General features: G+C 53.5%; 71 protein-coding genes, 2 tRNA genes and 2 pseudogenes (1 of these 75 only partly in view). 51 read left to right on the forward strand and 24 right to left on the reverse strand.

Annotated features, from left to right (window positions below):
* Positions 1-494, forward strand: the 3' portion of a protein-coding gene (locus HT085_RS02675; RefSeq protein WP_003687909.1) for an isoprenylcysteine carboxyl methyltransferase family protein. The gene continues 16 nt to the left of window position 1, outside the view; only the last 494 of its 510 coding nucleotides appear in the window; its start codon lies beyond the left edge, outside the window; its stop codon occupies positions 492-494.
* Positions 495-725: 231 nt separating this feature from the next.
* Here the strand turns inward: HT085_RS02675 and HT085_RS02680 are convergent, their stop codons facing one another.
* On the reverse strand, positions 726-1,307 hold the full coding sequence (locus HT085_RS02680; RefSeq protein WP_003690895.1) for a superoxide dismutase: 582 nt from the start codon (positions 1,305-1,307) through the stop codon (positions 726-728).
* Positions 1,308-1,470: 163 nt separating this feature from the next.
* Between HT085_RS02680 and dnaB the strand changes: the two genes are divergently transcribed.
* From dnaB to HT085_RS02710, 6 genes are all read left to right on the forward strand, one after another.
* Complete coding sequence (gene dnaB / locus HT085_RS02685; protein WP_003690896.1) at positions 1,471-2,877, forward strand: replicative DNA helicase; 1,407 nt, start codon at positions 1,471-1,473, stop codon at positions 2,875-2,877.
* 307 nt (positions 2,878-3,184) lie between these two features.
* Positions 3,185-3,850 (forward strand): GspH/FimT family pseudopilin, encoded by a 666-nt coding sequence (locus tag HT085_RS02690; RefSeq protein ID WP_003690897.1) that lies wholly within the window; start codon positions 3,185-3,187, stop codon positions 3,848-3,850.
* Between the two features lie 31 nt (positions 3,851-3,881).
* Complete coding sequence (gene pilV / locus HT085_RS02695; protein WP_003690898.1) at positions 3,882-4,490, forward strand: type IV pilus modification protein PilV; 609 nt, start codon at positions 3,882-3,884, stop codon at positions 4,488-4,490.
* A complete protein-coding gene (locus HT085_RS02700; RefSeq protein ID WP_003690899.1) occupies positions 4,487-5,428 on the forward strand; it encodes a PilW family protein in 942 nt (313 codons plus the stop codon). Before pilV ends, HT085_RS02700 begins: the two co-directional genes overlap by 4 nt.
* Positions 5,407-6,015, forward strand: a complete 609-nt coding sequence (locus tag HT085_RS02705) for a pilus assembly PilX family protein (protein WP_003690900.1) — start codon at positions 5,407-5,409, stop codon at positions 6,013-6,015. Before HT085_RS02700 ends, HT085_RS02705 begins: the two co-directional genes overlap by 22 nt.
* A gap of 1 nt (position 6,016) precedes the next feature.
* Positions 6,017-6,490 (forward strand): PilX family type IV pilin, encoded by a 474-nt coding sequence (locus HT085_RS02710; protein ID WP_025455782.1) that lies wholly within the window; start codon positions 6,017-6,019, stop codon positions 6,488-6,490.
* Positions 6,491-7,101: 611 nt separating this feature from the next.
* Here the strand turns inward: HT085_RS02710 and HT085_RS02715 are convergent.
* Positions 7,102-7,547, reverse strand: a pseudogene (locus HT085_RS02715) (AzlC family ABC transporter permease); the annotation flags it as partial.
* Positions 7,548-7,712: 165 nt separating this feature from the next.
* Here HT085_RS02715 and dut point away from each other — a divergent pair.
* The 6 genes from dut to HT085_RS02745 all read left to right on the forward strand — a co-directional run bounded on the left by dut (position 7,713) and on the right by HT085_RS02745 (position 12,092).
* Positions 7,713-8,165 carry a dUTP diphosphatase gene (dut, locus tag HT085_RS02720; protein WP_003690909.1) on the forward strand — a complete coding sequence of 151 codons (453 nt, stop codon included), beginning with the start codon at positions 7,713-7,715 and terminating at the stop codon, positions 8,163-8,165.
* 77 nt (positions 8,166-8,242) lie between these two features.
* Positions 8,243-9,430, forward strand: coding sequence for a succinyldiaminopimelate transaminase (gene dapC, locus HT085_RS02725; protein ID WP_003690911.1), 1,188 nt, complete (start codon positions 8,243-8,245; stop codon positions 9,428-9,430).
* Between the two features lie 155 nt (positions 9,431-9,585).
* Entirely contained in the window at positions 9,586-10,365 is a 780-nt protein-coding gene (yaaA, locus tag HT085_RS02730; RefSeq protein ID WP_003690913.1) for a peroxide stress protein YaaA, read from the forward strand.
* A gap of 82 nt (positions 10,366-10,447) precedes the next feature.
* Positions 10,448-10,538, forward strand: a tRNA-Ser gene (locus tag HT085_RS02735).
* Between the two features lie 77 nt (positions 10,539-10,615).
* Positions 10,616-10,702, forward strand: a tRNA-Ser gene (locus tag HT085_RS02740).
* 193 nt (positions 10,703-10,895) lie between these two features.
* Positions 10,896-12,092, forward strand: coding sequence for a tyrosine-type recombinase/integrase (locus HT085_RS02745; RefSeq protein WP_003704323.1), 1,197 nt, complete (start codon positions 10,896-10,898; stop codon positions 12,090-12,092).
* 355 nt (positions 12,093-12,447) lie between these two features.
* Here the strand turns inward: HT085_RS02745 and HT085_RS02750 are convergent, their stop codons facing one another.
* From HT085_RS02750 to HT085_RS02830, 17 genes and pseudogenes are all read right to left on the reverse strand, one after another.
* A complete protein-coding gene (locus HT085_RS02750; RefSeq protein WP_003687928.1) occupies positions 12,448-12,717 on the reverse strand; it encodes a hypothetical protein in 270 nt (89 codons plus the stop codon).
* 194 nt (positions 12,718-12,911) lie between these two features.
* Positions 12,912-13,595 (reverse strand): DUF2786 domain-containing protein, encoded by a 684-nt coding sequence (locus HT085_RS02755; protein WP_003687929.1) that lies wholly within the window; start codon positions 13,593-13,595, stop codon positions 12,912-12,914.
* Positions 13,596-13,875: 280 nt separating this feature from the next.
* Positions 13,876-14,142 (reverse strand): annotated as a pseudogene (locus HT085_RS12125) (hypothetical protein); the annotation flags it as partial.
* 110 nt (positions 14,143-14,252) lie between these two features.
* Positions 14,253-14,468, reverse strand: a complete 216-nt coding sequence (locus HT085_RS02765; protein ID WP_003691538.1) for a hypothetical protein — start codon at positions 14,466-14,468, stop codon at positions 14,253-14,255.
* A 51-nt stretch (positions 14,469-14,519) separates the two neighbouring features.
* On the reverse strand, positions 14,520-15,011 hold the full coding sequence (locus tag HT085_RS02770; protein WP_003691537.1) for a siphovirus Gp157 family protein: 492 nt from the start codon (positions 15,009-15,011) through the stop codon (positions 14,520-14,522).
* On the reverse strand, positions 15,008-15,190 hold the full coding sequence (locus tag HT085_RS02775) for a hypothetical protein (protein ID WP_003691535.1): 183 nt from the start codon (positions 15,188-15,190) through the stop codon (positions 15,008-15,010). The genes HT085_RS02770 and HT085_RS02775 overlap by 4 nt, the downstream gene beginning before the upstream one ends.
* A gap of 139 nt (positions 15,191-15,329) precedes the next feature.
* On the reverse strand, positions 15,330-16,016 hold the full coding sequence (locus HT085_RS02780; protein WP_003691532.1) for a phage replication initiation protein, NGO0469 family: 687 nt from the start codon (positions 16,014-16,016) through the stop codon (positions 15,330-15,332).
* A gap of 68 nt (positions 16,017-16,084) precedes the next feature.
* On the reverse strand, positions 16,085-16,246 hold the full coding sequence (locus HT085_RS02785; RefSeq protein WP_003691530.1) for a hypothetical protein: 162 nt from the start codon (positions 16,244-16,246) through the stop codon (positions 16,085-16,087).
* Positions 16,243-16,521 carry an NGO1622 family putative holin gene (locus tag HT085_RS02790; protein ID WP_003691529.1) on the reverse strand — a complete coding sequence of 93 codons (279 nt, stop codon included), beginning with the start codon at positions 16,519-16,521 and terminating at the stop codon, positions 16,243-16,245. Before HT085_RS02790 ends, HT085_RS02785 begins: the two co-directional genes overlap by 4 nt.
* A gap of 152 nt (positions 16,522-16,673) precedes the next feature.
* The gene (locus HT085_RS02795; RefSeq protein ID WP_003691528.1) at positions 16,674-17,006 is read right to left on the reverse strand and encodes a hypothetical protein; all 333 of its coding nucleotides are present in this window, start codon (positions 17,004-17,006) and stop codon (positions 16,674-16,676) included.
* Between the two features lie 140 nt (positions 17,007-17,146).
* Positions 17,147-17,422, reverse strand: coding sequence for a hypothetical protein (locus HT085_RS02800; protein WP_003691527.1), 276 nt, complete (start codon positions 17,420-17,422; stop codon positions 17,147-17,149).
* Positions 17,419-17,895: a DUF6948 domain-containing protein gene (locus HT085_RS02805; protein WP_003691526.1), complete on the reverse strand. Its 477-nt coding sequence runs from the start codon at positions 17,893-17,895 to the stop codon at positions 17,419-17,421. Before HT085_RS02805 ends, HT085_RS02800 begins: the two co-directional genes overlap by 4 nt.
* 32 nt (positions 17,896-17,927) lie before the next feature.
* Entirely contained in the window at positions 17,928-18,128 is a 201-nt protein-coding gene (locus HT085_RS02810; RefSeq protein ID WP_003692842.1) for a hypothetical protein, read from the reverse strand.
* A 197-nt stretch (positions 18,129-18,325) separates the two neighbouring features.
* Positions 18,326-18,739, reverse strand: coding sequence for a hypothetical protein (locus HT085_RS02815; RefSeq protein ID WP_003687963.1), 414 nt, complete (start codon positions 18,737-18,739; stop codon positions 18,326-18,328).
* A complete protein-coding gene (locus tag HT085_RS02820) occupies positions 18,736-19,197 on the reverse strand; it encodes a helix-turn-helix domain-containing protein (protein ID WP_003687965.1) in 462 nt (153 codons plus the stop codon). The genes HT085_RS02815 and HT085_RS02820 overlap by 4 nt, the downstream gene beginning before the upstream one ends.
* Before the next feature lie 16 nt (positions 19,198-19,213).
* Entirely contained in the window at positions 19,214-19,651 is a 438-nt protein-coding gene (locus HT085_RS02825; RefSeq protein WP_003687967.1) for a hypothetical protein, read from the reverse strand.
* 114 nt (positions 19,652-19,765) lie between these two features.
* Positions 19,766-20,482 (reverse strand): LexA family transcriptional regulator, encoded by a 717-nt coding sequence (locus HT085_RS02830; RefSeq protein WP_003687969.1) that lies wholly within the window; start codon positions 20,480-20,482, stop codon positions 19,766-19,768.
* Positions 20,483-20,556: 74 nt separating this feature from the next.
* On the opposite strand from HT085_RS02830, the gene HT085_RS02835 reads away from it, so the two are divergent.
* On the forward strand, positions 20,557-20,787 hold the full coding sequence (locus HT085_RS02835; RefSeq protein WP_020997318.1) for a transcriptional regulator: 231 nt from the start codon (positions 20,557-20,559) through the stop codon (positions 20,785-20,787).
* 79 nt (positions 20,788-20,866) lie between these two features.
* Positions 20,867-21,022: a hypothetical protein gene (locus HT085_RS02840; RefSeq protein WP_047923772.1), complete on the forward strand. Its 156-nt coding sequence runs from the start codon at positions 20,867-20,869 to the stop codon at positions 21,020-21,022.
* Here the strand turns inward: HT085_RS02840 and HT085_RS02845 are convergent.
* Positions 20,999-21,187 (reverse strand): hypothetical protein, encoded by a 189-nt coding sequence (locus HT085_RS02845; protein WP_050157615.1) that lies wholly within the window; start codon positions 21,185-21,187, stop codon positions 20,999-21,001. The two genes, HT085_RS02840 and HT085_RS02845, sit on opposite strands and share 24 nt — an antisense overlap.
* Before the next feature lie 173 nt (positions 21,188-21,360).
* Between HT085_RS02845 and HT085_RS02850 the strand changes: the two genes are divergently transcribed.
* The 26 genes from HT085_RS02850 to HT085_RS02970 all read left to right on the forward strand — a co-directional run bounded on the left by HT085_RS02850 (position 21,361) and on the right by HT085_RS02970 (position 40,576).
* Positions 21,361-21,588: a helix-turn-helix domain-containing protein gene (locus HT085_RS02850; protein ID WP_003691442.1), complete on the forward strand. Its 228-nt coding sequence runs from the start codon at positions 21,361-21,363 to the stop codon at positions 21,586-21,588.
* A complete protein-coding gene (locus HT085_RS02855) occupies positions 21,585-22,595 on the forward strand; it encodes a helix-turn-helix domain-containing protein (RefSeq protein WP_014580341.1) in 1,011 nt (336 codons plus the stop codon). The genes HT085_RS02850 and HT085_RS02855 overlap by 4 nt, the downstream gene beginning before the upstream one ends.
* An 11-nt stretch (positions 22,596-22,606) precedes the next feature.
* On the forward strand, positions 22,607-23,386 hold the full coding sequence (locus HT085_RS02860) for an ATP-binding protein (RefSeq protein WP_025455804.1): 780 nt from the start codon (positions 22,607-22,609) through the stop codon (positions 23,384-23,386).
* Positions 23,387-23,398: 12 nt separating this feature from the next.
* A complete protein-coding gene (locus tag HT085_RS02865; protein WP_172763933.1) occupies positions 23,399-23,665 on the forward strand; it encodes a hypothetical protein in 267 nt (88 codons plus the stop codon).
* Between the two features lie 38 nt (positions 23,666-23,703).
* A complete protein-coding gene (locus HT085_RS02870) occupies positions 23,704-24,198 on the forward strand; it encodes a DUF3310 domain-containing protein (RefSeq protein ID WP_003691434.1) in 495 nt (164 codons plus the stop codon).
* Between the two features lie 176 nt (positions 24,199-24,374).
* Positions 24,375-24,524: a hypothetical protein gene (locus tag HT085_RS02875; RefSeq protein WP_003689110.1), complete on the forward strand. Its 150-nt coding sequence runs from the start codon at positions 24,375-24,377 to the stop codon at positions 24,522-24,524.
* Positions 24,525-24,552: 28 nt separating this feature from the next.
* Positions 24,553-24,834, forward strand: a complete 282-nt coding sequence (locus HT085_RS11675; protein WP_003689109.1) for a hypothetical protein — start codon at positions 24,553-24,555, stop codon at positions 24,832-24,834.
* Complete coding sequence (locus HT085_RS02880; protein ID WP_017147222.1) at positions 24,825-25,205, forward strand: RusA family crossover junction endodeoxyribonuclease; 381 nt, start codon at positions 24,825-24,827, stop codon at positions 25,203-25,205. The genes HT085_RS11675 and HT085_RS02880 overlap by 10 nt, the downstream gene beginning before the upstream one ends.
* Positions 25,206-25,471: 266 nt before the next feature.
* Positions 25,472-25,879 (forward strand): hypothetical protein, encoded by a 408-nt coding sequence (locus tag HT085_RS02885; protein WP_003691430.1) that lies wholly within the window; start codon positions 25,472-25,474, stop codon positions 25,877-25,879.
* 90 nt (positions 25,880-25,969) lie between these two features.
* Complete coding sequence (locus HT085_RS02890; protein WP_003691428.1) at positions 25,970-27,130, forward strand: type I restriction endonuclease; 1,161 nt, start codon at positions 25,970-25,972, stop codon at positions 27,128-27,130.
* Between the two features lie 283 nt (positions 27,131-27,413).
* Complete coding sequence (locus tag HT085_RS02895; protein WP_106158880.1) at positions 27,414-28,283, forward strand: BRO-N domain-containing protein; 870 nt, start codon at positions 27,414-27,416, stop codon at positions 28,281-28,283.
* Positions 28,284-28,575: 292 nt separating this feature from the next.
* Positions 28,576-29,025: a terminase small subunit-like protein gene (locus HT085_RS02900; RefSeq protein WP_003695485.1), complete on the forward strand. Its 450-nt coding sequence runs from the start codon at positions 28,576-28,578 to the stop codon at positions 29,023-29,025.
* A gap of 61 nt (positions 29,026-29,086) precedes the next feature.
* Positions 29,087-30,508 (forward strand): phage terminase large subunit, encoded by a 1,422-nt coding sequence (terL, locus tag HT085_RS02905; protein ID WP_003697216.1) that lies wholly within the window; start codon positions 29,087-29,089, stop codon positions 30,506-30,508.
* Entirely contained in the window at positions 30,505-32,652 is a 2,148-nt protein-coding gene (locus HT085_RS02910) for a phage portal protein (protein ID WP_003691423.1), read from the forward strand. The genes terL and HT085_RS02910 overlap by 4 nt, the downstream gene beginning before the upstream one ends.
* 67 nt (positions 32,653-32,719) lie before the next feature.
* Positions 32,720-33,877, forward strand: coding sequence for an HK97 family phage prohead protease (locus HT085_RS02915; RefSeq protein WP_010360058.1), 1,158 nt, complete (start codon positions 32,720-32,722; stop codon positions 33,875-33,877).
* A 40-nt stretch (positions 33,878-33,917) separates the two neighbouring features.
* Positions 33,918-35,417 carry a hypothetical protein gene (locus tag HT085_RS02920; RefSeq protein WP_003689084.1) on the forward strand — a complete coding sequence of 500 codons (1,500 nt, stop codon included), beginning with the start codon at positions 33,918-33,920 and terminating at the stop codon, positions 35,415-35,417.
* Positions 35,418-35,423: 6 nt separating this feature from the next.
* A complete protein-coding gene (locus HT085_RS02925; protein ID WP_003689082.1) occupies positions 35,424-35,786 on the forward strand; it encodes a hypothetical protein in 363 nt (120 codons plus the stop codon).
* A 2-nt stretch (positions 35,787-35,788) separates the two neighbouring features.
* The gene (locus tag HT085_RS02930) at positions 35,789-36,319 is read left to right on the forward strand and encodes a head-tail connector protein (RefSeq protein WP_003689080.1); all 531 of its coding nucleotides are present in this window, start codon (positions 35,789-35,791) and stop codon (positions 36,317-36,319) included.
* Entirely contained in the window at positions 36,319-36,801 is a 483-nt protein-coding gene (locus tag HT085_RS02935) for an HK97 gp10 family phage protein (RefSeq protein WP_010360061.1), read from the forward strand. The genes HT085_RS02930 and HT085_RS02935 overlap by 1 nt, the downstream gene beginning before the upstream one ends.
* Entirely contained in the window at positions 36,798-37,226 is a 429-nt protein-coding gene (locus HT085_RS02940) for a hypothetical protein (RefSeq protein ID WP_003689076.1), read from the forward strand. The genes HT085_RS02935 and HT085_RS02940 overlap by 4 nt, the downstream gene beginning before the upstream one ends.
* A gap of 25 nt (positions 37,227-37,251) precedes the next feature.
* On the forward strand, positions 37,252-38,025 hold the full coding sequence (locus HT085_RS02945; RefSeq protein WP_003692869.1) for a hypothetical protein: 774 nt from the start codon (positions 37,252-37,254) through the stop codon (positions 38,023-38,025).
* A gap of 60 nt (positions 38,026-38,085) precedes the next feature.
* Positions 38,086-38,415, forward strand: coding sequence for a hypothetical protein (locus HT085_RS02950; RefSeq protein ID WP_003689072.1), 330 nt, complete (start codon positions 38,086-38,088; stop codon positions 38,413-38,415).
* 11 nt (positions 38,416-38,426) lie between these two features.
* Positions 38,427-38,693, forward strand: coding sequence for a hypothetical protein (locus HT085_RS02955; protein ID WP_003689070.1), 267 nt, complete (start codon positions 38,427-38,429; stop codon positions 38,691-38,693).
* Positions 38,693-39,292 carry a DUF2460 domain-containing protein gene (locus HT085_RS02960; RefSeq protein WP_003691415.1) on the forward strand — a complete coding sequence of 200 codons (600 nt, stop codon included), beginning with the start codon at positions 38,693-38,695 and terminating at the stop codon, positions 39,290-39,292. Before HT085_RS02955 ends, HT085_RS02960 begins: the two co-directional genes overlap by 1 nt.
* Positions 39,289-40,143 carry a DUF2163 domain-containing protein gene (locus tag HT085_RS02965; protein WP_003698614.1) on the forward strand — a complete coding sequence of 285 codons (855 nt, stop codon included), beginning with the start codon at positions 39,289-39,291 and terminating at the stop codon, positions 40,141-40,143. Before HT085_RS02960 ends, HT085_RS02965 begins: the two co-directional genes overlap by 4 nt.
* Before the next feature lies 1 nt (position 40,144).
* The gene (locus HT085_RS02970; protein ID WP_003689064.1) at positions 40,145-40,576 is read left to right on the forward strand and encodes an NlpC/P60 family protein; all 432 of its coding nucleotides are present in this window, start codon (positions 40,145-40,147) and stop codon (positions 40,574-40,576) included.
* 27 nt (positions 40,577-40,603) lie between these two features.
* On the opposite strand, the gene HT085_RS02975 is transcribed toward HT085_RS02970, so the two are convergent.
* Positions 40,604-40,882 (reverse strand): helix-turn-helix domain-containing protein, encoded by a 279-nt coding sequence (locus tag HT085_RS02975; RefSeq protein WP_003689062.1) that lies wholly within the window; start codon positions 40,880-40,882, stop codon positions 40,604-40,606.
* A 239-nt stretch (positions 40,883-41,121) separates the two neighbouring features.
* Between HT085_RS02975 and HT085_RS02980 the strand changes: the two genes are divergently transcribed.
* The 4 genes from HT085_RS02980 (at position 41,122) to HT085_RS02995 (ending at position 46,558) form a co-directional block, all read left to right on the forward strand.
* Positions 41,122-45,267: a phage tail protein gene (locus HT085_RS02980; RefSeq protein ID WP_172763934.1), complete on the forward strand. Its 4,146-nt coding sequence runs from the start codon at positions 41,122-41,124 to the stop codon at positions 45,265-45,267.
* 111 nt (positions 45,268-45,378) lie between these two features.
* The gene (locus tag HT085_RS02985) at positions 45,379-45,684 is read left to right on the forward strand and encodes a hypothetical protein (RefSeq protein ID WP_003689058.1); all 306 of its coding nucleotides are present in this window, start codon (positions 45,379-45,381) and stop codon (positions 45,682-45,684) included.
* A 70-nt stretch (positions 45,685-45,754) separates the two neighbouring features.
* Positions 45,755-46,225, forward strand: coding sequence for a hypothetical protein (locus HT085_RS02990; RefSeq protein ID WP_003691410.1), 471 nt, complete (start codon positions 45,755-45,757; stop codon positions 46,223-46,225).
* Complete coding sequence (locus tag HT085_RS02995; RefSeq protein WP_003691408.1) at positions 46,226-46,558, forward strand: hypothetical protein; 333 nt, start codon at positions 46,226-46,228, stop codon at positions 46,556-46,558. It abuts the gene before it with no gap.
* Positions 46,559-46,925: 367 nt separating this feature from the next.
* Here the strand turns inward: HT085_RS02995 and HT085_RS03000 are convergent, their stop codons facing one another.
* Positions 46,926-47,273, reverse strand: coding sequence for a type II toxin-antitoxin system PemK/MazF family toxin (locus HT085_RS03000; protein WP_003689051.1), 348 nt, complete (start codon positions 47,271-47,273; stop codon positions 46,926-46,928).
* A complete protein-coding gene (locus HT085_RS03005; RefSeq protein ID WP_003689049.1) occupies positions 47,273-47,509 on the reverse strand; it encodes an AbrB/MazE/SpoVT family DNA-binding domain-containing protein in 237 nt (78 codons plus the stop codon). The genes HT085_RS03000 and HT085_RS03005 overlap by 1 nt, the downstream gene beginning before the upstream one ends.
* A 39-nt stretch (positions 47,510-47,548) precedes the next feature.
* On the opposite strand from HT085_RS03005, the gene HT085_RS12015 reads away from it, so the two are divergent.
* The 6 genes from HT085_RS12015 to HT085_RS03030 all read left to right on the forward strand — a co-directional run bounded on the left by HT085_RS12015 (position 47,549) and on the right by HT085_RS03030 (position 52,295).
* Positions 47,549-47,674, forward strand: a complete 126-nt coding sequence (locus HT085_RS12015; RefSeq protein ID WP_255294325.1) for a hypothetical protein — start codon at positions 47,549-47,551, stop codon at positions 47,672-47,674.
* A gap of 41 nt (positions 47,675-47,715) precedes the next feature.
* Positions 47,716-48,255 (forward strand): NlpC/P60 family protein, encoded by a 540-nt coding sequence (locus HT085_RS03010; RefSeq protein WP_050163081.1) that lies wholly within the window; start codon positions 47,716-47,718, stop codon positions 48,253-48,255.
* Positions 48,256-48,600, forward strand: coding sequence for a hypothetical protein (locus HT085_RS03015; RefSeq protein ID WP_003695464.1), 345 nt, complete (start codon positions 48,256-48,258; stop codon positions 48,598-48,600).
* A complete protein-coding gene (locus HT085_RS03020; RefSeq protein ID WP_017146757.1) occupies positions 48,584-48,757 on the forward strand; it encodes a hypothetical protein in 174 nt (57 codons plus the stop codon). Before HT085_RS03015 ends, HT085_RS03020 begins: the two co-directional genes overlap by 17 nt.
* A gap of 311 nt (positions 48,758-49,068) precedes the next feature.
* Positions 49,069-49,218 (forward strand): hypothetical protein, encoded by a 150-nt coding sequence (locus HT085_RS03025; protein ID WP_003691402.1) that lies wholly within the window; start codon positions 49,069-49,071, stop codon positions 49,216-49,218.
* Positions 49,219-49,247: 29 nt separating this feature from the next.
* Entirely contained in the window at positions 49,248-52,295 is a 3,048-nt protein-coding gene (locus HT085_RS03030; RefSeq protein WP_172763935.1) for a tape measure protein, read from the forward strand.
* Between the two features lie 59 nt (positions 52,296-52,354).
* On the opposite strand, the gene HT085_RS03035 is transcribed toward HT085_RS03030, so the two are convergent.
* Complete coding sequence (locus HT085_RS03035) at positions 52,355-52,834, reverse strand: DUF4760 domain-containing protein (protein WP_002241413.1); 480 nt, start codon at positions 52,832-52,834, stop codon at positions 52,355-52,357.
* Positions 52,835-53,093: the final 259 nt, after the last annotated feature.

Consider the following 53,093-nt stretch of genomic DNA (forward strand, 5'->3'; position numbering starts at 1 on the left):
GCATTTTAAGCCTGTTTTTTATCATTAGACTGTTATTTTTAGCCGTCTCTATTAAACATGAAAAAGCCTTGATTGCCAAAGGGGCGAAACAATACGGAAAAACCAATTCCACGGTGCTTGCGGCAGTTCATACGCTTTATTATTTGGCGTGTTTTGTTTGGGTATGGCTTTCTGACACTGCTTTTAATGGCATATCCTTGATTGGTACACTGACGGTGATGGCTTCATTTGTGATATTATCATTGATTATTAAGCAGTTGGGGGAGATTTGGACGGTTAAAATCTATATTTTGCCAAATCATCAAATTAATCGTTCGTGGTTGTTTAAAACATTCCGCCACCCGAATTATTTTTTAAACATCATACCCGAACTGATTGGCATCGCCTTATTATGTCAAGCGTGGTATGTTTTATTGATTGGCCTGCCCATTTATTTGCTGGTCTTATTTAAGCGTATCCGACAAGAAGAACAGGCGATGGCAACACTTTTTTAACCCGTTTCATCAATTAAAAATATATCGACAAAGAGAACCGTCTATCAATTAAATCCATTCTTATCATTGGGGCAGGCTTATTGTCATTGGGCAAGCCGTGACAAAAGCCCGAACCTGCAAAACTTATCTATAAGGCTGCATCAGTGCGTATTGAAGCCCCGCCTTTTTTGACAAAAAAATGCCGTCTGAAGGCTTCAGACGGCATTTGTTCGGTTTGGCAAAGCCGGCGGCTTATGCGGCAAAACGTTTGGCGACTTCGTCCCAGTTGACGATTTCCCAAAAACCTTCCAGGTAGTTGGGGCGGCTGTTGCGGTAGTCGATGTAGTAGGCGTGTTCCCACACGTCGCAAGTCAAGAGCGGCGTGTTTTCAGTGGTCAGCGGCGTAGCGGCGTTGAAAGTGGAAATCAAATCCAATCCGCCGACAGGGGTTTTCACCAGCCACGCCCAACCGGAGCCGAACGTACCGGCCGCGCAGGCATTGAACGCTTCTTGGAATTTTTCGAAGCTGCCCCATTTCGCGTCGATGGCGGCGGCCAGTTCGCCGGCAGGCTTGCCTTGGCCTTTGGGCGTGAAACCCAGCCAGTAGAAGGTGTGATTCCAAGTTTGAGCCGCGTTGTTGAACACGCCGCCCGAAGATTTTTTCACAATCTCTTCCAAAGGCAGGTTTTCAAATTCGGTGCCTTTGATTTGATTGTTCAGGTTGGTGATGTAGGTTTGATGGTGTTTGCCGTAGTGGAATTCCAAAGTCTCTTTGCTCAGATGCGGGGACAATGCGTCCGGCCCATAAGGCAGTTGCGGCAGCTTATGTTCCATTTTGTGCTCCTAATGTTGTTTTTGGATGTTGTGTTTTGGCAGTGTTGCTGCAAACGAATCGGCGGCTCACGCATTCTACCTGTTTTGAGTGATGGAAACCAATTAAACCTGCTTTGCGTTATAATAGAAGATTGCAATTTCGGCATGACAGATTGGATGTACCATGAACGATTACGCAGCTATGCCGCCTGAAGGCCGTGAGGTCGGCGCATTGTCGCTGCCTCCGCATTCGATGGAGGCGGAACAATCCGTTTTGGGCGGTTTGATGCTGGAAAATCCGGCTTGGGACAGGATTGCCGATGTGGTTTCGGGAGAGGATTTCTACCGCCACGAACACCGCCTGATTTTCCGATCCATTGCCAAATTAATCAATGAGGGCCGTCCCGCAGATGTGATTACGGTTCAGGAAGATTTGCAGCGGAACGAAGAATTGGAAGCGGCAGGCGGATTTGAATATCTGATTACACTGGCGCAAAACACCCCGTCTGCCGCAAACATCCGCCGCTACGCCGAAATCGTACGCGAGCGTTCCATTATGCGCCAACTCGCCGAAGTGGGGACGGAAATCGCCCGCAGCGCATACAATCCGCAAGGCAGGGACGCGGGGCGGCTTTTGGATGAGGCGGAAAACAAAGTGTTTCAAATCGCCGAAAGCACCGCCAAATCCAAGCAGGGCTTTTTGGAGATGCCCGATTTGCTGAAAGAAGTCGTACAGCGCATCGATATGCTTTATTCGCGCGACAATCCCGATGAAGTTACCGGCGTACCGACAGGGTTCATCGACCTTGATAAAAAAACCTCGGGTCTGCAGCCCGGCGACCTGATTATCGTCGCCGGCCGCCCGTCTATGGGTAAAACCGCGTTCTCCATCAATATTGCCGAGTATGTCGCCATTGAAAAACATTTGCCCGTCGCCGTTTTCTCGATGGAAATGGGCGGGGCGCAATTGGTAATGCGTATGCTCGGTTCGGTCGGACGCTTGGATCAGAGCGTCCTGAAAACAGGCAGGCTGGAAGATGAACATTGGGGGCGTTTGAACGAGGCAGTCGTCAAACTTTCCGACGCGCCCGTGTACATCGACGAGACCCCGGGCCTGACTGCGCTCGAACTGCGCGCCCGCGCCCGTCGTCTCGCCCGTCAATTTAACAATAAGCTGGGATTAATCATCATTGACTACCTGCAACTGATGGCGGGATCCGGCCGTTCCGACAACCGCGCTTCCGAGCTTGGGGAAATTTCCCGTTCCCTCAAAGCCCTGGCAAAAGAATTGCAAGTCCCCATCATCGCCCTGTCGCAATTGAGCCGCACTGTCGAACAGCGTACCGACAAACGCCCGATGATGTCCGACTTGAGGGAGTCGGGGGCAATCGAGCAGGATGCCGACCTGATTATGTTTATGTACCGCGACGAATACTACAACCAGGACTCACCCATGAAAGGCCTTGCCGAATGTATCATCGGCAAACACCGCAACGGTCCCGTCGGTAAAATCTTCCTCACATGGACGGGACAATTCACCAAATTCGACAATGCTGCCTATGTTCCCGAGGAGGCAAAGATAGAAGATTAAATGGCTATATAAAAATTTATTAGGCGGAATCAGGCAAAATCGTTTAAAATCATGCTTAGAGATTGCCCTAAAAAATAAAACGCGGTCTTGAGGCATTTTTGCATTCAGCCCGCATATAATTGAAAATATAGTGGATTAACAAAAATCAGGACAAGGCGGCGGGCCGCAGACAGTACAAATAGTACGGAACCGATTCACTTGGTGCTTCAGCACCTTAGAGAATCGTTCTCTTTGAGCTAAGGCGGGGCAACGCCGTACCGGTTTGAATTTAATCCACTATACATTACCAATTAACGTCCTATTGCTTATGTGTACACGAAAACAACAAGGTTTCACGCTAATAGAGCTGCTCATCGTGATAGCCATTGCAGCCATTATGGCGACGATAGCCCTCCCCAATATGAGTGGGTGGATTGCATCACGCCGCATTGCCAGTCACGCGGAGCAGGTTGCCAACCTTTTGCGTTTCTCCAGGGGCGAAGCCGTCCGGCTCAATCTCCCTGTCTATATCTGTCCTGCCCAAGTTAAAAAAGACGGTACGGTCGACAACCAATGCGACTTGGGTAAGAAGGAACAGGGGATGTTGGCTTTCGGCGACAAAAACGACAATAAGGCATATGACGGTGATTCTGCGGATGTTTTTCTCCGTAACGTGGTATTGAATGATGATATCAAGGATAAGCGGATTAATTACACCTTCAATCATATCGCTTTCGGTCAAACACGGTCGACTGCCGATCGTGTTGTTTGGACTTTCAACCAAAACGGGACATTCGGCTATTCGTCCGATCGGAATCTCAAGAATAATTCCAAATTTGTTTATTCTGACGGTTATATCCAAATCGTGTTGACAGATGCGAAGGCGGTTTCTGCCGGTGAAAAGAAATTCCGTTCGGCGGTGGTTTTGATTGACAGCAGCGGCAGGGTCGAAGTTTGCCCTAGAAACGATAGGCGTGCCGTATGCCAACATTAATGACTGTTTTAGTCGGTTTGGGAAATAAAAAATGAAGAATAATGATTGCTTGCGCCTGAAAAATCCCCAGTCCGGTATGGCGCTGATAGAAGTCTTGGTTGCTATGCTGGTTCTGACCATCGGTATTTTGGCATTGCTGTCCGTGCAGCTGCGGACGGTCGCTTCCGTCAGGGAAGCGGAAACGCAAACCATCGTCAGCCAAATCACGCAAAACCTGATGGAAGGAATGTTGATGAATCCGACCATTGATTCGGACAGCAACAAGAAAAACTATAATCTTTACACGGGGTCGTACACCCCCACTTACTCTGGCGGCGATTTCAAGCTTAATAATTTGATAAGCAAGAAGGATTTGGCAAAGACCCAGTTGGACAGGTTCGGTTATGAATTGAAACAAGCCTTGCCGGATGCGGTAGATATTCGTTACGCTGTCTGCAAGGATTCGTCGGGTAAGGCACCGACATTGTCCGGCGGTACTTTTTCTTCAAATTGCGACGATAAGGCAAACGGGGATACTTTGATTAAAGTATTGTGGGTAAATGATTCGGCAGGGGATTCGGATATTTCCCGTACGAATCTTGAGGTGAGCGGCGACAATATCGTATATACCTATCAGGCAAGGGTCGGAGGTCGTGAATGAAACGTAAAATGCTAAACGTACCAAAAGGCGGTTATGATGGTATGAAGGGTTTTACCATTGTTGAATTTCTGGTTGCGGGCCTGCTCAGTGTGATTGTCCTGATAGCGGTCGTATCGAGTTACTTTACATCCCGGAAATTAAATGATGCGGCAAACGAGCGTCTTGCCATTCAACAGGATTTGCGGAATGCGGCAACATTGATTGTCCGCGATGCAAGAATGGCGGGGAGCTTCGGTTGTTTCAATATGTCTGAGCATACCGAAAAGGATGTTTTTTTCGGTGTGACGCAAAAAAAACCTCTTTTTTCCTTAAACTTAAAAAGGAACAGTACAAATAAACTTATCCCCATAGCGGAATCTCCAAATATCGGATATCAGGGTTTTACCCAGCGCCTTAACGCATTGATTTTCCAATACGGAATCGATGATGCTAATGCAAGCGCCGAGACTACCGTCGTCAGCAGCTGTGGCGCAATATCGAAACCGGGTAAGCAAATCCCTACTTTAGAAGATGCAAAAAAAGAATTGAAGATTCAGGATTCTGATAAGGAGCAAAATGGCAATATAGCGCGTCAAAGGCATGTGGTCAATGCCTATGCGGTCGGCAGGTTTGGCAATAATGAGGAAGGTTTGTTCCGCTTCCAATTGGATGATAAGGGCGAGTGGGGTAATCCTCAGTTGCTCGCGAAAAAGGTTAAACGTATGGATGTGCGGTATATCTATGTTTCCGGTTGTCCTGAAGATGAAGATGCCGGCAAAGAGGAACAATTCAAATATACGGGTAAATTCGACAGCTCTGTTACGCCTGCCGGGGTGGAGGTTTTATTGGATAGCGGTAGTGATGCCAAGATTGCCGCTTCTTCAGATAATATTATTTATGCTTACCGTATCAATGCGACAATACGCGGGGGAAATGTATGCGCAAACAGAACGCTTTGACAGGAATCCCGACTTCTGAGGGACAGAGGGGGTTCGCACTGTTTATCGTGCTGATGGTGATGATAGTCGTGGCCTTTTTGGTTGTAACTGCCGCCCAGTCCTACAATACCGAACAGAGGATCAGTGCCAACGAATCAGACAGGAAATTGGCTTTGTCTTTAGCCGAGGCGGCTTTGAGGGAAGGCGAATTTCAGGTTTTGGATTTGGAATATACTGCGGATAGTAAGGTTACATTTAGCGAAAACTGTGAAAACGGCCTGTGTACCGCAGTGAATGTACGGACAAATGATGCTAATGAAGAGACTTTTGACAATATCGTGGTGAAAGGCAAGCCTACCGTTGAGGCCGTGAAGCGTCCTTGCCCTGCAAAGTCTGGCAAAAATTCTGCCGGTCTGTGCATTGACAATAAAGGGATGGAATATAATAAAGGCGTGGCAGGCGTCAGCAAAATGCCGCGCTATATTATCGAATATTTAGGCGTGAAGAACGGACAAAATGTTTATCGGGTTACTGCCAAGGCTTGGGGTAAGAATGCCAATACCGTGGTCGTCCTTCAATCTTATGTAGGCAATAATGATGAGCAATAAAATGGAACAAAAAGGGTTTACATTGATTGAGATGATGATAGTTGTCACGATACTCGGCATCATCAGCGTCATTGCCATACCTTCTTATCAGAGTTATATTGAAAAAGGCTATCAGTCCCAGCTTTATACGGAGATGGTCGGTATCAACAATGTTCTCAAACAGTTTATTTTGAAAAATCCCCAGGACAATAATCAGACCATCAAGAGCAAACTGGAAATATTTGTCTCAGGCTATAAGATGAATCCGAAAATTGCCAAAAAATATAGTGTTTCGGTAAAGTTTGTCGATGCGGAAAAACCAAGGGTATACAGGTTGGTCGGTGTTCCGAACGTGGGGACGGGTTATACCTTGTCGGTATGGATGAACAGCGTGGGCGACGGATACAAATGCCGTGATGCCGCTTCGGCAAAGGCCTATAAAGAGCAGTTGTCCGGAGACGGTGGTTGTGAAGCCTTATCCAACCGTAAGAAATAGAATGGGTTTGAAGATGCCGTCTGAAAATTGGTTTTCAGACGGCATTTTTATGGGTATAGTGGATTAACAAAAATCAGGACAAGGCGGCGAAGCCGCAGACAGTACAAACAGTACGGAACCGATTCACTTGGTGCTTCAGCACCTTAGGGAATCGTTCTCTTTGAGCTAAGGCGAGGCAACGCCGTACCGGTTTTTGTTAATCCACTATACATCCCGTCATTCCCACGAAAGTGGGAATCTAGAAATTTAATGTTGCGGCACTAGCCAAAAAAACCGAAACCGAACGGACTAGATTCCCGCCTGCGCGGGAATGACGGATTTTAGGTTGGGGTCATTTATTGGAAAAAGCAGAAACCGCTCCGCCGTCATTCCCACGAAAGTGGGAATCCGGTTTTTTGAGTTTCAGTCATTTCCGATAAATTGCCTTAGCATTGAATGTCTAGATTCCCTCCTGAGCGGGAATGACGAATCCATCCGTACGGAAACCTGCACCACGTCATTCCCGCGAAAGTGGGAATCCAGGATGCAGGGTTGGGAAAACCGTGTTATCCGATAAGTTTCCGCACCGACAGGTCTAGATTCCCGCCTGCGCGGGAATGACGATTCACTATAATGTAGAGGATAAAGCATGCGCCCATATAAGAAGGCATATTGAATGCAGGCAAACCGGCTGCTTTCCGTTTTTGGATTTCGGAGAATGCCATGGCCCGGCTTTCATCACACATAAAAAGCAGCGCGGGTACGGTTTTTTTCAGCGGTATTTCTTTCATGTGCGTGGCAAGCGCCGCCCCCATCAGGATATGCCGCGAATTAATCATAAAGGTTATGGTGGCGATAAGCAGTATCGGCAGAGGTTCCGCCCACAGGTTGACCGTGGCAAATTCGGAGCCGCCGGCGAAGTTCATCCCCGTCATCAGCAGCATTTCCAGCCGGGCCATACCTTTTTGCCCGCCTGCATTCCGAGTATTAATGCCCAAGGCAAAAGCCCAATCAGCATGGGCGAACTTTCTTTGATGCCGCGTATGAATTCATCACGTGGAGAGGCTGTGTGCGTCATGTTAATGTTTATATATGAAGAGACGGGGCGGTATCATACACAGGCAGAATGTTTTTGACAGTCGAGGATGGTTTCAAAACAAAAGCAGTTTGTTGTGTTTCAGCGTAAACACGGCTTGTGTATAATCTCCAATCTTTGAAACCGGCCGTATGCAGGAGCAGGACGATGAATATTGAAGTAGAAATGAAAGTGTTGGACGAGAGGATGGCGGATTTTATCCCTGCCTATGCGACGGAGGGTTCTGCAGGTTTGGATTTGCGCGCCTGTTTGGATGAGGAAGTCGTTTTGCAGCCGGGCGGAACGTTGCTTGTGCCGACAGGTTTGGCAATTTATTTGGCGAATCCCGCATATACCGCCGTTTTGCTGCCCCGTTCCGGCTTGGGGCATAAACACGGCATTGTTTTGGGCAATTTGGTCGGCTTAATCGACTCCGATTATCAGGGAGAATTGAAGGTGTCGTTATGGAACAGAAGCAGCGAACCGTTTACTGTCAAGCCGTTCGAGCGTATCGCACAAATGGTTATCGTGCCGGTCGTACAGGCGGGCTTCAAACGTGTCGAGGAATTTGTCGGAAGCAGCCGGGGTGAGGGCGGCTTCGGCAGTACGGGTTCTCACTAAAGATATAGAATGCCGTCTGAAGGGCACGTCAGCTTCAGACGGCATATCTTCCGATATACCGATAACCGGAGAAAATCATGAATACCTTACTCAAGCAGCTCAAACCATATCCCTTTGCCCGACTGCGTGAAGCGATGCAGGGCATTTCCGCGCCTGAAGGCATGGAAGCCGTCCCACTGCATATCGGCGAACCGAAACACCCGACACCGAAAGTCATTACGGATGCGCTGACCGCCTCATTGCGCGAGTTGGAAAAATATCCGCTGACTGCGGGTCTGCCTGAATTGCGTCAGGCGTGTGCGAACTGGTTAAAACGCCGTTATGACGGCTTGACGGTCAATCCGGATAATGAAATTCTGCCGGTTTTGGGCAGTAGGGAGGCGTTGTTTTCTTTTGTTCAAACCGTGTTGAACCCTGTTTCAGACGGCCTAAAACCCGTAATCGTCAGCCCGAATCCCTTTTATCAGATTTATGAAGGTGCGACACTTTTGGGCGGCGGTGAAATCCATTTTGCCAATTGCCCCGCGCCGTCTTTCAACCCCGATTGGCGCAGTATTTCCGAAGAGGTTTGGGAACGCACCAAACTGGTGTTCGTCTGCTCGCCCAACAACCCCAGCGGCAGCGTGCCGGATTTGGACGGATGGAGAGAAGTTTTTGATTTACAGGATAAATATGGTTTCATTATTGCCTCGGATGAATGCTATTCCGAAATCTATTTCGACGGCAACAAACCTTTGGGCTGCCTGCAGGCCGCCGCACAGTCGGGGCGAAGCAGGCAAAAACTGCTTATGTTTACCAGTTTGTCCAAGCGGTCCAATGTTCCGGGCCTGCGTTCCGGTTTTGTCGCCGGCGATGCGGAGCTGCTTAAAAACTTTCTGCTTTACCGAACTTATCACGGCAGCGCAATGAGCATTCCCGTGCAGCGTGCCAGTATTGCCGCCTGGAATGACGAACAACACGTTATCGACAACCGCCGCCTGTATCAGGAAAAATTTGAGCGCGTTATTCCCATTTTGCAACAGGTATTTGACGTCAAATTACCGGATGCCTCGTTTTACATCTGGTTGAAAGTCCCCGATGGCGACGATTTGGCATTTGCACGAAATTTATGGCAAAAAGCGGCTATCCAAGTATTGCCCGGACGCTTTTTGGCGCGGGATACCGAACAGGGCAATCCCGGGGAAGGTTATGTCCGTATCGCTTTGGTTGCCGATGTCGCAACTTGTGTCAAAGCTGCGGAAACCATTGTTTCCCTATATCGGTAAAGAATAAAAAATACCGTCCGGACTTTTCCTGACGGCTTTTTTTAATACTATCAAGATGTATTTATTATAACGGTATTTACATCACAATCAATCGGCTTGCCTGAGGATGCTTTTAAATCTAAAATTCCGACGTTTGACACTATACCGAGCGGATTATGTTTTTTGTCCTTTCCCCTGCGAAAAACCTTAACGAAAAAGACCCTTGCCCTGTCAGCGAGTTTACCCAACCCGATCTTTTGGCGGAATCTGAAATCCTGATGCGCCAACTGAGGGAGCTTGCGCCGCAACAGATCGCCGAATTGATGCGCGTTTCCGACAAAATCGCACTCTTAAACGCGCAGCGTAATGCAGAATGGCACACGCCGTTTACGCCGGAAAACGCCAAACAGGCGGTCTTTATGTTCAACGGCGATGTTTACGAAGGTATGGATGCAAACACATTGAATACCAATCAAATACAATATCTGCAAAACCATGTCCGCCTGCTGTCCGGCTTGTACGGTCTTATGCGTCCACTGGATTTGATGCAGCCCTACCGCCTGGAAATGGGAACGTCCTTCGCCAATTTGCGCGGCAAGAATTTGTATGAGTTTTGGGGCGACATCATTACCAACCTTTTAAATGACACGCTTGCCCAAGCAGGCAGCAATACGCTTGTCAACCTTGCCTCACAGGAATATTTCAAGTCTGTCAATGTAAAAAAACTTCGGGCGCGGCTGATTACCCCGATATTTAAAGACGAAAAAAACGGTAAATATAAAATCATCAGTTTCTATGCCAAGCGCGCGCGAGGATTGATGGTGCGCTATGCGGCAGAACACAATATTACCGATCCTGAAATGCTGAAAAATTTTAATTACGAAGGCTACGCATTTAATGACGCGGCTTCCAATGAAAGCGAATGGGTGTTTATGCGTTCGGAACAAATAAAGTGAAAACAATAAATTAAGTATTTCCCAAAAAAAGTGCTTGGCAAAATGTATAAACTTCATTATTATTCCTACTCTTCAAGAAGACGGAAGCGTGGCAGAGCGGTTTAATGCAACGGTCTTGAAAACCGTCGAGGGTTGATAGCCCTCCGTGAGTTCGAATCTCACCGCTTCCGCCAATCCTTGAAGTCAAAAACCAAATAAAAATGAAGTAGCATAAAGCATCGGCATTTTTATTTGGTTTTACTTCATTATCGGAAACGTGGCAGAGAGGCTGAATGCAGCGGACTCGAAATCCGCTGAGGGTGCAAATCCTCCGTGGGTTCGAATCCCGCCGTTTCCGCCGCAAAGCAAAACCGCCCTGATTCAGGGCGGTTCTTTTTTGTTCAGGTTGTGTTAATTACTATATAAAAATCATCGGTTTACCCTATCATAACGCATCAAGGCAAATCATTTGCAATCTTGCGGCATCTTCTTATTGCATTTTTTTATGGTAATGTATATGGTAATTTTTGGATAAGTGGGAAATTACCATAATGGCGAAAATCATTACGCCGCTGTCGGCAAATCAGGTTAAAAATGCGAAGCCGCGCGATAAGCTGTATAAGTTGTCGGACGGCGGAGGGTTGGCTTTGTGGGTCTATCCGACGGGCAGGCGGAGTTGGAAGCTGTCGTTTATGCAGGACGGAAGGCAACAGACAATTTCGCTGGGGCGGTATCCTGATTTCTCGCTGGCTGAGGCGCGGGAATGGCGGGAGGAGGTGCGCCGAAAACGGGCACACGGGGAAAATGTCGTCAATAAGAAGGTGCGGGCGGATTTTGCTTTTGAGAAGGTGGCGCGTGATTGGTTTGTGCGTTGGTCGAAGGGGCGGTCTGAAAAGTATGCCGGACAGGTTATGCGGAATTTTGAACGGTGGGTTTTTCCGGCTATCGGCAATCTTGATATCCGTCAAGTCAGGACGGCGGACGTGGTCGGCTGCCTGCGTGTGATGGAGGCGCGCGGTATCGTTGATACGTTGCGCAAAACGAAAAACAGTCTGAAGATGGTGTTTGCGTTTGCGGTCGGTTCGGGAATGATGGACATCAACCCTGTCGCGCAAATCGGTTCGGGTGTGTTTGAACGGGTGAAAACCAAAAACATGACGGCGTTGAGTCCGTCCGAATTGCCGCGCCTGATTGATTTTTTGGAGCAGCGCAATGAATTTGCGGTTTATGCGGGCAGGGTGCATATCCATCCTGTAACGCGGTTTTGTATCTATTGGCTGCTGTTGACGATGACGCGGATTCGGGAGGCGGCGTTGATGGAGTGGTCGGAGTTGGACGGGGAGGTTTGGCGTATCCCCGCCGAACGGAAAAAGGAGCGGCGGGGGCATGATGTGCCGCTGTCGCGGGCGATGCGGTGGGTGTTGGATCAGGCGCGGGGGCTGAATGTGAACGGGCGGTTTGTGTTTGAAAGTGTGAATTTTCAAGGGCATATCAATAAGGAAAGTCCGCACGTGGCGATGCGGCGGTCGGGGCTGGATACGACGGCGCACGGTTTGCGCTCGCTTGCGCGTACTTATTTGCGCGAGGTTCTGAAGGTGTATAATGATGTGGCGGAAAAGCTGCTTGCCCATTCGTTGGGGACGAGGACGCAAACGGCTTACAACCGCTCGGAGCTTTGGGAGGAGCGTAAGGATGCGCCGGAACGGTGGGGGAATGATGTTTTGAGGCTTGCCGACAACGGAAAATGATTTTTTTGTGTGTTTTGCGTTATGTGGAAATGTAGATAAGAAAGCTGTTTCCGCATTATGTGAAAACGCCCTAATCGGGCGTTTTTTTATTGCTGCAACCCTAATGCTTCCAAAACTTCGCGGGTGTCCCATACGGGGGATGCGAGGGAGGTTCAGACGGCACGGTATCCGTCCGTCTTTTTCCATACGCAGCAGTGTCGAGTTTGAAATGGGGTGGTTGCGGCAGGTTGCGTAGGCAATCAGTTCGCGGATGGTCGGGCGGTCTATCCTTGCGCCCGGTTTGGTGATGTTCATTTTTTTACTCTCCTGTTCGGTTTAATCTTGCGCCGTTTTTACGGCTCTGTCGTTTGTCTGCCTATTTCTTCTTCCCGATTTTTTTATATCGCAACAAGCTTTCCGGCGGGAAGAATATGTCAAAGTCTGTTTTCAAATCGGGACTGACGATGTCGGCGGCAATCACGCCGTAGCCGGTGGCAAAGCTGTCGCCATCAGCGTTATGAATAACTATATGCCCGCTTTTGATTAGAATAACGCGGCCGAATCCGGATTTCCGGATTCCGCCTTTTTTCGGGGCGGTTGCAAATGCCAGTGTTTCCATCCGCCCTTGTACGTCGGAAGACTCCATTGCTTCGCCGACCGCTTTTTTGACGGGCGTTTATTGAATACTTCGTATTCCATGTCTTCAATCCTCTTTCCGTTGATTCCGATTTGTCCGGGTTTCCGCTTTTTTACGGCTTGGCATGCGGCAATTGCGTCTTTCATATTCGGCATATCCTTTCCCCAATCCGCCGAAGTTTCCGCATCCGCCGCCGTCTCGATTCATGTTTGCCCTCCGATTTGTTTTACGAAGCCCGTACCGTTCACGGCATAGTGTAACTTCACTTGCTTACCCGATTCCATTCCTCGGGTTAATGCCTCATATTCCATTTTTGACCCTTGTAGGATTGACGATTTCGCATCTCTTGTCCTTGCTTCGGCCATATCCGGATATTCTTTCTTTTTGTATCCGTCCATAATGGCTTTTTCTTCATCTGACATCTCAAATTTTTTGACTGTTTCCCAAGCGCTCGCAATCCAACCGCCGCAAAATCGGTCGGCAAGATAAGTTCTGTGCGAGGGCTTTCCCGCCCGGCAGGTTTTCAAAAATTTGCGGCGGTCGGCGGAAATCTGACGATAGACTACATCAAAGGCATAGGCTGAGGTTTCCGCTCGATTTCCAATGCCGTAAAACATCATTGTTTTCCCGCGTTGGTAAGATTTGCACCCGAATATATCGGCAATCATATTTGCAACGCCCCATTGCCAGCCTGCCAATTTAAAAGCCATTTTCCGATCGGCTTTCTGTTCGGAGACTTTTGATAAGGCGATATCCTCGGCATTTACTTTGTACTTTTCCATTAAAGCCTGCGCCTGCCTTAACGCCTGTGCGGCTTCATGTTCATTTGCCGACCGACCCAAAGCCAAACATTTCTTGATTTTGTCTAAGACTTTCTCTTTATCCATATTAAACCCTTTAATTTGTCCGGTATTTTAATTTCGCACCCTTGCCCATTCGTCTTTCGCTTTGCTTTCGATTCGGTCGGGCCATTCGGCTAGGGCTGATACGCTTACGAACTCGGGGCTTTTTTTGTTTCCGCCTGCCGAGATTACCGGCCGCGGCAGGGTAGTTTTGCAACAAGGCTTTGCAGGCTTCGGGCTGTATCTCCACGGCGTGAAATTCAGACGGCTTAATATACCGTTCAAGCTGCCTGCTTCCTGCCGCGCCGTCAAATACGCCCGGATGTTCGCCGCAGTATCGGCGGACTTTGGCGGCAACCAGCCGCATCATGATGCCGCACGTCAGGGCTTCGTCTTCCGATACCTTTGCGCCCGACAACATCCGGGCGATGTTTTCTTTTTGCGCTTTTGACCGGGCGGACAGCCGGTTCCGGTCAACGTTTTTTACTGTTCCCGCGCGTTTGACGGCGCGTTCCTGCCGCGTTGATTCCTTCGCCGCGCGTTTGGCGGCAAGCATCTGTTTTGCCGTCGGTTTTGTTGCTACTGTTTGCATTTTGTTTTCTCGATTTTTTGATGCCGTTCTCTCAATGCCCAATCATAAAGCTGTATCTCTCACGGGGTCGCCGAATTTAAATTGATAGTTCATGTCTTGTTCCATTAATATCAAACGCAATCTTCAAACACCTCAATTACATTTTTTAAATCGCTAATACCATAATTTATTACATCCTTTAGAAATTCCAAAGAGGTATCCGCTTCGTCTGCTTTATCCCTAATTTCGTCTATATAACCCTCTAACGATTCAGGCTCTTTTAATGCTTCTTTGCATAAGTTATCTATTACCCTTAATGCGTTTTTTACATCTTCCAAATAGCTCATTTTTTGCTCCTTAACTCAAAATGGGATGCTGTCGTCAACATCTTCTACGGTTTATCTAATCTGCAAATTCTTCCGCCCTTCAATCTTCGCGCCTGCTACTTGCCGACCGCTTTCAATCGCTTTTCTGATGGCGGTTTTGTCCGGTTCGGTTTTGACGGCCTCACGCATAAATTCGGCGGGGATTTGTGCTTCGTCTAAGATCACGACGGCTTCGGATTTGCGGAACGAGGCTTTAAAAGTGCCGTCGTCCGCTTTGATTTCGGTAATGCCCGCCGCCTGCATATTGCGCGCCAAGTAGTCTTTCAGGCTTTGATTCCGCGCTTTTGCCGCCTTGAGCTTCCCGGTCATCCGCCCGATATGCTCTTCAAGCATTTTTTCCGTGATTTCTTGGTTTTTAATATAAGCGATAACGGATTGCGCTTTGACCTCGAACTGCCCGATAACGGCTTCCAGCGTGTCTTCGCGCTCGGTTTCGCTGTCGAAGTAGTAATCAAGCGCCGCCTGTACGTCTGCCGCGCACCGGTAGAGTGTGAGGGCGGTCATTGTGCCCCTCCCTCATATTCGGCAACCGCTTCGCCAAGCGCGGCGTGTATGGCGTATGCCTGTTCGATGTTGATGAATAGGTCGTCGCTGCCGATGGTGATGTTGATGTATCCCTGTTCGGGATTGGCGGCGGCGCCAATGGTTTTCCCGTCCCATTGGGTCAGGTCGATGTTTGCCATTTTTTTGTTTCCTTTCTCTGTTGCCGTCCGAAGCAGTTGCAAACTAAAAATCGACTACTGCTTCAGAGTGCGGGGCCCGCCCGCAGGGCGCGGCGTTTGTTTGCGGTTTTCCGTCCGGTTTTACGCCCTGACGGCGGGCTTAATTAAAAGGGATGTCGTCCTCGATGTCTTCGGCAGGCGCGGCATTGCCTTGGGGGTGTTCCGTCTGCCCTTCCGCCGCTTGGGCCTGTTTCTGCGGCGGCGCCGGCGGTTGGCGGCCGTTTACGGCTTCGGCATATTCCGGGCTTTTGGCAATCTGCTCCCTCAGTTTCTCGTTCAGGAGGCCGTAATTCGCCCAATCGGGGTCTGACAGGTCGAAGGCAAAAACGGCGTTGTCCGGCTGTTTCGGGGTGTAGCTCTTCATCTTGTTGCTGATGGCGGAAATGTTGGCATAGGTGGTTTTGCCGTCGCTGCTTTCTTGGTGGGCGATACTCAACAGGCAGGGCTTGCCCAAAATATTGCGCAAATCGAAGTTGTCGCGTTCTTCCGGTGTAAAGTCCCTTCCGCGCCAGCTTTTGAGGTCTGTTGCCAGTTGGCTTTTGCTGTGCAGGCTGGCGGTGTACCGGCGGCTGATGAGGTAGGGCCTGCCGTCCGGCATCAGCATTTCCGGATCGCCTTCCGGGTCGATTTCCCACTGCACTAAAATCTTGTGCTGCCGCTTTTGTTCGTTTTGGTACTCGACGAGCTGCGTACCCAAATCGATGATGCGGATGCAGGTGGCGTGATGGCTGCCTGCCGGGCATGGTTTGAAATTGCTTTCGTCTTTCACACTTAAAATCAATGACATTTTCGGTCTCCTGTTAAAGGTCGTTTCGTCTATCGGTCTCGCGCTGTTTTATGCCTTGCGCGGCGGCGTTACCTGATAATGCTTTTAATGTGGCCTTCTGCCTGTTTTTCGGTCATCCGCCGTGTTTCGGCGGTTTCCGGGCTTTGCCGGTATTTGATTTCTTCGGGGCTTGGTCCGTACGGCTCTGTTTCTCCGCCGCCGGTGTAAGCGGTTTCGGGATGGAAGCTCATTCTTTACCCCCCGGCACTTCCGCATCGCCGTGCACCCGCCGGCAACCGGCTTCTTCTTCATCGGCATTCAGGTGCCGCTCTTCCAGCCAGATCTCGGCGCTCAATTCCGCAACTTCCGCCTGCTTTTGAGCCAACGCCATACGCATTGCCGCAATACCGGCGGGTTTTCCCTTTGCCGTACGGCTTCCGCCTCCCTTGGCGAATCCGAAGGCATAGCCCGCCGCCAATACCGCCGCCAATACCGCGAACTTAAACGCAATATTCCTTGTCTTCATTTCTATTTCCTTAATTTAAAAGGTTTTAATTGCGCACCGCGTCCGCTAAGGATGGTACGGACCGTGCGCCGTCGGGGTTATCTGCGGCTAAAATCTACAAAAACCGCCGCCGCGCCCACTCCCCGGCTGACGGCGCGGCATTCCTATGCCCGCTATGAATTTGCCAGCCTGCCGATGTTCTCCGCCAGCGCGAACCATTCCCGCTCGTCTATGGCGTAGTTCATCGCGGCTTCGGTATCTTTACCGACACGGGAAGCATCTTCCGTAAGGTACGTTTCCCAATCCTCCTGCGTATAAGGTTCGCCGTCCGCATCGCGGACAAACTCCCGCGCCGATTTTTTGGCAATCTCAATCAACCCGGATTCGTGCAGGATTCGGTTTTCCGCCTCCCAACCGTCCAAAGCCTGCCGCATATCCTCCCGCGCGTAATATCTTTCCATCCCCCAATCGGGGCTGCCGTAAGCCGCCGTGCCGTAATATTTCACCGCCTTCGTCCTTTCCGTTTGAGAAAACCGCCCGCAGCATTCACTGTTTCGCCGTGCCGTTGCCCCGCTTTGAAGTTCGATACTTCATCGCTTTGTGCTATCCCCGGCTTGGCAGATATAGCTTCGGGCGGTTTTAAGGTTTAGCCGTTGCCGCTGCCGTTGCTGTAGCCGTTGCCGTAGCCGTTGCCATAGCCGCTACCGTTGCCGCTACCGTTGCCGTTGCCGTCGCCGTCGCCGTTGCCGCTGCCGTTGCCGTAGCCCTTGCCGTTGCCGTAGCCGCTGCCGCTGCCGCCGCCGTCGACGCCGCCGTAGCCGTTGCCGTAGCCCTTGCCGTAGCCGTTGCCATAGCCGCTACCGTTGCCGCTACCGTTGCCGTTGCCGTAGCCGTGCTTCAATGGTTGATCTAGATAACTCATGACTGGTCGACCTCCAGCGCGGTGCGGATTGATTCAGCCGCGCCGCCTGTTACTGGGATAATCTCAATCGCCTCGAGCCATACGGAATCAAGCTCGCCGCAAATTTGGCTGCCGTCTTGCCTGATGCCGTGTCGTGCGACACCTGACAGGCTGATTGATTCCTTTGCCCACCAGCTGTACATTCGGCGCGCTTTTGTCAGAATCACTTCATTGCCTGCTTTTTGTTTCAACACACCAAACCAAACGCCTGCCGAATAAGTGCGGATGATGACTTCCTTGCCGATGGCAAAGTCGTTGATACCTTTTTGCTCGGCAACTGTTACCGGCGGTTGCGGCTCATGTTGCGGTTCGTCAAATTCGGTTGAAATGTCGGCGCGTTTTACACCCATTGCCGCTTCGAAATCGGCAGCAATGCCTGCAAAGACTTTTATAAGGTCTGACAAACTTTTCACTTCAAATTTATTTGCTTCCATTTTTGTTTCCTTTCGGGGTGGGGTTGGTTTCTTTACAAAACAATCATTACCTTCTCTTTTAAGCCGTCTTTTTTCACTGTAAAAGTGAAGGCGGTGTGATTGATGCTTTCGCTTTTTCTAGTGGTCCATGTCGCTGCTGCGTCGCGGCAGATTTCACCAACTTTCAATAAAAGGCTTTGCTCGTCCTTTGCCCTCGCGCCAAACCGATTTATTCTGCTGATTAATTCGTTCATCCCGTTTCCTTCAAGTTGTTGTTTGTTTCGATGGGTGTATTATAACTATTACCTATATTTAATCAATAGGCAATAGTTATATTTTCATCCATATATACTTATTGAATTGATTTTTAGAAGAAAAAAGTTTGAAAAAAAACCGCCCGAATGGCGGTGTATCATGAAAAAGAAAACCGCCCTAGGGCGGTTCGGTATTGTTATGAGTGGTAAGGAAGCCAAGAAAAAGACAAAGGACGGCTCTCGGAGAGAATATGGTTGTGTGTTGTCATTCTTACATAAATGCGGTCGTTGTCTGAAACGGGTAGTCCGCTGATTGTTTGGTGTAGCATGAATGACACGTTTTCTTCTGTATCACTGCCGTCATATGATGGAATCTCAAGTGCAGAGATTACATCATCGTTGCGGACGATTTCCAGAAAAATTTGACCGGTTTTCATAGTCTGTATATCCATGCCTTCGGCGGAAAATGAAACAGACAGGCACAGGCGGCCTAGAATGGCCTGCGGTGTCGGAATATGGCATATATCGGGGAATATACCTATCAGGCTGTATTTGTCATTTTCCGCATGGCGGATAATTTCATCGCAATAGTGGACATTTAAGTGAATCATGCCTGCTCCATATATTCGTACCGCCGTTCGAACGCTGCGCGAACTTCAAGCGGGGAAACGCCTAATGCGTTTGCCAATTTTTGTACAGTCTTATCTTGCAGGGATTGTTTGCTGTTTTCGATGCGGGACAGATAGGGTTGAGGCAATCCTGCGGCGGTTGCCAATTCGGACTGGGTAAACCCCTTTTTCATCCTTAAGCTGACAAATGTTTCCCCGCCTGCTTTGAGGGCTATTTTATCGGCAATTCTTGCTGCCGCCCTGTCCATCGCTGCTTTGCGGCGCGGATTTTTCCGCACATGCTCAATATGCTCTGCGGCAGGGGTAGTGTTAGGGCTTATCGGTTTGACGCATTTAATCTGCCCGTTTATCCGCAGGCATTTTATGTGGGTGACGGGGATGGCGGATGTAGGTGTTGATACTGTGCAGGCGGCCACGGCAACAGTGAGTGTTGCACCCATTTTGAACCATGTGCCGTTAGTTGGAGTACAGTTCTTCATAGTCTTTGATAATCCGTTTTGTGATTGGGTGTTCTGCCTGATAGTCAAATTCGTCTGTCTTCTTGTTTACAACAGCCAATATATCTATGCGGCGGATATACGTGCCGTTTGGCTGTTTTTCATGGCATGGTGCGTAAATTATTCTGTATCCGGCGGCTTCTTCGCTGTCAAATCGGACGCGTAAAACTTTGATGTCTTTTCCCCATAATGACAATATGGGTTTCACTTCCAAGTCAATCGGGCCTATGGGTTCGCCATATTCCCTGAAGTATCTGTTTTTGTATAAGCCGTCAAAAATAGCAGAGTCCGCCTGAATCATCGCAATGACATTCTCGAGATAACCGACCGCTTCTTCGTCTTTTTCAAAGAGGCGGTCTAAATCCTGCTCGGCGTTAAAGTGGACGGTCAGCTCCATGAGTGCCCTTTTTATATATATATATTATATCTTTTTAGTTATACCGCGCAATATGCGGTAATAAATCAGTTGTTCAAGTATTTTAATCCGGCACGCTCCACCAGAAGACGCGGTCTAGAACTGGCTCAAACGCCATGCGCCGCGTATGCGTCCGATGATGCGTACGGCGTTTAAATCTTCGCCGCGCACGGTTTCGGTTCGGTATGAGCTGTTGTCGCTGATGATCATCAGGCCGCCGCCGACGGTGGATTGCAGCCGCTTGGCCTTAAGGCCGTCTATATACCAAAGCAGGTAGAGGCCGTCGCCATCGAAGGCTTCGACGGCGGTATCAACGAACATTACGTCGCCGTTTTCGATGGTGGGCTCCATGCTGTCGCCACGGGCTGTAATGACTTGGATTTTGTTGAGGTTTCCGCCCAGTTTCTCCCGCGCCCATGCGGCAGCGACGGTTACATAATCCACAACCTCGATATAGTGGTCGTTAATCGTGCCTGCGCCGCAGGTCGCTTCGGCATTTAAGCGGGGGAAACGTATGCTACTTTGTTCATTCGATTTTAAGACTCTGAATGTTTCAATGCCGAAATGGCTTGGCGTTACTACGTCTGAGAAATAATCAATTAATTTATCTAGATGTTTTTTATCTATTCGTCCATTTTTTATCCAACCTGAAACGCTTGGCTGTTTCACCCCAAAATGATCGGCAACCTCCTTTTGACTGACATTTTTTCTCTTAATCGCTTCTGATATTGCTTGTCCTAACTGTTCGCCTGAAAACATTTTGATCTCCGAATTAATTGCGCATAAGCATTGGTAATCGATAATAAAAGGCATAACCTATAAAAGGCAATAGTTGTATTTAATATAAGTATTAGCTATAATGAAGCTATTTAATTGAGTAACTGGCTATGAGTATCCAAAAAGCAGTTGATTATTTTGGTAATGAATCCCGACTTGCACGGGCGATCGGAGTTAAACAACCGACGGTGTGGGCTTGGAATAAAAAAGGAACGCCGCCCCCGATCATTCGGTGCGTGCAGATTGAAAAATTAACCGGAGGCGCAGTGAATCGAAAAGACTTACGTCCTGATGACTGGCATCTAATCTGGCCGGAATTGGCAGGCGACCAACCCAAATAAAAAGCCCGTCGGGTCAGATGTTAATTGATATAACCGAATTGAAGCGGAAGTCATCCGCAATTTACCGGAAAGGAAAAAAATGAAGAAGCAGGATAAAAACCGCCTGTCGAAGAAAGACAGACGGCTGATTAAAAAGGCGATGCTGAAAGCCGCCGCCAAAGGCTGCGATGAGGTTTACAGAATCGCGCCGGGGTTGAAAGACGGCTTTGAATTACTTGGAAAGCAGCCCGATTAAATATTCGTTATCGGTATTTGGCTCCGATTCTTCGGGTTTTTGATGAAGTGTTCGGATGAATACCGCCAATTCTCCGGCTTGTCCTTTGGCCGTACTGCCCTTTAAGCGGATAGAACCGCTGCGGATAAGCTCTTTGGCGAGTATGAAGGATAAGTCGGACGGCATTTTTTTACTCCGTCGGCCGTTGTGTGGAAACCCGGTTGCAACGGGGTGATGGCAAATCGGAAAGACGGCTGACCGCCCGGACAGACGGGCGGCCGATAAAGAAAAACCCGCACGGGGCGGGTAATCCCCCCTGAATTGCAGGGAAGCGGTTCAGGTAACGGCGAAAGGCGATTATGAATCAAAAACAAACGCAATGCAAACAAATTGTCGATTACATCCGTAACAAGGGATGCATCACATCCCTTGAGGCTTATCAGAACCTGAAGGTGACGCAGCTTGCGGCACGGATAACCGACTTGGAAGGCAGGGGCTTCGTGTTTGCCAAGCCGCGCATGAAGGCGGGCGGCCGCGGGAAGCCTGTTACGCATTATTCGATTGTCAAAAACGGAGCGGAAGTATGAGTGCGAGGCTGATGGGGATGGCTTTCAAAACGGGTATCCCGAGGGGGCAGCGTTTTGTTTTGGTGAAGTTGTGCGACTGCGCCAACGACGAGGGCTTGTGTTATCCGTCGCAAGAAACGCTGGCGGAAGATACGGGCTTCGCCGAAACCGCCGTACGGCAGCATATCAAGTGGCTGAAGGATAACAATTTCATCAAGTCCGCCCGGCGGCAGAGGGGGCGGGAGAGGAAGTCCGACATCTACCGCATCAACGTCGCCCTGCTTGAAAAATGCTATGCGGAGGCGGCAAAACGGAAGGCGGCGCGGCAGGCAAAAATGTGGGAAGAACCATTGGATTACGAACCGTCGGATTTTGAACCGTCGGATTTTGAACCGTCGGATTTTGAACCTTCGGATTTTGAACCTTCGGATTTTGACGCTAAGAACCATCAGATTTTGAGCGATGAACCATCAGATTTTGCGCTAAGAACCATCAGATTTTGCGCTAAGAACCATCAGATTTTGAGCGGCGAACCGTCAGATTTTGACGGTTCCTTATATGTAGAACCGTCAGTAGAACCGTCAGTAGAACCGTCAGGATCAAATGCGCGCGGCGCGCGCGCCCCTGCCGGACCGCACCCTGCGAAACCGCAAACGGCGCCTCCCGAAACCGCACCGGCGGCGAAGGCGAAAAAAACCGGCAGGCACGAAACCGAGCTTTCGCTGCTTGCCGACTACGGCATCACGGGGCAGGTGGCGGCGGACTTCCTGCAAGTCCGCAAGGCAAAACGGCAGCCGCTGACGGAAACGGCAATGCGCCTGATTGCCGCCGATGCGGAGAAATGCGGGATGACGGCGCTGCAGGCGGCGGAGTACGCCATCGCCAGCGGCTGGGGCAGCTTCCGCGCCGACTGGCTGCAAAACAAAACTTTCGGCAGGTCCGGAAACCGCGGCGGCCCGACGCACAACCAAACCGCCGCCGTGCCGGATGCGGGAAGCTACGGCGATATGCCGACGACGGATTTTTGAGGGGGCTTGGTATGGCTTTGAAGGGCGCGTCTGATTTTTTGAGGGCTTTCTGCAGTGTGCAGACCGAACGGCGGCAATGCGCGGAACACGGCGGATACGCGGCGAAAAGCGTTTTGCGCGGCGTGTGGACGGGCTGCCCGGCCTGCCGGAAGCTGGAGGCGGCGGACGAAATGGCGGCATACGCGGAAACGCTGCGCCGCGAGGCGATGCGCGACGCGCTGGAAAAACGCATCGGGCGTTCGGGCATCGCCCCGCGGTTCAGAAACTGCCGGATTGAAAACTACGCCGTCAGCGATTCGATCCCGGGGATGGCGAGGGCGAAGGCGGCCGCCGCCGAGTATGCGGCAAACTTCGCCGATGTGTTGCAGACGGGGCGGAGCATGATTTTTTCGGGCAGGAGGGGCACGGGCAAAAACCACCTTGCCTGCGGCATCGCCCGCGAAGTCATCGCCGCCGGCAAAAGCGCGCTGGTCATCACGGTGGGCGATATGCTGCGGACGGTCAAGGACAGTTTCGGCGGCGGCGGCGGCGAGGCGGGGGCGGTCGGGGTTTTCGTGAAGCCCGATTTGCTGGTGCTGGACGAGTTCGGCGCGGGCAGTCTGTCGGAAACGGACGGGCGGATTTTGTTTTCCGTCGTCAACGCCCGGTACGAGCGGCTGATGCCGATGCTGGTGCTGACCAACCTGACGGCGGAAGCCTTCCGCGAAAACACCGACGCGCGGATCAGGGACAGGCTGCGGGACGGCGGCGGCAAGCTGATTCCGTTCGACTGGGAGAGCTACCGTGCGTGAAACCTGTTTCTATTGCAACCATGCCGACTTCAAAACCAACACCGGCACGCCGGTGCGCGGTTTTGCGAAATGCGCGAAGGCGCGGAATGCGGAGGAAAAAGCGACGTACTACCCGCGAACCAATCCGTGCGCCGCCGGGGCGTTTCAGACGGCATCGGGGGCGGCAGTCGCAAAAAGGACGGCGGTGCTTGGGGAATATCCCCCCCCCGCAATGCGCCGAATTTGAGCGGGAAGGCGGGTAAAACGCTTGGGGAATACCCCAGCCTACCCGAGATTTAAAAAACGCGTTAAAACGCAAATTTGAAAGGAAATACGGAATGACGGTCCGAAACACGCAAACCGAAACCGTCCGGACGGAAGCCGCGCCGCAACAAGGCGGCAATACCAACCCGGGCTATTACAAAAACCGCGCCTTCGAGTGCGTCGGGTTTGCGCAATACCTCAACTTCAACCTCGGCAACGCCTTCAAATACATCTGGCGGCACAAGGAAAAAGGCGGGCGCGAAGACTTGGAAAAAGCCCTGCGGTACTTGGAACGCCAACGCGCCGACGCGCCGAAGTTCAAGAAACTCAAATGCCGCCGCTATGAAAAAATGTACGCCGGTCTGAAAGATTGCGGGTTCGACGGCGGCACGGAGGCCGCGCTGCTTGCCGTCATCTCCGCCGCTTATTACATCCGCGACGGCGAAGACAATTTTGCGTGGGCGGCCGCCTGTGTCGAAGATTTGTTGGAAAAAATGCCGCCTGAAGCGGGGCGGGCCCCGCACCCTGAAAGCCCGATGCCGCCTGAAACGGCGGGCGGAGGCATTTGACCCGCCAACCCGACCGCCGTGATTCCCGCGAAAGCGGGAATCCGGAATCCCGGACTTTCAGATAATCTTTGAATATTGCTGTTGTTCCAAGGTCCGGATTCCCGCCTGCGAGGGAATGACGGAGGCGGCGGGAATCCGACCCCGACCCATAAAACCGACCGAAAGGAAATAAAACAATGGATACCCTGTTAAGCATCATCACCGCGCTGTCGTTTGCCGGGGCGGCGACGTTGGCGGTATGGCTTTTGGTGGAAGCCGCCGACGCGGTTTTGCGCCGCAAGCGCGACGGCAAAGGCGAAGACGACTTCGACGGCTTCGGATATTAAACACATAAAAACAAAAGGAAAAATCAAAATGGCGGAAGAAATGCGCACCTGCAAGGCCTGCGGCGGGACCAAGCCGTTGGAGAAAGGGTTTAATGCCGTCCCGCGCAAGGAAGGGGGGGTCTATTATTACAAATCGTGCAAAACCTGCCGCAACAAGGCAGTCCGGCAAAAGCGCGCGGAAAAACGCGCGGCGGCGGGAGCCGGCGCGATGACGGCGGCAAGGCTGCACGGATACATCCGCGCCGCGCACGCCGCCTGCCCGATATTGGGCGCCGGCCTGTGGACGCAACCGGCAGGGGAATGCGCGTGATACGCCTTATCCTGCCTTACCCCGTATCGGCAAACCGATATTGGCGGATTTGGCGCAACAGGGCGGTCAGGAGCGCGGAGGCGGCGGCGTATAAGTCCGTCGTCCGCCGTATCGCGCAAGAAGCGGGCGCGATGCCGTCCGAAGGCGCGGTTGCCGTATATGTGCGGCTGATACCCAAAGCGAACAAAGACGGCGGCGCAAACAAGACGGTGATCGATTTGGACAACGCCCTGAAGGTTGCGCTGGACGCGCTTCAAGGCGTTGCCTATCACAACGACAGGCAGGTGCGGCGCATTGCCGCCGATTACGCCGACGAGCCGGTCGCAGGCGGCGGTTTGGCGGTGGAGGTGGGGGAGTTGGATGAAAAGTAAAACCGAAGCGGAAAAATCACATCTGCAAAAAGTGGCGGATATAGGTTGTATTGTTTGCCGCAATTGCGGGCGGTTCGGCGTTCCTGCCGAGGTCCGCCATATCCGAAACGGTGCAGGCGCGGGCTGCGGTAGAATTTGGAATCATTTGGGAGTTTTGATGTATAGAACCGCTTGGCGGATTGTGCGGAAGGGGAACTTCAGACGGCCTTCGCGGAAGGTGTAATGCGGACTTTGGTTTTGTTGCATGAAAAAGGGTTAATCAAGCTATGAATCAGCAAGAATTTGAATTTATGAACGACTTGGCGCGTGCTTTTGAGCGTCGTTACCGTGATACGCGCAGCCTAAATAGATGTTTGAGTATCGAAGGCCGTTATATGGGGGAGGAAGCTTGCCCGCATAAGCCTGAAATCGGCTTGAGATACGGCGAAGATGCCATGTTTCTTACTTTGCAGGCATGGGCGAAGGTGGATGCGCCGCAACAAGAGGCCGTCCGTATTTCGTTCGGCATCGGTGCGAAGTCGCAGGCAGCCTACGAGGAACGTTTGCAGGCTGAAATCAGGCGGCGCGGCGAGGGGCCCCTGCATTTGCAGACGGATTTGGGCTTGGCCGCGTGGTATAGGGCGATACGGCAGGCGGCAGGGAATGATTTTGATTTGCTGTTTGAGAAGGTTTGATTTTCTTTTCGGTTGCGCTATGATTGCGAAAATTAACACTTCTTAATGGGGTGGGAATTTGCCCAATCAAATTTAACCAAGGAGATTAACATGAATGCGGCGGCTGTAAGTGCGGTATTTAAAGAACGGATTGCTTCCCATGCGGAACATGTCAAGAAGGTTGCACATATCTGTACTACCGAGGAGACGACAAAACAGGCTTTGATTTTGCCTTTATTGGATATTCTAGGTTTTTCGGCATTCGATCCGAATAAGGTTCGGGCGGAATACCAGGCGGATTTCCCAGGTGCAAAATCAGGGGAGCGGGTCGATTACGCATTGTTTTGCAACGGCGCACCGGTTATGTTTATCGAAGCAAAATCATATACTGAAAATTTGTCCAATCATTGTCCGCAGTTGTCGCGTTACTTCAATGCCACGCCTGAAATAGCCATTTGCGCGATTACCAACGGCCGGGAATGGCGATTTTTTACCGATTTGTCCAACAAGAATATTATGGATTCGGAGCCGTTTTTGACCGTTGATGTTACGATGTTGAATGAAAATGATATGGCGCAACTGTATCAGTTCAGGCACGACAAGTTTCAACCTGATGCATTGCGAAGCCTTGCGGAAGAAAGCATATACCTGACGGCATTTACAGAATCAATTACAGAAAGCTTGAAAGAGGTGGATTTGGATTTCGTCCGTTATGTGGCGGGAAGGGCGAATATTCAACGGCAGTTTACCCAACGATATTTGGAAAGCATCCGTCATATCGTCAAACAGGCTGTTCAAAATACGGTTAGTTCAATGGTTGTATCGGGACTGAGTGCGCCGAAAGTGCAGGAGGAGGCCGCCCCTGTTGAGAAGGAGCAGGAAGACCCGACCGCGCCGATTATCGACCCCGAAAACAATAAAATCGTTACCACTTATTCAGAAAGAAGGTTGTTTGATTTGGTTAAATCAATTCTTCCTGATGATGCGAGTATTGAGGCAAAAGATACGGAAAGCTATTTCGGCGTATTGGTTGATGGTAAAAGTAACAGGTGGATATTACGGTATTTTGACAACAAACAAAGGCCGTCTGTAATCTTCCCTATCGAATTGGAAGAGTCGGATATTTCGAATATCGAACGATGCGGACTTGAGGTATCAGGCAATCAAGTTATTATTGATACGCCTGAAAATCTGCTTCGCGTTGCTTGGTTGGTTATTGATTCTTACCGATTCTGTTGTGATGACGAGAATTTTAAACGCAAACCCAAATAAGGTAACAAAACCCCTTGCATGTGCAGGGGGTTTGTTTTATATTCCCACTCACGAGGTGTCGTAACCTCTTCTACAACGGCAATCACTCCGTCAATGTGATTTTTTCATATCTGTAAGTTTCCTTTCGTGTTGTTTGTTTCGATGGCACAACCGAAGTTTCTTATGGACGCGTGGGCGACGAATACAATACCCGTAAGGGGAATAAGTCCGCCCATCTAGTGAGGGTTCTTAACCACGCGTCCGCCCTAACGGGCATTAAGAAAACTCACTAGGAAACTTCATTATGAACGTAATTCAATCATTTAATTTCAATACTACTTCTCCCGTTCGTGCCTTTGAAAAAGACGGCTTGACTTGGTTTGTTGCCGCCGATGTATGTAAGGCTTTAGAAATCCAGAACCCAACGCAAGCACTTGAAAAATTAGATGATGACGAGCGGTCTATGTTTAACATAGGGCGGTCTGAAATTCACGGAGGCGGCGGTAACGTGAACATCATCAACGAAAGCGGTTTATATATTTTGATTCTTCGCAGCCGTAAAGCAATGGAACAAGGCTCAACCGCTTGGAAATTCCGCAAATGGGTAACATCCGAAGTCCTGCCCACCATCCGCAAAACAGGCGGCTGCCAAGTCGGACAAAAAACCACCGCCGACGACCGTACCGGATTGCGCCAAGCCGTTGCCGCACTTGTCGGACGCAAAGGCATAGACTACTCCTCAGCGTACAGTATGATTCACCAACGCTTCAACGTCGAATCCGTCGAAGACATCCCCGCCGGGAAGCTGCCCGAAGCCGTCGCCTACGTCCACGCGCTGACCCTGCACACGGGCTTGACGGGCGAAGTCCTCGACCGCGAACCGTTACCCGCGCCGCAACCCGCCCTGCCCATAAGCGGCAACGCCCTGTACGACCTCGCCGTCGCCGTCAGCTACGGCGCGCGGGCCATCCAAATGGGCAGAGACGTTTCCCTGCCGCTGAAGCAGCTCGGCTGCAGGCAGGCGGTTACGATGTGGACGGTCTGGGCGGAAACGCGCAGCCGCCTCAAAGCCGCCGCAAACGCCCTCGAAGCCTTAAGCGCACACGCCGACGCGGAACACGCAGAAAAAATCCGCCCGATACTGCCCGAAATCCGCAACCTGTCGGCGGTTTGATGCAGTAGGGAATACAAATGCCGTCTGAATCTTCAGACGGCCTGTTGTTTTTTCCGGCAATAGGTGTATAATTCAAATCGTTACCCTTGCGGGGATTTTCGCACGCCCGAAGGATATGAATTTTTAAGCCCGTACATAACAATGTGCGGGTTTTTGCGTTTTAGGCTGTCCGAATTTGAGCTTCTGCCTGTACAGGTAGCGGCGTTCCGTTTTTCCTATGTGGCGAGTGTGTGTTTGCCGTCTAATTCTGAGAGGGGTCAGAGTTAGACGGTTTCTTTTTTGAGGAGGGTTTATGAGCGGCACGAAACGCAAATTAGGCCGTCCGACAGATTACACGAAAGACATGGCCGATAAGATATGCGAAAAAATCGCAAATGGCAGAAGCCTACGTTCAATATGCGCCGAAGATGGTGTGCCGCCAATGAAAACTATTTACCGTTGGTTGGAAGCTAATGAAGAATTTCGCCACCAATACGCGCGCGCGAGAGAAAAGCAGGCGGACTATTTCGCTGAAGAAATCATCGAGATTGCCGATAGTGCACAAGCAGAGAGCGCGGCGGTTTCAAAGGCGAAATTGCAGATAGATGCCCGAAAGTGGGCGGCTTCCAAGATTGCGCCGAAGAAATACGGCGATAAGACGGAACTTGACGTTAAATCGGGCGATGGGAGCATGAGGGCGGCTGTACGGCTTGATGCTGAGGAATATCGCAAGATAGCGGAAGATGTGTTGCGTAGGGTTTAGCATAAAACGCTAATCATAAGAGGGGCTGTATGGCCGTTTCTCCAAAGGAAGTTAGAATGAAATGGCACTAGGGCAATTCGACGATGTTGAAACATCAGTAATTCGCAGTTTAAGTTCTGCAAGCCTGTATATGTTCACGCGCCGGATGTTTTATCAAAGGCGCGGCTATGTTTGGCAGCGGGCGAATCACCATGCGCCAATCTGCAACGCGCTCGAGCGTGTTTTCAACGGCGAAACGAAACGCCTGATTATCAATATTCCGCCGCGATACTCGAAAACGGAAATCGCGGTCGTGAACTTTATCGCGTGGGCGATGGGGCGCGTGCCTGATTGCGAGTTTATCCACGCGAGCTATTCGGCGGCGCTGGCGGTCAATAACTCCGTACAGATTCGGAACTTGGTGCAACACGAAGAGTATCGGGCGATTTTTCCTGATTTGGCACTGGCAGGCGAAAGCGGCCATCACTGGAAAACAACCGCAGGCGGCGTGATGTACGCAACAGGTGCGGGCGGTACGATTACAGGTTTCGGTGCGGGCAGGCATCGGGAGGGATTCGGCGGCTGCATCATCATTGACGACCCGCACAAAGCAGATGAAGCGCGAAGCGAGGTCAGGCGGCAGAACGTCATCGACTGGTTTCAAAACACGGTCGAATCCCGGAAGAACAGCCCTGACACGCCGATTATCCTGATTATGCAACGCCTGCACGAGAAAGACTTGGCGGGCTGGCTGCTTGACGGCGGCAACGGCGAAGAGTGGGAACATTTGTGCCTGCCTGCCATTCAGGAAGACGGCACGGCGTTGTGGCCTGAAAAGCATGATATTGAAACATTGCGCCGAATGGAGCAGGCCGCGCCGTATGTGTTTGCCGGGCAGTATTTGCAAAAACCTGCGCCGCCTGACGGCGGTACGTTCAAGCCTGACAACCTGCAATTTGTCAAGGCGTTGCCTGCCGGGAATATCAGATGGGTACGCGCGTGGGACTTGGCTTCAACCGCAAACGGCGGCGACTACACGGCAGGCGGCAGGCTTGGCGTTACGGAAGACGGGCGGTATATCATCGCCAACGTCGTGCGCGGCCGGTACGGCGCGGACGAGCGGGACAGGATATTACGCAACACGGCGCAAAAAGACGGCGTGAAAACGAAAATATCCATCCCGCAAGACCCCGGGCAGGCAGGCAAATCGCAAACACTATACCTGACCCGCCAGTTGGCGGGTTTTTCCGTATCCGCCGGCCCCGAATCGGGCGACAAGGTTACACGCGCCGGACCGTTCGCGGCACAGGTCAACATCGGCAATGTGATGGTGTTGGACGACGGCACATGGGACACGGACGCGCTGATTGCGGAAATGCGCATGTTCCCGAACGGCCGGCATGACGACCAAATAGACTGTTTGGGCCGTGCGTTTGGCGAGCTGCTGGATACCCGGACGGGCATGATTGATTTCCTGCGATCGCAGGTCGAGGCTGTGAAATGAGTAAAAAGACACCTTTATCGCAAGGCTTTATTGCCCGCGTTGCCGCCGGCGTCCGTTACGCCTTTACCGGCAACGCGGACGGGTGGTTCGACGCGGGCGAGCCTCCGGCCCCTGCCGCGCAGCAGGCAGAGGGGCGGCGGTTTGATTACGAGCCGTTCTACAACGTCGGGCATTCCAAGCCGCGCGAACGTGAAGCGGTAGGCTTTGCGCAATTACGCGCCCTTGCCGACAACTACGATGTATTGCGTTTGGTTATCGAGGCGCGTAAAGACCAAATGGAGTGCCTTAAGTGGACAATCCAAAAGCGCGACGTCGAATCAACCGAAGACGACGAATCGCAACGGAAAGACCGAAAGGTCGATGAAGCCGTTGCGTTCTTCCGGTCGCCCGATAAAGAACATACGTGGGCGGACTGGCTGCGCATCTTGCTGGAAGACCTGTTTGTTATTGACGCGCCGTGCATCTACCCGCGCAAAACACTGGGCGGCGGCTTGTACGCCCTCGAAGTGATGGACGGGGCGACGATTAAGCGCGTTTTGGACAATACGGGGCGTATGCCGTTACCGCCCGATACGGCGTATCAGCAAATCCTGCACGGCATGGCGGCGGTCGATTACACGGCTGACGAGTTGATTTACCGTTCGCGGAATAACCGAAGTTACAAGGTTTACGGCTATTCGCCCGTCGAGCAAATCATCATGACCGTGAATATTGCCTTAAAACGGCAGGTTCACGCGCTGGAATACTACACGGCGGGCAGCGTGCCCGATGCTTTAGTCGGCGTGCCTGAAACGTGGTCGGCGGACGACATCAGGCGGTTTCAAGAATACTGGGATTTGCTGCTGTCGGGCGAAACGGCGCAGCGGCGCAAAATGCGTTTCGTGCCGGGCGAGTTGTCCCGAAACTTCCGCGAGACGAAGCAGCCGCCGTTGAAGGACGTTTACGACGAATGGCTGGCGCGTGTCGTCTGCTTTGCGTTTAGTGTCGAGCCTACGCCGTTCGTGGCGCAGGTAAACCGCAGCGTGGCAGAGACGAGCCGCGAGCAGTCGCTTTCAGACGGCATGGGCAGCCTGAAAAACTGGGTAAAAGCCCTGATTGACGACGTGCTTGCCCGTTACATGGATATGGCGGCGTATGAGTTTGTCTGGAAGGGGGAGGAATCGCTCAACCCGAAAGAACAGGCTGAAATCTACGCCATCTACAAAAACGCAGGCATCTTGACCGCCGACGAAATCCGCGCCGAACTGGGCAAGGAGCCGTTACCGGGGCAGGGGCAGCCTGAACCGGATAAGCAAGACGGCCGAAAGCCCGAAGAGCCGCCGAACCAAGGGGCTGAAAAGTTGGGAAAGTCGGAAAGCCCGATGAGCGAAGACGAATCTGCCGCGCTTATTGAGGCTTATTTGCTGACACGCATTGACGGCTTGGCCGAACAAATCGCGGCGCTGATTGAGGGTGCGGCCGTCGATTGGCAGGCCGGGGATTTGGCGGCGGAATTGAGCCGCGCGGCAGGGGTTGTTGCAAACGGCTTGGATTTTGGCGATTGGTCGGGATTGTCCGATGTGGTCGAGCCGATAATCAGGCGTGTTGCGGAAGACGGGGCGGTTGCCGCCTTGTTGCGCGTAATGCCTGAACCTGCCGCCGGTATGGTTACGAACATTCGCAGCCGCGCCGTCAAGTGGGCGCATGAACGCGCCGCCGAAATGGTCGGCATGAAGCGGGCGGGCGGCGGGCTTGTCCGAAATCCTGCCGCCGAGTGGCAAATCACCGAAGGGACGCGCGAAATGATACGCGCCCAAGTAGCCGAAGCCATGCGAAACGGCGACAGTGTGCAGGAATTGGCAGGCCGCCTGAAAGAATCCCATGCTTTCGGCAACGCACGCGCCCGAACCATTGCCCGAACGGAAACGGCGATGGCGGACGGTATGGGCAACCTGATAGGCTGGGAAGGAACGGGGCTGGTTGCCGGCAAGCAGTGGATAACCGCAAAAGACGACAAGGTGTCCGATGTCTGCAATGCCAACGGCGGGATGGGCGTAATCGGTTTGCACGAGCCTTTCTCCCACGGTGCGTTGACGATACCCGGTCATCCGAACTGCCGGTGCGCGGTTGTGCCTGTTTTGGCAGGGGATATGCCTGAATCTTGATTCCTTCGGGTCAGGCGGGTGTGTTTTGCCGCCCCTTCGCGGGGCGGCTTTTTTTTGGAGCAAACCAATGACGAAGTTATACGCGCAAATCGCCAAGACGGAGGCGCAGGACGACGGCACGGTCAAAGTTTGGGGGTATGCCTCGAGCGAAGCGGTCGATTCGGACGGCGAAGTCGTCGCGGCGGAAGCAATGAAGGCGGCGATTCCCGATTATATGAAGTTCGGCGCGGTGCGCGAGATGCACGGCTCAAACGCGGCGGGAACGGCGATTGAAATCAACGTGGAAGACGACGGGCGCACATTTTTCGGGGCGCATATCGTTGACCCTGTTGCCGTGACGAAAGTCAAGACAGGCGTTTACAAAGGCTTTTCCATCGGCGGCAGGGTTACCGCCCGCGATGATTTGAACAAGTCGCAAATCACGGGCTTGAAGCTGACGGAAATCAGCCTTGTCGACCGCCCTGCCAATCCCGACGCGGTGTTTACCTGCTTTAAGGCGGACAAACCGAAAGATGAGGCAGGGGCGGCGGATAAAGACGGCAAGCCGTCTGACAAACCAACCGAAGAGGAAGATGAAAATCCTAAAGACGGCGATAAAGGGCCTAAAACCGAAGATAAAGGCGATAAGGACGCCGGCAAAAAGGACGAAGCCGGAAAATCGGCAAGCGTCGAATTGTCCGAATCTGAAATCGCCGCCTTGAAAGCGGTATTGGCTAAAGCCGACAAGCCGAAAGGCGGGACGGCCGCCAAATCAATGTACCAAGTCAAATCACCGGCTGATGTATTGATGTCGCTGAAATGGCTGGTTGAGGACGCATCCTACGACAACATCGATGAAGCCGTTACCGCGCAAATCAAAGAATCGGCGGCCGGCCTTGCCGAATCGCTGAAAGCGTTGGCGGCAAGCGAAGCCGATAAGCCGGCCGACGGTTTGGCGGCCAAAGCCGGCAAATCAGGCGATCTTGCCAAAGCGGAATCGGCTGACGAACTGGCAAAGGCACAAGACGCGCTGAAAAAATCGAATGACGCCCTTGCCAAAGCACAGGCGGAAATCGAAAGCCTGAAGAAACAGGCAGTACCGCCGAAAGGCAGTACGAAAGCTATCAGTAAGGCAGAAGATAACGGCGAAGACCCGTTAAAAGGTTTTCAGCCGATTGTAAAGAATGACGGCACGCTGGATGACGTGGCGACACTCATTAAGGCAAAACAAACAGGCCGTCTGTAACACCGCTTACAGGCGGTTTTTTTATTATCAGGAGCGATAAATGAACGTGAACCAACTCACACAAGAAACGATTGAACTGATGAAGTCGGCACAAGCGGGCGGCGGGCCGCCTGACAAAGGTTTTACCCAGCCGGCCGGCTTTACCGCCGGCCTGCAAACCTATGACCTTTCCGCGCCGTCTCAAAAACTCTACCCGGTATTGACCCCGTTGCGCAACCGTATCCCGCGCGTGGGCGGCGGCCGCACCATCGGCTCGAACTGGAAAGCCGTCACGAATATCAACGTCGGCAACCAACGCGCCGGTATCGGCGAAGGCAGGCGCGGCGGCGTCATCAATCACGAAACGGTGGAACGCAACGCGCAATTCCGCGCCATCGGCTTGGAAAACCAAGTAACCTTTGAAGCGGATTACGCCGCGCGCGGTTTCGAGGACGTGAAAGCGTTGGCGGTCGCCCAAACCCTTCAGGCTACTATGGTTGCCGAAGAAATGATTTTGCTGGGCGGCAACACCAGCCTGAAGGCAGGCGTTACACCTACACCGACCGCCGTCGTTTCCGCCGACGCGGCGGGCAAACTCGGCGTCAGCACCTTGTCTGTAATCTGTGTGGCTTTGGGCTTGCAGGCATACTGGGATGTGGCAGGCGCGAACAACGGTGCAACCGGACAAAGCCCGAACATTAAAACTGCCCAAGTCCCTGCCAAAATCACACGCCGAAACGCGGATGGTACAACCGATACGTTCGGCGGCGGTTCCGCCCGAAAATCTGCGGCGGCTTCCGTTTCCGGTATTGAGGCAGGCAAAAAAGTAACCGCCGTGATTCCGGCTGTTCGCGGCGCGGTTGCCTATGCTTGGTACTGGGGTGCGGCCGGTTCTGAAAAACTGGGCGCGGTTACCACTGCCGCCAAAGTGGAAATTTCGGCTGATGCCGAAGGTACCCAGACCGCCGCTTCCCTGCCGTCCGAAGACAATTCCACTTCTATTTTGGAATTTGACGGCCTGTTGACCCAAATCGCCCTGCCTGATTCGGGCGCGTTCTGGTCGGACAACAAAGGCGGCGGCCTGACTTCCGACAACGCGGGCGGCGTGTATGAATTTGAAGAGGCGTTCGCGCATTTCTTTACCCGATACCGCCTGTCCCCCGATACCGTCTACGTCAACGCCCGCGATTTGGCGGCGCTGACCAAGCTGATTATCGGAAACAGCGGCGCGCCGTTGATTAAGTTGAACGTTGACGTGAACAATACGGCGAACATCCGCGCCGGTGTCGTTGTCGGTTCGTATATGAACAAGATCACGGGCGACGACCTGAACATCGTGGTACACCCGAACCTGCCTGCCGGTACTTACCTGTTCTACTCAAGCCGCCTGCCCGCCTACGTTCAGGGCGTCGGCAATCTGCTGCAAGTGCGTACGCGCCAAGAGTATTACCAAATCGAATGGCCGCTGCGCACCCGTATGTACGAATACGGCGTCTATGCGGACGAGGTGCTGCAAGGTATGTTCATGCCTGCCTTCGGTATGATTACCAACGTGGGTTAAGCCGATATGCCGTCTGAAAATCAGACGGCTTTTTCTTTTGGAGATTTTGAGATGACAGTCAAATTAAAAGCGCCCGAAGGGTTTACCGACGTTTCCTTCGGCAGCCAAAGCTACGCGGCAGATGAAAACGGTATCGTGGAAGTGCCGTCGGAGGCGGCGGAATTCCTGTATCAGTTCGGTTTTGGCAACGTTGCCTCCGAGCCTGCCGAAGGGCCTGAAAAAGCCAAGCGCGGGCGTAAACCTAAAACCGGGCAGCCGGCAGGACAATCCGAACCTGCCGAAGCTGCCGAACCTGCCGAAGCCGAAGCCGAAGCTGCCGAACCTGCCGAAGCAGAAGCCGAACCTGCCGAAGCCGAAAAGGCTGAATAACGATGGCCGCCCCGGTATCGCTTGAGGAGTTCAAGCAGCGTATCGGCGTTGAACATGACCGGCGGGACGATTTCTTCCTCAGCGTCATTGACGGCGTGTCGGCGGCGGCGGAAGCCTATATCGGGCGCAGCCTCCTGGCCGCCGATTATGTCGGGCGGTACGACGGCAACGGCAAAGACCGCATCGTGTTGGACAATTATCCCGTCCTGTCGGTGTCGTCCGTCAAAATCAACGGCGCGGATGCCGGCGGCTGGGAGTTTGACAACTGGCTGCTGATGCGCCCCGAAGGTTTCGCGCGCGGGCTGAAAAATGTCGAGGTATCGTACCGCGCCGGTTATGAGCGCATGCCCGCCGACATACGCGAAGCGGTGATGATTATCGCGGTGCAGCGCGTGAACGAAATCGAGGGCAAGGGCGTACGGAGCAAGACGCTTGCAGGCGAAACCGTCGCTTTTTCTACGTTCGGTAATTCCGGCGGTATGCCGCCGTCGGCGTTTGCGATACTCAATGAGTACAAACGAAAGGGCGTGTGATGCTGAAGATGGAATTTATCGGCGGCGGTATTCTGGCGGCGGTTTTTAAAGCATATGCCGCCGATGTTCAAGATGCGGTCGTCAAATCGGTGGGCAGGTCGGCATTGCGCCTGCAAAGCGAAGTTGTGCTGAACCGGTTATCGGGCCGGGTGTTGGGGGTAAGGACGGGGGACCTGCGACGCTCCGTACATCAGCGCGTGAACGTTTCCGGCAATGTCGTTTCGGGCGAAGTCGATACGAACGTCCGTTACGGCATCGCGCATGAGTATGGTTTCGCGGGCAGTGTCAACGTTAAGGCTTCGCTGCGCCAGGTCAGGCAGGCGTTCGGCAAGCCGCTGAAACCGCCGCGATATGTCCGCGTCCGCGCCCATACCCGTGATGTGAAGTTGCCGGAGCGGTCGTTCCTCCGTTCGGCATTGCGCGATTTGACGCCGAAGTTCGCGGACGACCTGCAAAAATCGATTGGAAAGGTGTTGAAATGAATCGTGAGGCGGTTTATTCCGCGCTGTGGGCGAAGCTGGACGCATTGGACGGCTTCGTAACCAAGAGCCGGAAGCTGGTGCACTGGAACGATGTGAAACGCTACGATCAGCCTGCGTTATTTATGGCGCAGGGCGATATGCAGGCGTTGACATTGACGGGGCGGGAGACCAAGTGGATTTTGCGCGCCGATGTTTACCTGTACGTCCAGACGGCGGGCCAACCGCCCGCGCCCGTCATGAATCCGCTGATTGACGCGGTGTGCAATGCCGTGAACGCCGTCCACCCCGTTACGGGCAAGACGGATTTAACGGCGGACGGCGCGGATATCGAGTATTGCCGCGTCGAGGGTACGGTGGAAACCGACGAGGGGACGCTTGGCGAACAGGCGGTTTGTATTATTCCGATTGTGATTTGCGCCGCGTAATGCGGCTTTTTTTGAAAGGGATGTCATGCAGTTGACGTTTGGCAGCGGCGAAGTGTTCGCCCAAATGATTACGGATGCTTACGGCAACCGTGTACAGAACGCAACGCCCGTGCGGATTATGGGCTTGCAGGAAATGTCCGTCGATTTGTCGGCGGAATTGAAAGAGTTCTACGGTCAAAACCGTTATCCTTTGGCTGTGGCGCAAGGCAAGGTCAAGGTGTCGGGCAAAATGAAAGGCGCGTTGATTAACGGCCTGACCCTCAATACCCTGTTTTTCGGTACGGAATATGCAACCGGCACGATGAAGGCGCTTTGGGCGGAAACTACGGGCAAAGTCCTCGATGGCGACAATTATTCTTACCTTCAGGCAGCCGCGCCCGGCGGCGGCAAGTTCGCTGAGGACGCGGGCGTGATGGGCCAGGACGGCACGGCTTATATCAAAGTAGCATCCTCCCCGAAACAAGGCCAATATACGGTTTCGGATGCCGGCGTTTACGCCTTTAACAGCTCGGATAAAGGCAAAACCGTTTATCCGAGCTTTACCTATACGCAAACGATGCCCCCGGCGAAGAAAATCGAGCTGACCAATATGGCGACGGGCAACACGCCGACGTTTAAGATGAGGTACCTGACGCAGTTCAAAGGCAAAAAAGCCCTGTTGGAACTGGAAAGCGTAACCAGCGGCAAATTGGGCTTGTTCTCGACTAAAAACGACGACTTCTCCGTCCCCGAAATCGACTTTACCGCCTCAACCGACGAGGCGGGCTTTAAAATCGGTACGCTGTGGATTCAGGAGTAATGTTTATATGCCGTCTGAAAAGGCGGCTTTTTTTATTCAACCAAAGTCAAGGAAATAAAAATGACCGTACGGATTAAAGGCGTAACCGTAGAACTGAACGGCGCGGATTATGTGATTCCGCCTATTGCGCTGGGCGCGTTGGAGCAGTTGCAGGAGCGCATCGGCTCATTTGACGGCAATGCGGCGGATGCCGGACAAATCTCTACCGTTATCGATTGCGCCCACGCCGCCCTGAAGCGCAATTACCCGGATTTAACGCGCGAAGAAGCGGCCGATTTGATCGATATCGGCAACATGAACGAAGTGTTTGCCGCCGTGATGGACGTTTCGGGCTTGAAACGCAAGGAGCAGGAAGCCGCACAAGCGGGGGAGGCCAGGGCGGCGGATTAAGTTTCGGCGCGGTGATTGCCCACGTTTGCGCCTCTACCGGCTGGACGTGGGACTACGTCGCCGACAACTTGGATTTGCCGCGTATCAAACACCTGAACGAGTATTGGCGCGAACATCCGCCCGTGCATATCTTGGCAGCGTCGTATATGGGCGTCAAGCCGTCGTCGGGCAGTGTGCAAAGCGAAGCGGACGAAGCCGAAGCCGTCGGTATGCTTGGCGGCGGCGAACTGTCCGAAGACGAATTTGACGCACTGCTCAAAGCGAAAGGAATCATCTGATGGGCAATGCGGTTTTCCCCACGTTCCCCGGCTTGAAGTGGGGGCGGAAGAAAACGGCGGTATGGAGTACGGGGACGCAGAAATCGGCAAGCGGCCGTGAGTTCCGAACCGCCTACTACACCTACCCGCAATGGCGGTTTTCGCTGTCGTTCGAGGTATTGCGGACAAAGGCGTCCGTAAACGAGTTGGAAAAACTGGCGGGATTCTTCAACGCGCGCAAAGGCAGCTTTGAAAGTTTCCTTTACGAAGACCCGGCCGACAACGCCGTAACCGACCAGCCTGTCGGAAACACGGTGCAGGGCGTTGCGCGTTATCAGCTTGTCCGTTCGATGGGCGGATTTATCGAGCCTGTGTCGGCGGTCAAGGAACGGCCCGCCGTCAAGGTCGGCGGCACGGCGTTGGCGTACGGGCGCGATTACACCGTTACCGACAAGGGCGTTTTGGTTTTCAACACGCCGCAACCGCCGGGCCGCCCGATCACATGGACGGGCGGCTTTTATTTCCGCGTGAGGTTTACGTCTGACACGGTGGATTTTGAAAACGTTTTGGGCAGCTTGTGGGCGGCCAAAAAGATTGAGTTTACGAGTGTGAAACTATGAAGGCGGCGACAAAAGAACTGATTGATTTGCTGCACGGCGGCGACGAGTTTCAGATGGCGGATTTGTACACCATTACGCTTTCGGGCGGCCGGGTGCTGCGGCATACCGGCGCGGATATGCCCGTCGTTTGGGACGGTCAGGCCTACGGGGCGCACGAGCTGGTTATCAAGCGCGGCGCAACCCGTACCGCCGTCGGATTGGAAGTGGATTCCAACACCCTGCAGATTTCAGCCGCGCCCGATTACAGGCTTGAGGGCCTGCAATGGGCGGAGGCCGCCCTGGGCGGCGTATTGGACGGCGCGCGGGTCAGGATAGACCGTGTGTTTTTTGATGCCGGACTGCGCCCCGTCGGTGCGGTGAATATTTTTTCAGGGCGCGTGTCGGACGTATCGGGCGGCAGGTCGTCCGTGAAGGTTGACGTGAAATCCGACATCGAGCTTTTGAACGTTTCCAGCCCGCGCAACATTTATCAGGCGGGCTGCATGAGGACGCTCTATGACGACGGCTGCAAGGTCAACCGTGAGAAATTCACGGTAAACGGGCGCGTAACCGAAAACAGCCGGACGGGAACCGTGCTGAAGCACAATCTGACGCAGCCTGACGGCTGGTTTTCGCAGGGCGTGATTAAGTTTGCGGGCGGGCGCAACGCGGGTTTGAGCAGGACGGTCAAGGCACACGGCGGCAACACGTTCGAACTTGCCCTTCGCCTGCCCTACCCGCCGCAGGCGGGCGATGCGTTCAAGGTTTATCCGGGCTGCGACAAGCGGCGCGATACCTGCAAGGATAAGTTTGACAATATCGTGCATTTTCGCGGCTTCCCGTTCATCCCTTCGGCAGATACGGTGGTGTGATATGCCGTCCGAAACGGATTTGAGGGCGCGGATCGTCGAAGAGGCGCGGTCGTGGCTTGGCACGCCGTACCATCATCATGCAATGGTCAAGGGCGCGGGTGTTGATTGCGCGATGCTCCTGGTCGCCGTCTACGGGGCGGTCGGACTGCTTCCCGAAGGGTTCGACCCGCGCCCTTACCCTCAAGATTGGCATCTGCACCGCGATTGCGAGCGTTATTTGGGGTTCGTCACGCAATTTTGCCGTGAAACGGAATCGCCGCAGGCGGGCGACATTGCAGTATGGCGTTTCGGGCGGTCGTTTTCGCACGGCGGCATATTGGCGGGCGGCGGCAAGGTTATTCACAGCTACATCGGGCGCGGCGTGGTGTCGGACGACATCGGCCAAGCCGAACTTATCGGGCGCGGGGTTCGGTTTTTTACATTTTCATTTTGATTTTGCGGCCGTCTGAAAGGACGGGCTTTACGCGGGGGCGAAGGATAAGGAAATGCACTGCCCGAGTCCGGCATTGATGTTTACGAGCGCATCCAATGAAAATTTGTCGATTTTCCCGTTCAGCAGGTCGTTGATGCGCGGCCGGGTCAGGCCGCAATGTTCTGCGGCCTGTTTTTGCGTCCAACCGTTTTCGCGGACGGTATCGGCGATGTGCATCATCAGGCCGGCGCGCAACCGCATATTGGCGGCTTCGGCAGGCGTGTCGCACAGTGCGTCAAATACGGAGGCGAAAGTTTGGCTTTCCATTATTTCTTTTCCCGAATCAATTTGTTGTAACGTTTTTCCGCCGATTCCGAATCGGCGCCCGCGGTTTTCCGGCTTTTCTTGAAGTTGATAACCTGCCGCCTGTTTGGCGTTTTCGGGGAATTGCCGCAGGCAATCCAATGAACCGCCTGAAAAATTTAACGGTTTCATATTTTATATCTGTTTTGATATAAGTAAATTATATCGATTTTGATAATTTTTGCAAGTTTCGAGGTGGTTTTATGGGTGGTAAATCGTCAACCGTTACATCTGCCGAAGAGCGGATTTTATCGTTACAGGTTCAGCGGTCATCACAGGGGCTGACCCTGCCCGTCATCTACGGCAGGACGCGCGTGGCGGGCAATTTGATTTGGTACGGCGATTTCGTCACCATCGAGCATAAAACTACGACGCGTCAGGGCGGCAAGGGCGGCGGCGGTGTGAAACAGGTCGGTATTTCCTATACCTACGAAGCCGCCGTCATGCTTGCTTTGTGCGAGGGCGAGATTCAGGGCGTGGGGCGGGTTTGGCGCGACAAGGAGAAATTCGATTCGCCGGCACAGTTGCGCCTGACGCTTATGCGCGGCGGCGACGAGCAGCCGTTGTGGACGCACCTGCAACAGGCGAAGCACCAAGGCCAAGCCTTGAATTATTCGGGCACGGCTTATTTGTGCAGCCCGAACTACGAACTGACGAAATCGGCGCAAATATATCAGCACAATTTCGAGGTCATCGGGAAATCGGGCTATTCCGGCAACATCCCCGATGCAAACCCGCGCGAAATCGTATTGGATTTGCTGACGAACCAACGCTACGGCTGCGGTTTCCCGTCCCAAAACATCGGCGATACCGACCGGTACAGCAATTATTGCCGCGCCGTCGGGATTTTCCTAAGCCCTGCCTACACGGAACAGGGGGAGGCGCAACGGAATATTTCCGAACTGCTGGAGCAGACCAACAGCGCGGCGGTATTTTCGCAAGGCCGCCTGAAAATCATCCCCTACGGGGACGGCAGCCATTCGGGGAACGGCGCGGTGTACGTTGCCGACAATAAGGCCGCCTACGACCTGACCGATGACGATTTTATCGTTTCGGGCGCGCAAGACCCTGTAAAGGCCGGGCGCAAAACCAATGCCGATGCGTTTAATCAGATTCAGGTCGAGTACCTTGACAGGGACAACGACTACAACGTCGCCATCGCCGAAGCGAAAGACCAGGCGAATATCGAGCAGTACGGATTGCGCCCGAAAGACGCGGTCAAGATGCACGGCATTTGCGATGCGAAGGTGGCGCAAAAAGTGGCGCAACAACTGCTGCAACGCGCCCTGTACGTGCGCAACGAATATGAGTTTAAGCTGGGTTGGAAATACTGCCTGCTTGAGCCGATGGACATCGTAACCCTGACCGACGCGGGGCTCGGCCTGAATAAAACGCCCGTCCGCATTACGGAAATCGAAGAAGACGGAGAAGGGGTTTTATCCGTCAAGGCCGAAGACTGCCCGGCCGGTGTTTATACCGTGTCGGAATATCCGACGCAGCCGTCTTCGGGTTATTCGGCCGACTACAACGTTTCGCCGGGCAACGCCCATGTGCCGGTAATTTTCGAAGCGCCGTTGCAACTGACGGGCGGCGAACCGCAAATCTGGCTGGCAACCGCCGGGGGCGGTATGTGGGGCGGCGCCGAAGTGTGGGTATCGGCGGACGGCGACAGCTACACCCGCGTCGGCGCGGTCAACCGCAAGGCGCGTTTCGGCGCGCTGACCGCCGATTTGCCCGACGGCGCGGTTTTCGACCGCACAAATACGTTGGGCGTGGAAATTTCGGCGGGGCAGCTGACGGGCGGCACGGAGCAGGACAGCCGCGATTTGCTGACATTGTGCTACGTCGACGGCGAATTTCTGGCATACGCCGACGCCGAACTGAAGGGCGTGGGACGCTACACATTGGGCAACCTGACGCGCGGCGCGTACGGCTCCGCCGTCAACGCACACGCGGCGGGCAGCCGGTTTGCGCGCATCGACGAAGCATTGTTCAAATACGCCGTGCCGCGCAACTGGATTGGCCGCACGGTTTGGGTCAAACTGGTTTCGTACAACGTTTTCGGCGGCGGCATTCAGGATTTGGCGGAAGTGCCGGCGTATTCCTACACCATCGAAGGCGCGCCGCTCGGTCAAATCCAAAACCTGCGCCTGACATCATCGTGGGCATACGGCAAAGAAGCCGTCATCGCTTGGGATAAATTGGACGGCGCGGATACCTACGACGTGGAAATCTACGCAGGCGGCAGCCGACGCCGTCTGCGTGCGGTTGACGGCATCGTTGACAACAGCTACACCTACACTCAGGCGGATATGAAGGCGGACGGCGGCCAGGTACGCGGTATTGTCTTCAAGGTTCGCGGGCGTGCCGTTACCGGTAAAACGGGCAATTGGGCGCAAATCGCGGCGCAAAATCCGCAACTGCAGGCATTACAAGGTATTTCCATCGACAGCGGTTTGAAACAGGCGTTTTTTACCTGCCAAAAACCTGACGAAGAAGACTTTGCAGGGATTATCGTTTGGGTTTGCGAAAACGCAGCCTGCCCGGCCGCGGACGCAAACAAAGCCTATGACGGCGCGGAAACGTTTATAACCATCGCCAAATGCGGCGGCAAACCGCTGGAGAAAGGAAAGACCTATTACTTGAGGGCGGCGGGTTACGACAGTTTCGGCAAAGATAACCTGAAAATCAGCGGCAGCATATCGTTTACCGTTTACGACGTATCGGCAACCGACCTGTCGGAAAGCAGTCTGAACAAGGCTTTGCGCGACAAAATCAACCTGATTGACGGCAACGGCGCGGGCAGCGTCAACGAGCGCGTCGAGGCAGTCCGATCGACGGCGGACGGCAATGCGGCGGCGGTTCAGACACACGCCCGAAGCATCAACGGCTTGGAGGCGCAATACACGGTCAAGGTTGATGCAAACGGCAAAGTGGCGGGCTTCGGCTTGGCGACTACGCCGAAAAACGGCACGCCCGAAAGCAAGTTTATCGTGAATGCCGACCGCTTCGGCATCGGTGCGGCCGGGAAGGCGGATGTGTTCCCGTTCGTGGTGGACACGCAGAAAAACCGCGTGGGCATCAACGGCGAATTGGTGGTCAACGGCAAGGCGGTTGTCGATAAGTTGAACGCCGGGGATATCCACGGCGGCAAAATCGCGGCGGACACGCTGGATGCCAACCGCCTGAAAGCCGGAAGCGTTACGGCGCGGGAAATCGGGGCTGCCGCCGTTACCGCCGATAAAATCGGGGCAAACGCGGTGACTGCCGATAAGATTCAGGTTGCCGATTTGAGCGCGGTATCTTCCAATCTCGGAAGCATCACGGGCGGCAGCCTGAATATCGGCGGGGGTAATTTTACGGTGTCTTCAGACGGCATCCTGACGGCCGACAATGCGGTAATACGCGGCCGGATTGAGGCCGATTCGGGTTATTTCAACGGTACGGTCAGGGCTTCGTCCGTCGAGGGCGACGTGTTGAGGGCGCACAGGCTGCGTTGGACGGAGGGTAACGTTTGGGTGTTGGATTTGGATAAAGACCCGCTGCCGAGGGTTTTGATTCCGAATTTTTATGTGGTTTCGGAAACGTTCGGCAACAACAGGGTGCAGGCAAAGCTGCTGTTGAACGGGGGTGTGCTTGCGCCGAGGGAAGTCAGGGAAACCGAGAACTATACCAATTATATTTGGCGCGGCCGAACTTTCGGGAGGTACGAAGACCTGCCCCCCCGGGCAAGGGGGGGCGGGGATTATACCGAACAATCCGGCTCAAGGTACAGAACCCGCCTCGAGTACCAGATCCAAGTCATCCCCGCGGGCAAACCCGTCAGCCTGAAGTTGTCGCTCGCTTCCCACGAATCGGTGTTTTCGCCGTTCGTGTCGGTTTCGTATTTGGCGCAATCCGACTACGAATACAAGCAGCTGCTCGGGAGGATGGTTTGGCGCACCTTTGCGGAAAGTTTCCGGTACGACAGTAAGAAGCAGGTTTATTTGGGCGGCGACCGGCGTGTACACGATTACCAAAATCAGATGTATAAACATTGGAATGCTTACGGCGGGCTGCTTCAGTTGCCGGACGATATCTACGGCATATCGTTCGAGTACCGGCCTTTTACCAATGCCGACTGGAGTACGATGCTTGCGTTCGACAGGTCGGATAAGTTTGTAGTGGTTAAGAAATACCGGGGTCATGCGCCCCAACAGTATTCTCTGTTTCAGGAGGAGTTTAATACTGCCGTTCCGAAATCCAACCTGCTGTTTTTTGTGGAACACTGGTGGCAGTATATCGAGCTGCGCAATATCAGGGTGCTGATTCCGGAATCGCGCGAAAACGAGGTTTGGCAGGTTGGCTGACGCCCCCGTATGCCGCCGTTTGGGTTTTTCCTGTTTTGTCCGGGCAATGCCCTCTGAAGACCTCGGACGGCATTTTCGTTCCCGCCCCTAGCGGGCTTTTGGAGATTTGAAATGATTGAAGATAAAAAGATTGTTGCCTTGAATTTTGCAGTCGAGGACGGTATGACCGGCGCGAGTGCGGCCTACCACGTCGTCGAACATATCGGCGCGGATTACCGCAACGGTTATGTTACGGCGACGTTGAACGGCTATGTGTCGGAAAATGCGTTTAAATCGGGCAAACGCTACCTGTTGGCGCGCACATTGGATTTTCAGGAAACGGACATAACCGCGCCCGACCCCGGTTGGGTGTACCGCAAGGCGTTGGAAGGTGCGGCGGGCATCCCCAAAGACGCGCAACCGGTTTACGCGGAATAAGTTTTCAGACGGCGTCGGACACTGCGGGGCTTCGGCTTCGCGGTGTTTTGCCGGGGGGTGTGTGACGGGTATGTTGAGGGTTTTGTTGAATCGGCGGTTTTTGCCCGCCGGGTTTCAGGCGTGGTTGTTCGGCACGGCGACGCGGGTGCTGGAGGCGGTCAGCGGTTTGGGCTTGTCGGGTTACGCGGCGGTGTTCGCGCTTGCGCCCGACGAGATTTACGCGTGGCGGATTTATTACAAATTCCAGGATATTCCGGAGGCGTGGACGGTGGGGGTGCTGGCGGCGGCGGGGCTGCTTCAGACGGCATTGCTGTTTGCGCGGGGCGTGAGGGCTTGTGTGGCTTCGGCCTACCTTTTGCTGTTTTCGGGCTTTGTGTGGTTTTTGGTTTCGGTGGCGTTTTGGGGGGCGTACCCGCCTTTGAACACGGGTATGGTCGTTCCGCCGCTGCTGGCGTTTTTCTGCGCGCTGGCGGGGAATAATGCGTTGAGGTTTTTGTTTTCGGCGCAAAAGTCGCGGGGTTTGGCGGATGAGGGGTCGTGAATGGGGTTCTTGCAGTTCGGTTTGCTGTTTGCGGCGGCCGGCGGCGTGCTGGGCGCGGTGTGGGCAAGCCTTCAGGAACGCGGCCGCCCCGTGCAGGCTGTGCTGGAGGCTTTTATTTCTGCAATCGCGGCGGCGGCCGCGGCGGAGCGGTTCGTGCCGCTGGATCAGGCGTGGACGTGCGCGGCGGCGGGGGTGTTCGCGGGGATGATGACGGGGCACGCGCTCGATACGGTGCGCGCGCTCGCGCCCAAGGTTTTGCGCGGTTATCTGGGCGGCTTGGCGGAAAAGCTTACGGGTGTGAAAGACGGAGGGTCTTCGGATGGAAAAGATTGATTTCGAGCGGTATCGCGGCGCGTGAAGACGCTGTGTTCCGGGCGCGTCCGGCTGACGCACGACATTACGCGGCAGGTTTGAAAACGGCGAAACGCCGCGAGGGGCGGAATCCCTGCGGCGTTTCTGAATTTAACCTTATCCGAGGTAAGGAGAAATCTGTTTGAAGTTTAGCATAAACAGGGAGTTTCGCAAGATGTTGAAGCTGTTTGCCGAGTATGCGGTGTTGCGCCGTATGTTTTATGCGGTTTTGGGCGCCGCGCCTTTGACGGCGTTGATTTGGAAGCCGGCGGATATTTTGAATGCTTTGAAATAGGGGCGGGTATGGAAACGGATGCTTCCCCCTGCGGACAGGCTTCGCACTCTGAAGTCAGTCGAACAGTACTGCGCCGATGCGTGCCAATACGTCTTCAATCACGTAATCGGGGACGGTTTCGCGGAAGGCGGCGCGGCGGATTTTCCAATCCAATGCCTTCATCCGGTGGCAGTGGACATTGCCTTGTGTTGCCGTTCCCGCGCCGAGCAGTGTGGAAATCATACCGCCGCTTCTTGCCGCCGCCGCCCTGCCTTGTGAAATCGGGCAGGCGTAAACCAAGCCGGTTGCGCGGTTGTAAGCTCTGGGCGACAGGGCTATGGCGTAATGGCCGCCTTTCATTTCCGTACCGGCGGCGGGGTCGAAGGCAAGATGGAAAATGTCGCCTCGCTCGGGAATATACATCAAACGCCCTCCTGTCCGACATCGGGCATTTCTTCCCAGCCTTCCGCGCGCGGCGGGGCGGCTTCCGTTTCCGCCAAAAGGTCGGACAGGCGGTAGCGTTTGACGGGGCGGATGAGCAGCTCGCCGTTGCGGATTTCTGTTTCCAGCGCGTCGCCGATTTTGGCGTTGAGGGCGGTCAGGAGGCGGGCGGGCAGACGGACTGCCGCGCTGTTGCCCCATTTTTGCAGTCGCAACATGGTTTTGCTTTCGTGTTGTAGATACGTTGTCGATACATTATGCCGCCTGAAACGGATTTTGCCAAGCGGCGGCGTGTAACAGGAGTGGAGATGGAAACGGAACGTGTGAAACCGGATGTATCGGTGTTGCGGAAACCTGCAATCAAAGGCTTGGCCGGGGTGTAAACCGAAAGTTTACATCTCGTCTTTTATCGGAAGGAAAAGAAATGAAAGAATTGAAATGGATTGAAGAAGCCCGTAAATACCTTGGCGCTCACGAAAAAGTGAATGGCAAGTCAAACCCTGTGCTTTTAGCGATGCTGCAAGAAATGGGAAATTTTAATCAGGAGCAGAAAGCGTGGTGGAAAGAAACAGATACGCCGTGGTGCGGCCTGTTTGTCGGACACTGCCTGGGCAAAGCGGGACGCGCGGTCATCAGGGACTGGTATCGCGCCAAAGCCTGGTCAATGTCGGGTTTGACGAAACTCGAAGCCCCCGCATACGGCTGCATCGCGGTCAAACCGCGCCGGGGCGGCGGACACGTTTTCTTCGTTGTCGGCAAAGACGCGGAAGGCAGAATCTTGGGCTTGGGCGGCAATCAGGGCAATATGGTATCCATCATCCCGTTTGACCCTGCGGACATTGACGGCTACTTCTGGCCGTCCAAGCTGATTGGCGGCAAAGCCGTGCCTTCGTCCCCCGCCGAAGGGCGTTACCGGTTGACTGCCGCCGCCGCCACGGCGAAACAGGGCGCGGGCGAGGCGTAAATGATTGGGGCTTTGCTGAAAAATTGGAAGCCGCTGCTTATTTTGTCCGCAATCGCGTTCTTCGCCGTTTCTTGGCAGCTGGACAGGGCGGCGCAATACCGTCGCGGATACGGTGCGGCGGTGTCGGAAGTTTCGGAACGCCTCAAAGCCGCCGCGGTCGAACACGCCGAACACGCCCGCAAATCGTCCGCCGCGTATCAGGCGCAAAAGGCGGCGCGTGAGGAAAAAGAAAGGGTGCGCTATGTGCAAACGCTTAAAATCATTGAAAAACCTGTGTACCGCAATGCCTGTTTTGATGCTGACGGCGTGCGCGAACTCAACGCCGCCGTTGACGACGGCGGTTAAGCCGCCCGCCGATTTGGTGCGGCCCTGCCCGAAACTGCCGCACCTTGAAGGGAACACGGGCGCGGACGTGCTGCCGTGGTCGTTGCAAGTCATCGGCTTGTACAAGGACTGCAAGGCGCGGCACGGCGCGCTGGTACGGGCGTTGGGCGCGGATTGAGTTGCCAACCGGAAGTTTGCAACCGAACCGTCGGTTCCGGGTTGGCGGCCGCATCGGGGGAAGCGTCGGCATTCCCCCCGATTTTTTACATATCGGGCGGACGCGGCAAATTTTTGCCGTTTTGTTTGCGCGAAGGGGGCGTTATACAAAATTATCAGGCGCACCAATAATGGGCGGAAATGAAAATGCCGTACCCTATGGGCAGGCTTCGCACTCTGAAAGGTTCAGGCGGCATTTGTATTCCCTGCGCGTCAAACCGCCTTCGTGTAAAGCGGTTGCAAAAAAGCCTTTTATTTTGACAGGGTGCAGAGATGAACGCCGAAGGATTTTGTGAAAAACAAACCGCCTGCCGGCCGGACGGGCGCCGAAATGCGGGCGATCGTGCCGATTTGAAGGCCTTTGAGTTTGCCGGACGGGAATTGGCGAATTATCGGGAAATGTTGAAACGTTATGCCGTCTGAAAAGACGGCTTTTTTATTTGGGGCTGTAAATGAGCGATTTGGAAGCCAAAGTCAGGATAACGGTAGAAAACCATACGAAGCAGGGTTTTGATTCGGCCGCCGCCGATGCTGATAAGGCGGCGGAAAAGATGCGCAGCAGCGGCGATAATGCCGCAAAGGGCTTTAAAGCTGCAATCGACAGTATGCACGAGACCATGCGCAATTTGCACGCCGATGTGAAAGCGGGATTTGAAGCGGCGGGCAATCAGGCGCAACAGGCGTCTGAAAAGGTTAGGGCCGAAGTGGGTAAAATCGGCTCAGGCTTATCGGGGCTGACCAAACTGCTGGCAGGATTAGCAACCGCAGACTTCGCCAAATCGGTGCTTGATACCGCCGATGCGATGCAGTCGATAAACAGCCAAGTCCGACAAGTCACGTCGTCTGAAACGGAGTATCTGGCCGTGCAGCAGCAGCTTCTCGATACGGCAAACCGTACCCGTGCATCGCTTGAATCAACGGCAAACCTGTACGTTTCCACAAGCCGCGCGTTGAAAGACTACGGCTACACGCAGCAGGAAATTTTAAAATTCACCGAGGCAACCAACAACGCGATGACCATCGGCGGCGTTGGCGCGCGACAACAGGCCGCCGCGCTGTTCCAGTTATCGCAGGCTTTGGGCAGCGGCGTATTGCAGGGCGATGAATTTAAATCCATTTCCGAAGCCGCACCTATTTTGCTGGATACCATTGCGGAATATATGGGCAAATCCCGCGCTGAAATCAAAAAGCTGGGCAGCGAAGGGAAATTGACGGCGGATGTGATTTTCAAAGCCATTTCCGGCGCGTCGGAGAAGTTCGGGGAGCAGGCGGCCAAAATGCCCGTGACGATGGGGCAGGCTTTGACGGTGTTCTCGAACAACTGGCAAAGCATGGTTTCAAAACTGCTGAACGACAGCGGCACAATGTCGGGGATTGCCGCCGTTATTAAACTGATTGCGGATAACCTTAATTTGGTTGTTCCGATCGTCGCAGGTTTTGCCGTTGCCGTTGCCGCCGCCGTTGCACCGACACTGGCTTTGAATCTTGCACTGCTGGCAAACCCGTTCGGGATTATTGCCGTCGCAATCGGCACGGTTGTCGGGCTGATTGCGAAATTCGGCGATGAAATCGATGTTTTCGGCGGCGGCTGGTCGAATCTTTCCGATGTGATTCGGGCGGTTTGGCAAATCATCACGGAAACCGTCGGGGAAGCGGTGGGAACCGTCAAATCGTGGTTTGACGGGCTGACAGGCCGGCTGAACGAGGGCGCGGGCGGCTGGCCGTCGTTGTTCGGGCACGTGATGAGCGTCATCTCAAGCGCAATCGGCGCGTATGTGAACGTTTATATCAACATATTCGCAACCGGCTGGATGCTGATTAAAGAAGCCGCAAACGATATGCCGCAATTCTTCGCCAATCTCGGCAAGGCCATAGGCAACGTGTTTATTTCCGCGATCGAACGGATGATAAACAAAGCGGTAGGCATGATTAACAGCATGATTGACTTTGCCAACAAAGCCGCGTCGATGGCCGGGATATCGGGCATTGGAAAGCTGAACAAGGTTCGGATGGGGCGGATGGACGACGGCGGGCTTGGCGAGCGTATTCATGACAGCTTGACGAAAGACCGCGCCGGCGCAATGGCAAATGCCGTCCGCGAACGGGCCGCCGATATTCACGAAGCCGATGCCCTCAAGGGACGCGGCGGCGGAGGACACGCCAAAACCGCCCGGAAAAAGCCGGGCGCAAATCAGGGCGGCGGCAAAGGGGGCAAATCCCGTTCGGGCGGTCCGGGCGCGGCCAAAGACCCGATGCAGGCTTGGGAAGGGGAAATCAAAGCCCGAAAACTCGCACACCGCGAAATGCAGCGCGAAACGCTCACGCACCAAGAATGGGATTTGGCGCGTGAGGCGGAATATTGGCGGGCGAAGCTGGCAACGGTGGACGCCAACGGAAAAACAGGCGTAAAAATCCGCGAAAAAATCCTGACGCTTGAAGACCAATTATCGAAGCAGTCAACCGAAGCCAAAATGAATCAGGCGGCCGAATGGGAGAAATTGGACAAGCACAAGCTGGAGATGGAGAAAGACGCGGCAGACCAAGCCCTGGCAGACGGACGTATTTCGCAACTCGAACGCCTGGACTTGGAAATCGAGTTTGAAAACCGACGTTACCGGATTGCCTATGACGCATTGCAGGAACGGATCGCACTTGCCGAACAAGACCCGGCATACAGTCAGGCGGCAATCGGCAAGCTCAAGGCCCAAATGGGCGAATTGGGGCGGGGGCACGAACGGACGCAGGCGAAGAACGAGGGCAAACGCGAAAACCAACGCCGCAAAGACGCGCCCAACGTCATGGAAATGCTGCAAGACGGCGGCAGGAACGTTTGGCAGGAAGCACAGCAGCAGATGGGGCAGGCGTTCACCGCCATGCTGGCGAGGGCGCAGAATTTCAGGCAGGCGATGAACGGCTTTTTCAAGAGTATGGGGCAAACCTTTATTCAGGAAATGGTTACGAAACCTTTGACGGGCTTGATGCGGCGCATGGTTGAGGAATCGGCCATTTACAAGATGATTTTCGGAACTAAGGAAACGCTGGAGACAGCGGCGGCAGCCAAGACGGCGGCAACTAAGGCAACCGAGACAACGGCGGTTGTCAGTAGTAATGCTGTTCAAGCGGCTTCAGGCGCGGCGGCTTCCCAGGCGCATATCCCATATGTCGGCCCGATTCTTGCCGTTGCGGCTATGGCGGCGATGATGTCGGCTGTAATGGGACTGATGGGCGGCGGCGGCGGTTCTCAAACGACCACAACCACGACGCGCATTCCCTCGGCGGCAGGCGGCTGGGACATCCCGGCAGGCATCAACCCGCTGACCCAACTGCACGAAAACGAGATGGTCCTGCCTGCCGAACACGCGCAAACCATCCGTGAAATGGCGGATCAGCAGGGAGGCGGCAGCACCGTCATCATCAATTCGACAGGCGGCGACTTCATCCATAAAAACGATTTGGCGAAGCTCTTGAAGCAGATGAAACGGGACTTTAAATTTGTCTGAGAAAATGCCGTCCGAAAGGTTCGGACGGCCTATGTTGCGGCGTACGTCAAGCTATTAAGCTATTTGGTTTTCAGAGGCTTTTTCTTCCATTTCCGGGCTACGGCTTCAAATTCTTGAAAGGCCGTCGGCGCGCTCCTGATACGGCGTATTTCAAAAATGAAGCTGCTTAGGTTGTCCCAGTCGCGTAACAGCATGGAGTATTCGAAATCTTTATACATTTTCTCGTGCAGCGCCCCGCCCAATACGCCCGCACAGACAAATTCGCGCTGGTTTAAAACTGTCAGTATGGCTTCACGGTCTTTCTTCTTGTCCGGGGTATCTGATGTATAGGTGGCGAGTATGCATCCGTCTGTTTTTGCCAGCCCGTTTACTATGGTTATGGCTTCTTGAAGGGCGGCATTGTTACGTTCGGCCATGATCATGTCGATGGTGGCGCGCTTTTTGGCGTTTTCCGTATTCCTCATGATGCCGTAAGCGGCAACAAAAACGCCGATAACAGTCAATATCGGCGTTGCTATCTGTATTAGGTTGTCAGTCATTGCCGTCCCAGCCGTCCGAAAGGCGGAAATCACGGCTTTCCGAATAAATATGCCCCATTGTCATCCCCTTAAGCTGATGTTGAGAATAAATCCTTGCGTCGGAATATACGGCATTGCCTGACTATTTTCAAGATTCCGCACCCCGCGGACCGGACTATACAAAAAAACCGCCTTCGTGTAAAGCGGTTGAAGAGAGCCTTTCAATAAAAATGCCGTCCGAAGGGCTTTCGGACGGCATTTTTTATAGATTCTTTTTTAA

The sequence above is a fragment of the Neisseria gonorrhoeae genome (genome assembly GCF_013030075.1).
In the GTDB taxonomy this organism is placed as follows: domain Bacteria; phylum Pseudomonadota; class Gammaproteobacteria; order Burkholderiales; family Neisseriaceae; genus Neisseria; species Neisseria gonorrhoeae.

Excerpts from the sequence above, each read along its gene's own strand:
- HT085_RS03025 (WP_003691402.1), top strand. The coding sequence starts at position 49,069 with ATGAACGCCGAAGGATTTTGTGAAAAACAAACCGCCTGCCGGCCGGAC.
- HT085_RS02935 (WP_010360061.1), top strand. The coding sequence starts at position 36,319 with ATGCTGAAGATGGAATTTATCGGCGGCGGTATTCTGGCGGCGGTTTTT.
- HT085_RS02815 (WP_003687963.1), bottom strand. The coding sequence starts at position 18,739 with ATGATTCACTTAAATGTCCACTATTGCGATGAAATTATCCGCCATGCG.
- HT085_RS02950 (WP_003689072.1), top strand. The coding sequence starts at position 38,086 with ATGACCGTACGGATTAAAGGCGTAACCGTAGAACTGAACGGCGCGGAT.
- HT085_RS02840 (WP_047923772.1), top strand. The coding sequence starts at position 20,867 with ATGAAGAAGCAGGATAAAAACCGCCTGTCGAAGAAAGACAGACGGCTG.
- HT085_RS02860 (WP_025455804.1), top strand. The coding sequence starts at position 22,607 with ATGGCTTTGAAGGGCGCGTCTGATTTTTTGAGGGCTTTCTGCAGTGTG.
- HT085_RS02825 (WP_003687967.1), bottom strand. The coding sequence starts at position 19,651 with ATGGAGCTGACCGTCCACTTTAACGCCGAGCAGGATTTAGACCGCCTC.
- HT085_RS02690 (WP_003690897.1), top strand. The coding sequence starts at position 3,185 with ATGTGTACACGAAAACAACAAGGTTTCACGCTAATAGAGCTGCTCATC.
- yaaA (WP_003690913.1), top strand. The coding sequence starts at position 9,586 with ATGTTTTTTGTCCTTTCCCCTGCGAAAAACCTTAACGAAAAAGACCCT.
- HT085_RS02710 (WP_025455782.1), top strand. The coding sequence starts at position 6,017 with ATGGAACAAAAAGGGTTTACATTGATTGAGATGATGATAGTTGTCACG.
- HT085_RS02755 (WP_003687929.1), bottom strand. The coding sequence starts at position 13,595 with ATGGATAAAGAGAAAGTCTTAGACAAAATCAAGAAATGTTTGGCTTTG.
- HT085_RS03010 (WP_050163081.1), top strand. The coding sequence starts at position 47,716 with ATGAAAGAATTGAAATGGATTGAAGAAGCCCGTAAATACCTTGGCGCT.
- HT085_RS02925 (WP_003689082.1), top strand. The coding sequence starts at position 35,424 with ATGCCGTCTGAAAATCAGACGGCTTTTTCTTTTGGAGATTTTGAGATG.
- HT085_RS02805 (WP_003691526.1), bottom strand. The coding sequence starts at position 17,895 with ATGGAAGCAAATAAATTTGAAGTGAAAAGTTTGTCAGACCTTATAAAA.
- HT085_RS02930 (WP_003689080.1), top strand. The coding sequence starts at position 35,789 with ATGGCCGCCCCGGTATCGCTTGAGGAGTTCAAGCAGCGTATCGGCGTT.
- HT085_RS02680 (WP_003690895.1), bottom strand. The coding sequence starts at position 1,307 with ATGGAACATAAGCTGCCGCAACTGCCTTATGGGCCGGACGCATTGTCC.
- HT085_RS02870 (WP_003691434.1), top strand. The coding sequence starts at position 23,704 with ATGACGGTCCGAAACACGCAAACCGAAACCGTCCGGACGGAAGCCGCG.
- HT085_RS02750 (WP_003687928.1), bottom strand. The coding sequence starts at position 12,717 with ATGGAGTCTTCCGACGTACAAGGGCGGATGGAAACACTGGCATTTGCA.
- HT085_RS02965 (WP_003698614.1), top strand. The coding sequence starts at position 39,289 with ATGAAGGCGGCGACAAAAGAACTGATTGATTTGCTGCACGGCGGCGAC.
- HT085_RS03005 (WP_003689049.1), bottom strand. The coding sequence starts at position 47,509 with ATGTTGCGACTGCAAAAATGGGGCAACAGCGCGGCAGTCCGTCTGCCC.
- HT085_RS02785 (WP_003691530.1), bottom strand. The coding sequence starts at position 16,246 with ATGAGCTTCCATCCCGAAACCGCTTACACCGGCGGCGGAGAAACAGAG.
- HT085_RS02820 (WP_003687965.1), bottom strand. The coding sequence starts at position 19,197 with ATGGGTGCAACACTCACTGTTGCCGTGGCCGCCTGCACAGTATCAACA.
- HT085_RS02770 (WP_003691537.1), bottom strand. The coding sequence starts at position 15,011 with ATGACCGCCCTCACACTCTACCGGTGCGCGGCAGACGTACAGGCGGCG.
- HT085_RS02940 (WP_003689076.1), top strand. The coding sequence starts at position 36,798 with ATGAATCGTGAGGCGGTTTATTCCGCGCTGTGGGCGAAGCTGGACGCA.
- HT085_RS02810 (WP_003692842.1), bottom strand. The coding sequence starts at position 18,128 with ATGAACGAATTAATCAGCAGAATAAATCGGTTTGGCGCGAGGGCAAAG.
- HT085_RS02945 (WP_003692869.1), top strand. The coding sequence starts at position 37,252 with ATGCAGTTGACGTTTGGCAGCGGCGAAGTGTTCGCCCAAATGATTACG.
- HT085_RS02845 (WP_050157615.1), bottom strand. The coding sequence starts at position 21,187 with ATGCCGTCCGACTTATCCTTCATACTCGCCAAAGAGCTTATCCGCAGC.
- HT085_RS03000 (WP_003689051.1), bottom strand. The coding sequence starts at position 47,273 with ATGTATATTCCCGAGCGAGGCGACATTTTCCATCTTGCCTTCGACCCC.
- HT085_RS02970 (WP_003689064.1), top strand. The coding sequence starts at position 40,145 with ATGCCGTCCGAAACGGATTTGAGGGCGCGGATCGTCGAAGAGGCGCGG.
- HT085_RS02990 (WP_003691410.1), top strand. The coding sequence starts at position 45,755 with ATGTTGAGGGTTTTGTTGAATCGGCGGTTTTTGCCCGCCGGGTTTCAG.
- HT085_RS11675 (WP_003689109.1), top strand. The coding sequence starts at position 24,553 with ATGGCGGAAGAAATGCGCACCTGCAAGGCCTGCGGCGGGACCAAGCCG.
- HT085_RS02775 (WP_003691535.1), bottom strand. The coding sequence starts at position 15,190 with ATGGCAAACATCGACCTGACCCAATGGGACGGGAAAACCATTGGCGCC.
- HT085_RS02855 (WP_014580341.1), top strand. The coding sequence starts at position 21,585 with ATGAGTGCGAGGCTGATGGGGATGGCTTTCAAAACGGGTATCCCGAGG.
- HT085_RS02880 (WP_017147222.1), top strand. The coding sequence starts at position 24,825 with ATGCGCGTGATACGCCTTATCCTGCCTTACCCCGTATCGGCAAACCGA.
- dut (WP_003690909.1), top strand. The coding sequence starts at position 7,713 with ATGAATATTGAAGTAGAAATGAAAGTGTTGGACGAGAGGATGGCGGAT.
- HT085_RS02980 (WP_172763934.1), top strand. The coding sequence starts at position 41,122 with ATGGGTGGTAAATCGTCAACCGTTACATCTGCCGAAGAGCGGATTTTA.
- HT085_RS02915 (WP_010360058.1), top strand. The coding sequence starts at position 32,720 with ATGACGAAGTTATACGCGCAAATCGCCAAGACGGAGGCGCAGGACGAC.
- HT085_RS02790 (WP_003691529.1), bottom strand. The coding sequence starts at position 16,521 with ATGAAGACAAGGAATATTGCGTTTAAGTTCGCGGTATTGGCGGCGGTA.
- HT085_RS03030 (WP_172763935.1), top strand. The coding sequence starts at position 49,248 with ATGAGCGATTTGGAAGCCAAAGTCAGGATAACGGTAGAAAACCATACG.
- HT085_RS03015 (WP_003695464.1), top strand. The coding sequence starts at position 48,256 with ATGATTGGGGCTTTGCTGAAAAATTGGAAGCCGCTGCTTATTTTGTCC.
- HT085_RS02765 (WP_003691538.1), bottom strand. The coding sequence starts at position 14,468 with ATGAGCTATTTGGAAGATGTAAAAAACGCATTAAGGGTAATAGATAAC.
- terL (WP_003697216.1), top strand. The coding sequence starts at position 29,087 with ATGGCACTAGGGCAATTCGACGATGTTGAAACATCAGTAATTCGCAGT.
- HT085_RS02850 (WP_003691442.1), top strand. The coding sequence starts at position 21,361 with ATGAATCAAAAACAAACGCAATGCAAACAAATTGTCGATTACATCCGT.
- HT085_RS02830 (WP_003687969.1), bottom strand. The coding sequence starts at position 20,482 with ATGCCTTTTATTATCGATTACCAATGCTTATGCGCAATTAATTCGGAG.
- dapC (WP_003690911.1), top strand. The coding sequence starts at position 8,243 with ATGAATACCTTACTCAAGCAGCTCAAACCATATCCCTTTGCCCGACTG.
- HT085_RS02700 (WP_003690899.1), top strand. The coding sequence starts at position 4,487 with ATGAAACGTAAAATGCTAAACGTACCAAAAGGCGGTTATGATGGTATG.
- HT085_RS02745 (WP_003704323.1), top strand. The coding sequence starts at position 10,896 with ATGGCGAAAATCATTACGCCGCTGTCGGCAAATCAGGTTAAAAATGCG.
- HT085_RS02890 (WP_003691428.1), top strand. The coding sequence starts at position 25,970 with ATGAATGCGGCGGCTGTAAGTGCGGTATTTAAAGAACGGATTGCTTCC.
- HT085_RS02910 (WP_003691423.1), top strand. The coding sequence starts at position 30,505 with ATGAGTAAAAAGACACCTTTATCGCAAGGCTTTATTGCCCGCGTTGCC.
- HT085_RS02875 (WP_003689110.1), top strand. The coding sequence starts at position 24,375 with ATGGATACCCTGTTAAGCATCATCACCGCGCTGTCGTTTGCCGGGGCG.
- HT085_RS02985 (WP_003689058.1), top strand. The coding sequence starts at position 45,379 with ATGATTGAAGATAAAAAGATTGTTGCCTTGAATTTTGCAGTCGAGGAC.
- HT085_RS02975 (WP_003689062.1), bottom strand. The coding sequence starts at position 40,882 with ATGGAAAGCCAAACTTTCGCCTCCGTATTTGACGCACTGTGCGACACG.
- HT085_RS02920 (WP_003689084.1), top strand. The coding sequence starts at position 33,918 with ATGAACGTGAACCAACTCACACAAGAAACGATTGAACTGATGAAGTCG.
- HT085_RS02960 (WP_003691415.1), top strand. The coding sequence starts at position 38,693 with ATGGGCAATGCGGTTTTCCCCACGTTCCCCGGCTTGAAGTGGGGGCGG.
- HT085_RS12015 (WP_255294325.1), top strand. The coding sequence starts at position 47,549 with ATGCCGCCTGAAACGGATTTTGCCAAGCGGCGGCGTGTAACAGGAGTG.
- HT085_RS02900 (WP_003695485.1), top strand. The coding sequence starts at position 28,576 with ATGAGCGGCACGAAACGCAAATTAGGCCGTCCGACAGATTACACGAAA.
- dnaB (WP_003690896.1), top strand. The coding sequence starts at position 1,471 with ATGAACGATTACGCAGCTATGCCGCCTGAAGGCCGTGAGGTCGGCGCA.
- HT085_RS03035 (WP_002241413.1), bottom strand. The coding sequence starts at position 52,834 with ATGACTGACAACCTAATACAGATAGCAACGCCGATATTGACTGTTATC.
- pilV (WP_003690898.1), top strand. The coding sequence starts at position 3,882 with ATGAAGAATAATGATTGCTTGCGCCTGAAAAATCCCCAGTCCGGTATG.
- HT085_RS02835 (WP_020997318.1), top strand. The coding sequence starts at position 20,557 with ATGAGTATCCAAAAAGCAGTTGATTATTTTGGTAATGAATCCCGACTT.
- HT085_RS02780 (WP_003691532.1), bottom strand. The coding sequence starts at position 16,016 with ATGTCATTGATTTTAAGTGTGAAAGACGAAAGCAATTTCAAACCATGC.
- HT085_RS02895 (WP_106158880.1), top strand. The coding sequence starts at position 27,414 with ATGAACGTAATTCAATCATTTAATTTCAATACTACTTCTCCCGTTCGT.
- HT085_RS02705 (WP_003690900.1), top strand. The coding sequence starts at position 5,407 with ATGCGCAAACAGAACGCTTTGACAGGAATCCCGACTTCTGAGGGACAG.
- HT085_RS02885 (WP_003691430.1), top strand. The coding sequence starts at position 25,472 with ATGAATCAGCAAGAATTTGAATTTATGAACGACTTGGCGCGTGCTTTT.
- HT085_RS02800 (WP_003691527.1), bottom strand. The coding sequence starts at position 17,422 with ATGAGTTATCTAGATCAACCATTGAAGCACGGCTACGGCAACGGCAAC.
- HT085_RS02995 (WP_003691408.1), top strand. The coding sequence starts at position 46,226 with ATGGGGTTCTTGCAGTTCGGTTTGCTGTTTGCGGCGGCCGGCGGCGTG.